General features: G+C 69.3%; 51 protein-coding genes and 1 riboswitch (2 of these 52 only partly in view). Of the genes, 29 read left to right on the forward strand and 22 right to left on the reverse strand.

Annotated elements, in window-relative coordinates; genetic code table 11:
• Positions 1 to 74: the beginning of a sigma-70 family RNA polymerase sigma factor gene (locus ACWF9G_RS01285; RefSeq protein ID WP_379303546.1), read on the reverse strand. It extends 544 nt beyond the left edge of the window; only the first 74 of its 618 coding nucleotides appear in the window; the start codon lies at positions 72 to 74; the stop codon falls past the left edge of the window.
• Positions 75 to 199: 125 nt separating this feature from the next.
• Positions 200 to 493, reverse strand: coding sequence for a WhiB family transcriptional regulator (locus tag ACWF9G_RS01290; protein WP_022567299.1), 294 nt, complete (start codon positions 491 to 493; stop codon positions 200 to 202).
• A gap of 624 nt (positions 494 to 1,117) precedes the next feature.
• Here ACWF9G_RS01290 and ACWF9G_RS01295 point away from each other — a divergent pair.
• The 3 genes from ACWF9G_RS01295 to ACWF9G_RS01305 all read left to right on the forward strand — a co-directional run bounded on the left by ACWF9G_RS01295 (position 1,118) and on the right by ACWF9G_RS01305 (position 3,780).
• A complete protein-coding gene (locus ACWF9G_RS01295; protein WP_452512775.1) occupies positions 1,118 to 1,951 on the forward strand; it encodes a hypothetical protein in 834 nt (277 codons plus the stop codon).
• A gap of 157 nt (positions 1,952 to 2,108) precedes the next feature.
• Positions 2,109 to 2,687 carry a sigma-70 family RNA polymerase sigma factor gene (locus ACWF9G_RS01300; RefSeq protein WP_110037079.1) on the forward strand — a complete coding sequence of 193 codons (579 nt, stop codon included), beginning with the start codon at positions 2,109 to 2,111 and terminating at the stop codon, positions 2,685 to 2,687.
• Positions 2,680 to 3,780 (forward strand): anti-sigma-D factor RsdA, encoded by a 1,101-nt coding sequence (locus tag ACWF9G_RS01305; RefSeq protein ID WP_452512777.1) that lies wholly within the window; start codon positions 2,680 to 2,682, stop codon positions 3,778 to 3,780. Before ACWF9G_RS01300 ends, ACWF9G_RS01305 begins: the two co-directional genes overlap by 8 nt.
• A gap of 126 nt (positions 3,781 to 3,906) precedes the next feature.
• On the opposite strand, the gene ACWF9G_RS01310 is transcribed toward ACWF9G_RS01305, so the two are convergent.
• Positions 3,907 to 4,320 carry a DUF5319 domain-containing protein gene (locus tag ACWF9G_RS01310; protein WP_022567296.1) on the reverse strand — a complete coding sequence of 138 codons (414 nt, stop codon included), beginning with the start codon at positions 4,318 to 4,320 and terminating at the stop codon, positions 3,907 to 3,909.
• Between the two features lie 217 nt (positions 4,321 to 4,537).
• Between ACWF9G_RS01310 and guaB the strand changes: the two genes are divergently transcribed.
• Together guaB and ACWF9G_RS01320 are read left to right on the forward strand one after the other, a co-directional pair.
• Positions 4,538 to 6,082, forward strand: a complete 1,545-nt coding sequence (guaB, locus tag ACWF9G_RS01315) for an IMP dehydrogenase (protein WP_452512779.1) — start codon at positions 4,538 to 4,540, stop codon at positions 6,080 to 6,082.
• 112 nt (positions 6,083 to 6,194) lie between these two features.
• A complete protein-coding gene (locus tag ACWF9G_RS01320) occupies positions 6,195 to 7,349 on the forward strand; it encodes a GuaB3 family IMP dehydrogenase-related protein (protein WP_379303538.1) in 1,155 nt (384 codons plus the stop codon).
• Here the strand turns inward: ACWF9G_RS01320 and ACWF9G_RS01325 are convergent.
• The gene (locus ACWF9G_RS01325; RefSeq protein WP_379303536.1) at positions 7,346 to 8,146 is read right to left on the reverse strand and encodes an alpha/beta fold hydrolase; all 801 of its coding nucleotides are present in this window, start codon (positions 8,144 to 8,146) and stop codon (positions 7,346 to 7,348) included. The genes ACWF9G_RS01320 and ACWF9G_RS01325 overlap by 4 nt on opposite strands.
• A 110-nt stretch (positions 8,147 to 8,256) precedes the next feature.
• Between ACWF9G_RS01325 and guaA the strand changes: the two genes are divergently transcribed.
• A complete protein-coding gene (gene guaA, locus ACWF9G_RS01330) occupies positions 8,257 to 9,831 on the forward strand; it encodes a glutamine-hydrolyzing GMP synthase (RefSeq protein ID WP_379303534.1) in 1,575 nt (524 codons plus the stop codon).
• A 300-nt stretch (positions 9,832 to 10,131) separates the two neighbouring features.
• Here the strand turns inward: guaA and ACWF9G_RS01335 are convergent, their stop codons facing one another.
• The 4 genes from ACWF9G_RS01335 to ACWF9G_RS01350 all read right to left on the reverse strand — a co-directional run bounded on the left by ACWF9G_RS01335 (position 10,132) and on the right by ACWF9G_RS01350 (position 16,750).
• Positions 10,132 to 10,344, reverse strand: coding sequence for a hypothetical protein (locus ACWF9G_RS01335; protein WP_379303532.1), 213 nt, complete (start codon positions 10,342 to 10,344; stop codon positions 10,132 to 10,134).
• Positions 10,337 to 12,115 (reverse strand): PspC domain-containing protein, encoded by a 1,779-nt coding sequence (locus ACWF9G_RS01340; RefSeq protein ID WP_452512782.1) that lies wholly within the window; start codon positions 12,113 to 12,115, stop codon positions 10,337 to 10,339. Before ACWF9G_RS01340 ends, ACWF9G_RS01335 begins: the two co-directional genes overlap by 8 nt.
• A 72-nt stretch (positions 12,116 to 12,187) precedes the next feature.
• Complete coding sequence (locus ACWF9G_RS01345; RefSeq protein ID WP_452512784.1) at positions 12,188 to 16,036, reverse strand: nSTAND1 domain-containing NTPase; 3,849 nt, start codon at positions 16,034 to 16,036, stop codon at positions 12,188 to 12,190.
• Positions 16,037 to 16,120: 84 nt separating this feature from the next.
• Positions 16,121 to 16,750, reverse strand: coding sequence for an MspA family porin (locus ACWF9G_RS01350; RefSeq protein ID WP_452512786.1), 630 nt, complete (start codon positions 16,748 to 16,750; stop codon positions 16,121 to 16,123).
• A gap of 981 nt (positions 16,751 to 17,731) precedes the next feature.
• On the opposite strand from ACWF9G_RS01350, the gene ACWF9G_RS01355 reads away from it, so the two are divergent.
• On the forward strand, positions 17,732 to 19,120 hold the full coding sequence (locus tag ACWF9G_RS01355; RefSeq protein WP_379303645.1) for a PspC domain-containing protein: 1,389 nt from the start codon (positions 17,732 to 17,734) through the stop codon (positions 19,118 to 19,120).
• An 85-nt stretch (positions 19,121 to 19,205) separates the two neighbouring features.
• Complete coding sequence (locus ACWF9G_RS01360; RefSeq protein WP_379303524.1) at positions 19,206 to 19,847, forward strand: response regulator; 642 nt, start codon at positions 19,206 to 19,208, stop codon at positions 19,845 to 19,847.
• Here ACWF9G_RS01360 and ACWF9G_RS01365 read toward each other — a convergent pair whose 3' ends face one another.
• Entirely contained in the window at positions 19,848 to 20,981 is a 1,134-nt protein-coding gene (locus ACWF9G_RS01365; RefSeq protein WP_379303522.1) for a serine/threonine-protein kinase, read from the reverse strand.
• A 211-nt stretch (positions 20,982 to 21,192) separates the two neighbouring features.
• On the opposite strand from ACWF9G_RS01365, the gene ACWF9G_RS01370 reads away from it, so the two are divergent.
• The 4 genes from ACWF9G_RS01370 to ACWF9G_RS01385 all read left to right on the forward strand — a co-directional run bounded on the left by ACWF9G_RS01370 (position 21,193) and on the right by ACWF9G_RS01385 (position 25,774).
• A complete protein-coding gene (locus tag ACWF9G_RS01370) occupies positions 21,193 to 21,942 on the forward strand; it encodes a hypothetical protein (RefSeq protein WP_452512789.1) in 750 nt (249 codons plus the stop codon).
• Between the two features lie 97 nt (positions 21,943 to 22,039).
• Positions 22,040 to 23,611 (forward strand): DNA polymerase Y family protein, encoded by a 1,572-nt coding sequence (locus ACWF9G_RS01375; RefSeq protein ID WP_452512791.1) that lies wholly within the window; start codon positions 22,040 to 22,042, stop codon positions 23,609 to 23,611.
• Between the two features lie 196 nt (positions 23,612 to 23,807).
• Positions 23,808 to 24,767 carry a sucrase ferredoxin gene (locus ACWF9G_RS01380; protein ID WP_452512794.1) on the forward strand — a complete coding sequence of 320 codons (960 nt, stop codon included), beginning with the start codon at positions 23,808 to 23,810 and terminating at the stop codon, positions 24,765 to 24,767.
• 113 nt (positions 24,768 to 24,880) lie between these two features.
• Positions 24,881 to 25,774: a DUF4231 domain-containing protein gene (locus ACWF9G_RS01385; protein WP_452512796.1), complete on the forward strand. Its 894-nt coding sequence runs from the start codon at positions 24,881 to 24,883 to the stop codon at positions 25,772 to 25,774.
• Here ACWF9G_RS01385 and ACWF9G_RS01390 read toward each other — a convergent pair whose 3' ends face one another.
• Entirely contained in the window at positions 25,775 to 26,992 is a 1,218-nt protein-coding gene (locus ACWF9G_RS01390) for a TIR domain-containing protein (RefSeq protein WP_452512798.1), read from the reverse strand. It abuts the gene before it with no gap.
• 122 nt (positions 26,993 to 27,114) lie between these two features.
• Positions 27,115 to 28,086 carry an SDR family NAD(P)-dependent oxidoreductase gene (locus ACWF9G_RS01395; protein ID WP_452512800.1) on the reverse strand — a complete coding sequence of 324 codons (972 nt, stop codon included), beginning with the start codon at positions 28,084 to 28,086 and terminating at the stop codon, positions 27,115 to 27,117.
• 131 nt (positions 28,087 to 28,217) lie between these two features.
• On the opposite strand from ACWF9G_RS01395, the gene ACWF9G_RS01400 reads away from it, so the two are divergent.
• From ACWF9G_RS01400 to ACWF9G_RS01430, 7 genes are all read left to right on the forward strand, one after another.
• Positions 28,218 to 28,673 carry a hypothetical protein gene (locus ACWF9G_RS01400; RefSeq protein ID WP_379038665.1) on the forward strand — a complete coding sequence of 152 codons (456 nt, stop codon included), beginning with the start codon at positions 28,218 to 28,220 and terminating at the stop codon, positions 28,671 to 28,673.
• Positions 28,674 to 28,739: 66 nt separating this feature from the next.
• The gene (locus ACWF9G_RS01405; protein ID WP_452512802.1) at positions 28,740 to 32,195 is read left to right on the forward strand and encodes an error-prone DNA polymerase; all 3,456 of its coding nucleotides are present in this window, start codon (positions 28,740 to 28,742) and stop codon (positions 32,193 to 32,195) included.
• A 79-nt stretch (positions 32,196 to 32,274) separates the two neighbouring features.
• Positions 32,275 to 33,276, forward strand: a complete 1,002-nt coding sequence (locus ACWF9G_RS01410; RefSeq protein ID WP_452512804.1) for a M48 family metalloprotease — start codon at positions 32,275 to 32,277, stop codon at positions 33,274 to 33,276.
• A gap of 39 nt (positions 33,277 to 33,315) precedes the next feature.
• Complete coding sequence (locus ACWF9G_RS01415) at positions 33,316 to 33,558, forward strand: ribbon-helix-helix protein, CopG family (protein ID WP_452512806.1); 243 nt, start codon at positions 33,316 to 33,318, stop codon at positions 33,556 to 33,558.
• On the forward strand, positions 33,555 to 33,989 hold the full coding sequence (locus ACWF9G_RS01420) for a type II toxin-antitoxin system VapC family toxin (protein WP_379303502.1): 435 nt from the start codon (positions 33,555 to 33,557) through the stop codon (positions 33,987 to 33,989). The genes ACWF9G_RS01415 and ACWF9G_RS01420 overlap by 4 nt, the downstream gene beginning before the upstream one ends.
• Positions 33,990 to 34,031: 42 nt before the next feature.
• On the forward strand, positions 34,032 to 35,012 hold the full coding sequence (locus ACWF9G_RS01425; protein ID WP_452512808.1) for a DUF4349 domain-containing protein: 981 nt from the start codon (positions 34,032 to 34,034) through the stop codon (positions 35,010 to 35,012).
• Positions 34,972 to 35,199: a DUF167 domain-containing protein gene (locus ACWF9G_RS01430; protein ID WP_452512810.1), complete on the forward strand. Its 228-nt coding sequence runs from the start codon at positions 34,972 to 34,974 to the stop codon at positions 35,197 to 35,199. The genes ACWF9G_RS01425 and ACWF9G_RS01430 overlap by 41 nt, the downstream gene beginning before the upstream one ends.
• A 10-nt stretch (positions 35,200 to 35,209) precedes the next feature.
• Here the strand turns inward: ACWF9G_RS01430 and ACWF9G_RS01435 are convergent, their stop codons facing one another.
• From ACWF9G_RS01435 to ACWF9G_RS01445, 3 genes are read right to left on the reverse strand one after another with little or no spacing between them, the layout of a single operon-like run.
• Positions 35,210 to 35,617 carry a type II toxin-antitoxin system VapC family toxin gene (locus tag ACWF9G_RS01435; RefSeq protein ID WP_452512812.1) on the reverse strand — a complete coding sequence of 136 codons (408 nt, stop codon included), beginning with the start codon at positions 35,615 to 35,617 and terminating at the stop codon, positions 35,210 to 35,212.
• The gene (locus ACWF9G_RS01440) at positions 35,607 to 35,846 is read right to left on the reverse strand and encodes a FitA-like ribbon-helix-helix domain-containing protein (protein ID WP_189030755.1); all 240 of its coding nucleotides are present in this window, start codon (positions 35,844 to 35,846) and stop codon (positions 35,607 to 35,609) included. Before ACWF9G_RS01440 ends, ACWF9G_RS01435 begins: the two co-directional genes overlap by 11 nt.
• Before the next feature lie 33 nt (positions 35,847 to 35,879).
• Positions 35,880 to 36,344: a tRNA (cytidine(34)-2'-O)-methyltransferase gene (locus ACWF9G_RS01445; protein ID WP_452512814.1), complete on the reverse strand. Its 465-nt coding sequence runs from the start codon at positions 36,342 to 36,344 to the stop codon at positions 35,880 to 35,882.
• A 99-nt stretch (positions 36,345 to 36,443) separates the two neighbouring features.
• Here ACWF9G_RS01445 and ACWF9G_RS01450 point away from each other — a divergent pair, with 99 nt between their 5' ends.
• Positions 36,444 to 36,770: a DUF3017 domain-containing protein gene (locus ACWF9G_RS01450; protein WP_379303492.1), complete on the forward strand. Its 327-nt coding sequence runs from the start codon at positions 36,444 to 36,446 to the stop codon at positions 36,768 to 36,770.
• Here the strand turns inward: ACWF9G_RS01450 and ACWF9G_RS01455 are convergent.
• On the reverse strand, positions 36,763 to 37,410 hold the full coding sequence (locus tag ACWF9G_RS01455; protein WP_452512816.1) for a nitroreductase family protein: 648 nt from the start codon (positions 37,408 to 37,410) through the stop codon (positions 36,763 to 36,765). The two genes, ACWF9G_RS01450 and ACWF9G_RS01455, sit on opposite strands and share 8 nt — an antisense overlap.
• 69 nt (positions 37,411 to 37,479) lie before the next feature.
• Between ACWF9G_RS01455 and ACWF9G_RS01460 the strand changes: the two genes are divergently transcribed.
• Positions 37,480 to 37,854, forward strand: coding sequence for a winged helix-turn-helix transcriptional regulator (locus ACWF9G_RS01460; RefSeq protein ID WP_452512818.1), 375 nt, complete (start codon positions 37,480 to 37,482; stop codon positions 37,852 to 37,854).
• Positions 37,855 to 37,902: 48 nt separating this feature from the next.
• Here the strand turns inward: ACWF9G_RS01460 and ACWF9G_RS01465 are convergent, their stop codons facing one another.
• A complete protein-coding gene (locus ACWF9G_RS01465; protein WP_452512820.1) occupies positions 37,903 to 38,862 on the reverse strand; it encodes an oxygenase MpaB family protein in 960 nt (319 codons plus the stop codon).
• 152 nt (positions 38,863 to 39,014) lie between these two features.
• Between ACWF9G_RS01465 and ACWF9G_RS01470 the strand changes: the two genes are divergently transcribed.
• Positions 39,015 to 39,659: a TetR/AcrR family transcriptional regulator gene (locus ACWF9G_RS01470; RefSeq protein WP_452512822.1), complete on the forward strand. Its 645-nt coding sequence runs from the start codon at positions 39,015 to 39,017 to the stop codon at positions 39,657 to 39,659.
• 1 nt (position 39,660) lies between these two features.
• Here ACWF9G_RS01470 and metX read toward each other — a convergent pair whose 3' ends face one another.
• The 3 genes from metX to ACWF9G_RS01485 all read right to left on the reverse strand — a co-directional run bounded on the left by metX (position 39,661) and on the right by ACWF9G_RS01485 (position 43,117).
• Positions 39,661 to 40,809 (reverse strand): homoserine O-acetyltransferase MetX, encoded by a 1,149-nt coding sequence (gene metX / locus ACWF9G_RS01475; protein WP_452512824.1) that lies wholly within the window; start codon positions 40,807 to 40,809, stop codon positions 39,661 to 39,663.
• The gene (locus tag ACWF9G_RS01480) at positions 40,806 to 42,122 is read right to left on the reverse strand and encodes a bifunctional o-acetylhomoserine/o-acetylserine sulfhydrylase (RefSeq protein WP_452512826.1); all 1,317 of its coding nucleotides are present in this window, start codon (positions 42,120 to 42,122) and stop codon (positions 40,806 to 40,808) included. Before ACWF9G_RS01480 ends, metX begins: the two co-directional genes overlap by 4 nt.
• An 80-nt stretch (positions 42,123 to 42,202) precedes the next feature.
• A riboswitch (SAM riboswitch) is annotated at positions 42,203 to 42,313 on the reverse strand.
• A 63-nt stretch (positions 42,314 to 42,376) separates the two neighbouring features.
• Positions 42,377 to 43,117 carry a TetR family transcriptional regulator gene (locus ACWF9G_RS01485; protein WP_452512828.1) on the reverse strand — a complete coding sequence of 247 codons (741 nt, stop codon included), beginning with the start codon at positions 43,115 to 43,117 and terminating at the stop codon, positions 42,377 to 42,379.
• Between the two features lie 133 nt (positions 43,118 to 43,250).
• Here ACWF9G_RS01485 and ACWF9G_RS01490 point away from each other — a divergent pair, with 133 nt between their 5' ends.
• From ACWF9G_RS01490 to ACWF9G_RS01500, 3 genes are all read left to right on the forward strand, one after another.
• Complete coding sequence (locus tag ACWF9G_RS01490) at positions 43,251 to 44,744, forward strand: MFS transporter (RefSeq protein ID WP_452512830.1); 1,494 nt, start codon at positions 43,251 to 43,253, stop codon at positions 44,742 to 44,744.
• 150 nt (positions 44,745 to 44,894) lie between these two features.
• The gene (locus tag ACWF9G_RS01495; protein WP_452512832.1) at positions 44,895 to 45,581 is read left to right on the forward strand and encodes a hypothetical protein; all 687 of its coding nucleotides are present in this window, start codon (positions 44,895 to 44,897) and stop codon (positions 45,579 to 45,581) included.
• 36 nt (positions 45,582 to 45,617) lie between these two features.
• On the forward strand, positions 45,618 to 49,796 hold the full coding sequence (locus tag ACWF9G_RS01500; protein ID WP_452512834.1) for a BTAD domain-containing putative transcriptional regulator: 4,179 nt from the start codon (positions 45,618 to 45,620) through the stop codon (positions 49,794 to 49,796).
• A 145-nt stretch (positions 49,797 to 49,941) separates the two neighbouring features.
• Here the strand turns inward: ACWF9G_RS01500 and ACWF9G_RS01505 are convergent, their stop codons facing one another.
• Positions 49,942 to 50,589, reverse strand: coding sequence for a hemerythrin domain-containing protein (locus ACWF9G_RS01505; RefSeq protein WP_452512836.1), 648 nt, complete (start codon positions 50,587 to 50,589; stop codon positions 49,942 to 49,944).
• 244 nt (positions 50,590 to 50,833) lie between these two features.
• Between ACWF9G_RS01505 and ACWF9G_RS01510 the strand changes: the two genes are divergently transcribed.
• Positions 50,834 to 52,051 (forward strand): NADP-dependent isocitrate dehydrogenase, encoded by a 1,218-nt coding sequence (locus ACWF9G_RS01510; RefSeq protein WP_379303469.1) that lies wholly within the window; start codon positions 50,834 to 50,836, stop codon positions 52,049 to 52,051.
• A 226-nt stretch (positions 52,052 to 52,277) separates the two neighbouring features.
• Positions 52,278 to 53,429, forward strand: a complete 1,152-nt coding sequence (locus ACWF9G_RS01515; protein WP_452512937.1) for an MFS transporter — start codon at positions 52,278 to 52,280, stop codon at positions 53,427 to 53,429.
• 90 nt (positions 53,430 to 53,519) lie between these two features.
• On the opposite strand, the gene ACWF9G_RS01520 is transcribed toward ACWF9G_RS01515, so the two are convergent.
• Positions 53,520 to 54,050: an ester cyclase gene (locus tag ACWF9G_RS01520; protein WP_452512838.1), complete on the reverse strand. Its 531-nt coding sequence runs from the start codon at positions 54,048 to 54,050 to the stop codon at positions 53,520 to 53,522.
• A 716-nt stretch (positions 54,051 to 54,766) separates the two neighbouring features.
• Here ACWF9G_RS01520 and ACWF9G_RS01525 point away from each other — a divergent pair.
• Both ACWF9G_RS01525 and ACWF9G_RS01530 read left to right on the forward strand, forming a co-directional pair.
• On the forward strand, positions 54,767 to 55,690 hold the full coding sequence (locus ACWF9G_RS01525; RefSeq protein ID WP_452512840.1) for a hypothetical protein: 924 nt from the start codon (positions 54,767 to 54,769) through the stop codon (positions 55,688 to 55,690).
• A gap of 152 nt (positions 55,691 to 55,842) precedes the next feature.
• Positions 55,843 to 56,424 carry a TetR/AcrR family transcriptional regulator gene (locus ACWF9G_RS01530; protein WP_452512842.1) on the forward strand — a complete coding sequence of 194 codons (582 nt, stop codon included), beginning with the start codon at positions 55,843 to 55,845 and terminating at the stop codon, positions 56,422 to 56,424.
• Positions 56,425 to 56,476: 52 nt separating this feature from the next.
• On the opposite strand, the gene glpK is transcribed toward ACWF9G_RS01530, so the two are convergent.
• On the reverse strand, positions 56,477 to 56,736 hold the 3' end of the coding sequence (gene glpK / locus ACWF9G_RS01535) for a glycerol kinase GlpK (protein ID WP_452512844.1). Its footprint extends 1,243 nt past the window's final position; 260 of the gene's 1,503 nt are visible here — the last part of the coding sequence; its start codon lies beyond the right edge, outside the window — the gene reads right to left on this strand; the stop codon is at positions 56,477 to 56,479.

The following is a 56,736-nucleotide window of genomic DNA, read 5'->3' on the forward strand; positions in this document are numbered from 1 at the left end:
TCGGCCGCGCGTGCGGTAACTGCAGAATCCACGCTCGGTGGGAAGGCTTCGCTTCGGAACCCATTCTGTGTCATCGGTCACGAATCTAGCCCGCGGCTATGACCTCCCTTCGCCCGGGGGTGCTTTGATCGCGTGCCAGCTATTTGCTAGAGATTCGGCACGCCACGCCGGGCGGATGGGGTCGGATTTGCCGAGGTGCCTAGACGGCCATGCGGCGCCGGTTGCGGCGCGCGTGCATCTCGCGTTCGGTCTCCGACATTCCGCCCCAAATGCCATAGGGCTCACTGACCTTGAGCGCGTGGGTGCGGCACTGCATCAGCACCGGGCAGGCCCGGCAGATCTCCTTGGCGCGCATCTCGCGCGCGGTGCGGGCGCGGCCGCGCTCGCCGTCCGGATGGAAGAAGACGGCGGAGTCCTGTCCGCGGCACGAGCCACGCATCTGCCAATCCCAGACGTCGGCGTTCGGACCGGGGAGGTGGGTGGGCATGGGCATGGTGAACTCCTTGTGGTGCGAGCTCGTCAGCGTTGTCGAGCGAAGTTGGTGCGGCAGGTCTTCGCGCCACCTCCGGAGAGGTGGCCGGCTCGACGGTGCCTGACGGTGCCGTTGGATGGTCGCTGCAATTTCGCGCGGCGCCGACCCCGGCGATGAGCTACGTTAGGTGCAGGCGGGAAATTCCGTCAATAGTTCCGCGCATTGGTTCCGCAAATCTGCAACGCTGAAATTTAACCTGCGCACTGTTTACATTTCACACTCGTTCCGTTCATACTGTTCGGTTGGCTATGGATCGGTCGCCGCGCGGTGTCCACGCCGGTCGGCATTTTCCCAGGTCGCGCCGGTCAGGGGCGGGTTCTGCCAGGTGGCCTCCGCCTCGTCCGGGTGGTACGGATCACAACGACCCTCGTGCGCGGCCTCGGCGGAGATGGCGGAAACAGGGCGCCGAGGTTAATTGCGCGAAACGCATGTGAATTCGAAACATTGCGGTAGAGGCGGCGGCGGGCGGAGATTTACCTGATGGCAACATCGGCCACCGGGGCAAAAGCTGAGTGGTAGCTGTCCGGGCGCGGTTGGGACATATCACGAGAACCGCGGGTGCGCGGTGGCGGCTACAGTCTCGTCGTGCAGAGAACGGCTTCACCCGCGGATATCGGTTCCGAAATACTCGCTTCGACGGCTTTCGGGCCCACTCCCGGACGGGCCGCTGCGGAGTTGCCGGAACCGGCCGACCCCGCGCGACGGTGGTACCGGGCCGTCGCGCTCGGTGGTCAGGGCCGATACGCCGCCGCCCGATCCGACCTGCGGATACTCGCCGGAACCCGGATCGATCCGGCGCTGCGATCCCGCGTCGAAAGCACCCGCGGATCGCTGCTGCGTCAGCTCGGTGGCCACGCCGCCGCCGCGGCATTCGACGGCCGCGCGGCGAACCTCGCGCTCGGCGCCACCGGACCGGATCGCGCCGAGGCACTGGCCGACGCCTTCACCGGCCTGGCCGCCGACGCGCTCGGCACCGGCAGACTCGCCCTGGCTCGCAGACTGCTCGGCCGGGTGGAACCGCTGCTGGCCGAAGCCCCACCCCGCTGCGCGGTGCGGTGGCACTGGGTGCGCGCGGAGACCGCGCTCGCCGGCGGCGAGGCCGCGCCCGCCTTGCGCGACGCCGAGCTCGCGGTCGAGCTCGCCGCCGCGCTGCCGTCGGTGCGGCACCGGGTGAAGTCCGCTCTGCTCGTCGCCGCGGCCACCGCCGCCGCTGGCGAAACGAACCGCTCCGCGGAACTGGCTCGCGCGGTCGATGTGGACTGCCGCGAGCACGCCTTGCTGCCCCTGCGATGGGCGACCGCGATGCTGCGCGCCGGGGTGTGTGAGCAGGCAGAAGCCAGGGCCGCCGCGGACGAAGCCGCAGATCACGCGGCCCGAATCCGCACGTGGGGCGGGGATTTCACGCTGCCTGTTTCGTAACCCGGTTCTGTTGATCTTCCTGAGAGGTCTCATAGAAGGGACCAGGCCCGCTCGCGGGTGATCAACGGGTCGCTATTGTTAGTTCCGTTCCGCCGCTTCGGTGGAAGCTCGGTCACATCAGACCGCGCCACTCGTAACGCCAGGAAAATCTCTGACGATGACGCATATGGGCGAAGAGTTGGACCTCGCCGTCGCTGCGGCTGCGCAGGGCGACAGGACTGCTTTAGCTCAGGTACTGGAACTGATCCGGCCGTTGGTAGTCCGCTACTGCCGAGCTCGGATCGGAGCCGCGGAGCGCGGGCAGCTCTCCGCGGACGACGTTGCGCAAGAGGTCTGTTTGGCTGTGATGACCGCCCTGCCCCGCTATCAGGATCAGGGTCGGCCCTTCATGGCCTTCGTATACGGGATCGCTTCGCACAAGGTCGCCGACGCCCATCGCAATGCCGCCCGTAACAAGGCGGAGGCGATGGCCGAAGTACCAGATGTCATATCCACCGACCAGGGACCGGAGCAGCGAGCTCTCGACTCGGAGACGAGCAGGCAGATGAACACTCTGCTGGCAACGCTCCCCGAGAAACATCGGGAAATCCTGATCCTGCGCTTGGTCATGGGTCTGTCAGCAGAAGAGACCGCAGTCGCCGTGGGCAGCACGGCGGGGGCGATACGGGTGGCCCAGCACAGGGCACTCGCGAAACTGAAGTCACAAGTGGCGAGGGCAGGTGAAATGTATGGCTAGGGATGGCGAGCGCGGTCGAGGCGACCGGAAGGTTTGGCGTGGGTCGCACGACAGCGGTCCCTACGCCGCCGAGGATGCCGGTGATTCCGGTCCGGTCGACATTGCGGCGGTGCGCAGCGACGATGCGCTGATCGACGCGATCGCGAGCGACGGCCCGGTGCGTACCGACAGCCCCGAGGAATTCCAGCTGGCGTCGTTACTCGCGGATTGGCGGGCCGATCTCCTGGCCGAGCCGATGCCCGCGGGCCCTGATCTGGACACCGTGTTCGCGGCGGTCAATCAGGAGATCGGCGCGCGGCAGGTTCGGGTCGGAGCTTCCTCGCGCGGACGTCTACGGCTGGTACGCCCCATTCTCGGAGCGGCTGCGGCACTGGCCGTGGTCTTCGGCGGTATCACGGCGTTCTCCTACAGCGCAGCCCCCGGTGATCCGCTGTGGCGGGTCAAGGAGGTCGTGTTCAGCGAGCAGGCCCAGTCGACCGTCGTTGCACGGGTCGACGATGATCTGGTCGCCGCGCAGAACATGCTCGACGCGGGCAACCCGGAGCAGGCGCGGGTCATGCTGGAACAGGCTTCGGCCACCGCGACCCAGGTCAACGACCAGGGCAAGCGGGAAGATCTGGTCGCCCGCTGGAACCTGCTGCGGGACGAGCTGGCCAAGCGGGCCCCCGAGATCGCCGCGCAGCTGCCGCCGTCGACACCGGCGTCGCCCGGTTCGACCAAGCCGAGTTCACCCTCGCAGGCTCCGGCCACGAGCAATCCGGCCACCACGGCTCCGCTGGCGCCGACCGGTCCCGGTTCGGGTACCACCGAACCGCCGGTGATCCTGCAGTCGCCCGGTCCGGAGACCAAGCCGGTCGTCCCGCCGGAGACCGTCGAGCCGACGGTGCCGCCGGTGACCACCGTGCCGAGCACGCCGCCCCCGGCGACGGTCGAGCCGACAACGCCGCAGACCACCATCGTCGAACAACCGCCGGTCACCGTGCCGACGGTGGTCCCGACATCGCATCAGTCGCAGCCGACGGTTCCGCCGACGCTGCAAACCCCGCCGGCCCTGTCGATCCTGCCCGCACCGCCCGCGGTGCCGTCACTCTGATCGTTCCCAGCCACGACGAAGGCCCCGAACCTGAGGTTCGGGGCCTTCGTCGTTGTGTTCGGAGCCGGGCGCCATCGTCCCCGCGCATGCGTGACCGGTGCGGGGGGAGCGGGCCTGGCGGACAGCTCAGTTGTCGAAGCCGTCGAAGCCGTCGCCGTGGAACGCCTCGTTCATCGATGCGTCCGCGTAGCCGCGGCAGTAGTCCCAGGTGACGTACGCCTCGGGCGTCGGGTCGTAGGCGGGCTCGTGCGGACGGACGGTGCCGTCGACGAGTAGCTGGAGCAGGTTCGCCCGCAGCATGTCCCAGTCGTGGTAGTGATCTTGCCGACAATCCTCGCAGCTGACGACGAGCCCGCGGATGCCGCGATGGGCAAGCAGGGCTTCGTACACCGCGAGGTCGGCGAGATCTTCCTCGACCGCGAGGCGCTCATGAGGATCCAGCGGCTCGCCGGGCTCGATGGCATCGAGCGCGGCAGACGGGTCGGAGGGGTCTCCGGCAAAGGGATCCGGCGGCAGGCCAGGTGGTAGATGGTCACGCACATCCCCACGGTACGCAGTACTTGGTGGTCTGCGCCAGCGATGCACCGGGCAAGTTTGCCGCGGGGCTCACTTCACAGGCGTGTTCGCCCGCCGGATACCATGGAATGCAGGCGTCGGCGAGCTTGTTCTCACCGACCATCAATCTTTTCCGCTCAGCACCGTCGCATCGCAGCTTTCGGCGTACGTTGCTACCGACGACCAGGAGGGGTCGATCCGAATGAGTAATCCCGTGTCGGGCGAACGAATCGCGGTGCGCCCTCCTACGGGTGGCGACGATCCGGCCAAGATCGCCATGCTCGGCCTCACGTTCGACGACGTGCTGTTGCTGCCTGCCGCCTCGGATCTCATCCCCAGTTCCGTCGAGACCTCCAGCAGGCTCACCAGGGAGATCACCCTGCGCACCCCGCTGGTGAGTTCGGCCATGGACACCGTCACCGAGGCGCGCATGGCCATCGCCATGGCGCGAGCGGGCGGCATGGGCGTGCTGCACCGCAACCTGTCGGCCGCCGATCAGGCCGCCCAGGTGGAGACGGTCAAGCGCTCGGAGGCGGGCATGGTGACCGACCCCGTCACCTGTCGTCCCACCGACACCCTCGCCGAGGTCGACGCGATGTGTGCCCGGTTCCGCATCTCGGGCCTGCCCGTGGTGGACGAGACCGGCGCGCTGGTCGGCATCATCACCAACCGTGACATGCGCTTCGAGGTCGATCAGGAGCGCCGCGTCGACGAGGTGATGACCAAGGCGCCGCTGATCACCGCCCAGGAGGGCGTCACCGCCGAGGCCGCGCTGGGTCTGCTGCGCCGCCACAAGATCGAGAAGCTGCCGATCGTCGACGGCAACGGCCGCCTGCGCGGCCTGATCACAGTCAAGGACTTCGTCAAGACCGATCAGTACCCCAACGCCACCAAGGACCGCGACGGCCGCCTGCTGGTCGGCGCCGCGATCGGTGTCGGCCAGGACTCCTGGTCGCGCGCGATGACGCTGGCCGACGCCCAGGTCGACGTGCTGATCGTCGACACCGCGCACGGCCACCAGTCGCAGGTGCTGCAGATGGTCGCCAAGGTCAAGGCCGAGGTGGGCGATCGCATCCAGATCGTCGGCGGCAATGTCGCCACCCGCGCAGGCGCGGCCGCGCTCGTCGAGGCGGGCGTCGACGCTGTCAAGGTGGGTGTCGGTCCCGGCTCCATCTGCACCACCCGCGTGGTCGCCGGTGTCGGCGCGCCGCAGATCACCGCGATCCTCGAGGCGGTCGCCGCGTGCAAGGCCGCCGGCGTGCCGGTGATCGCCGACGGTGGCGTGCAGTACTCCGGTGACGTCGCCAAGGCCATCGCGGCCGGCGCGTCCACCGTGATGCTCGGCTCGCTGCTCGCCGGCACCGCCGAGGCCCCCGGTGACCTGATCCTGGTGAACGGCAAGCAGTTCAAGAGCTACCGCGGCATGGGCTCCCTCGGCGCCATGCAGGGCCGCGGCCAGGCCAAGTCGTACTCCAAGGACCGCTACTTCCAGGACGACGTGCTCGCCGAGGACAAGCTGGTCCCCGAGGGCATCGAGGGCCGGGTCCCGTTCCGCGGCCCGGTCAACCAGGTGATCCACCAGCTCGTCGGCGGCCTGCGCGCGGCCATGGGCTACACCGGTTCGCAGAACATCGAGCACCTGCAGGGCGCTCAGTTCGTGCAGATCACCGCGGCGGGCCTCAAGGAGAGCCACCCGCACGACATCACCATGACCGTCGAGGCCCCGAACTACACCGGGCGCGGCTGAGTACAATAGGTGCGTTTGTGCGCCGGGAGGTACGCTCCCGGCGCACAGCCATGCGGTCGTTCTCCGGCCGCGACAACGCGCGCACACGCGCGCCCGAACACAGGGAGCAACTGTGCGTGACATGGTGGAAATCGGCATGGGCCGCGTCGCCCGTCGCACCTACGAGCTCGACGACGTCGACATCGTCCCCTCGCGGCGGACGCGCTCGTCCAAGCAGGTCTCGCTGGCCTGGCAGCTCGACGCGTACCGCTTCGAGGTCCCGGTACTCTCGCACCCCACCGACGCGCTGGTCTCGCCCGAGTTCGCGATCGAGCTGGGTCGCCTCGGCGGCCTCGGTGTGATCAACGGTGAGGGACTGTGGGCCCGGCACGCCGACGTGCAGGACAAGATCGATCAGCTGATCGATCTCGTCGACAAGGGGGGTTACGAACGCGCGATCTCCCTGCTCCAGGAATTACACGCCGCGCCGATGCAGCCCGACCTGCTCGCGGCCGCTGTCGCGCAGGTGCGCGCGGCCGGCGTGACCACCGCGGTCCGGGTGGGCCCGCAGAACGCCCGCGCCCTCACCCCTGCCCTGGTGCAGGCCGGTGTCGACCTGCTGGTCGTGCAGGGCACCATCATCTCCGCCGAGCATGTCGGCGACGGTGAGCCGCTGAATCTGAAGACCTTCATCGCCGAGCTGGACGTGCCGGTCGTCGCCGGTGGCGTGAGCGATCACCGCACCGCGCTGCACCTGATGCGCACCGGCGCCGCGGGCGTCATCGTCGGCTACGGCTCCTACCCCGGCGCCACCACCACCGGCGAGGTGCTCGGCATCGGCGTCCCGATGGCGACCGCGATCGCCGACGCCGCCGCGGCACGGCGCGACTACCTCGACGAGACCGGCGGCCGCTACGTGCACGTCATCGCCGACGGCGATGTGGCCACCTCCGGCCAGCTGGCCAAGGCCATCGCCTGCGGCGCCGACGCCGTGATGCTCGGCGTGCCGCTGTCGGCGGCGGCCGAGGCGCCCGGCCGCGGCTGGTACTGGCCCTCGGCGACCGCGCACCCCTCGGTGCCGCGTGGTTCGTTCCTGCCGGTCGACGAGTCCTGGCTGGACGGCGCCGACGGCACCGTCACGCGCCCGAGCCTCGAGCGCGTGCTCTACGGCCCCTCCGACGACCCGTTCGGTTCGCTGAACCTGGTCGGCGGCCTGCGCCGCTCGATGGCCAAGGCCGGCTACTCCGACCTCAAGGAATTCCAGAAGGTCGGGCTCAGCGTCCGCTAGCGCACGTGGGTCGGTGAGACCCGGTCCCGCAGGAATCGCGCGATCGCCGTGTTGACCGGTTCCGGGTGGGTCATCGTGACGGCCAGACGGGCGCCATCGATCTCCAGGAATGTGGAGGCGGTGAGCCCGTCGGCCAGCGTGCGGGCGCGATCGCCCGCGATGCCGCTGTGGGTGGCGTGGATGATCAGCGCGGGGCAGGTGATCTCGCGCAGCCGGTCCAGCACCGAGTCGCGGCCGAGCAGGCAGCCGACGGCGGCGTCGAGGCCGTTGTGCGCGTCACCGACCCAGCGCTTGGTCCAGATGCCGCGGTACCAGTCGTCGTCGCCGATCAGCCAGTCGGCCAGGCGGCCCGCTGCTTCTTCCCGCGAGCCCTTGTCGTGCCATTCGTCGAGGAAGCGCTGGGTCGCGGTGGACTGTTCCCTGGTCGGCCCGTGCGCCTCGGTGCTGATGAGGATGAGCGCGGCGACGCGTTCCGGCGCGACCAGCGCGGTCCGCAATGCGGTGAAGCCCCCTTGCGCGGTGCCGCCGACGATGGCGCGTTCGGCGCCGATGTGGTCGAGGACCGTCAGCGCGTCGCGCGCGGCGGTCCAGTAGGTGAAGGGCAGCCGCTGATCCTTGGTGCGGCCGTGCCCGCGCGCGTCCCAGGCCACGATGCGGAATTCAGGAGCGAGAGCGGCCTGCTGGGAGGCGAACATGGTGCGGTCCATGAAGAATTCGTGGGCGAGCAACACCACCGGCCCCGTGCCACCGCTGTCCTCGTAGTAGATGTCGGCATCGATCGCGCGGGCGAATGGCACGTGCACGAGGATAGCCAGGTCGACCGGGTATTGCGCAATGTTCTCCCAACGCGTGGGCACGGACCGATGCCCGTTGCTCGGGCTTCGTACACCGTCACTAAACTGGGGCGGTGGCAGAAACTCAGAGACCGGTCCTCGTCGTCGACTTCGGCGCACAGTACGCCCAGCTGATCGCCCGCCGGGTGCGTGAGGCGCGGGTGTTCTCCGAGGTGATTCCACACACCATGACGGTGGAGGAGATCGCCGACAAGCAGCCCCTGGCGGTGATCCTGTCCGGCGGCCCGTCCAGCGTGTACGCCGAGGGCGCACCGCAGCTCGACGCGCGGCTGTTCGACCTGGACGTGCCGGTGTTCGGTATCTGCTACGGCTTCCAGGCGATGGCGCAGGCGCTCGGCGGCACGGTGTCGCACACCGGCACCCGCGAGTACGGCCGCACCGAGCTCAATATCGACGGCGGTGTGCTGCACGGCGGCCTGCCGACGGTGCAGCCGGTGTGGATGAGCCACGGTGACGCCGTGACCGACGCCCCGGAGGGCTTCGAGGTCACCGGCACCACCGCGGGCGCTCCGGTCGCCGCGTTCGAGGATCGCGCGCGCCGCCTGGCCGGCGTCCAGTACCACCCCGAGGTGCTGCACTCCCCGCACGGCCAGCAGGTGCTGAGCCGCTTCCTGCACGAGCTGGCGGGTATCCCCGCGGCGTGGACCCCGGCCAATATCGCCGACGCGCTGATCGAGGACGTGCGCGCGCAGATCGGTGACGGCCACGCGATCTGCGGCCTGTCCGGTGGCGTCGACTCCGCCGTCGCCGCCGCCCTGGTGCAGCGCGCGATCGGTGACCGGCTCACCTGTGTGTTCGTCGACCACGGTCTGCTGCGGGCCGGCGAGCGCGAGCAGGTGCAGCAGGACTTCGTCGCCGCGACCGGCGCCAAGCTGGTGACCGTCGACGCGGTCGACAAGTTCCTCGGCGAGCTGAAGGGCGTCTCCGACCCGGAGGAGAAGCGCAAGATCATCGGCCGCGAGTTCATCCGCTCGTTCGAGGACGCGGTCGCCGGCATCGTGCTCGAGGAGGGCGCTGCCGCAGGCGCTGCCCCGAAGGTCGAGTTCCTGGTGCAGGGCACCCTGTACCCGGACGTCGTCGAATCCGGCGGCGGCACCGGCACCGCCAACATCAAGAGCCACCACAATGTCGGCGGCCTGCCCGACGACCTCGAGTTCGACCTGGTCGAGCCGCTGCGCCTGCTGTTCAAGGACGAGGTCCGCGCGGTCGGCCGCGAGCTGGGCCTGCCGGAGGAAATCGTTGCCCGCCAGCCCTTCCCCGGCCCCGGCCTGGCCATCCGCATCGTCGGCGAGGTGACCGCCGACCGGCTCGACCTGCTCCGCCAGGCCGACGCCATCGCCCGCGAGGAACTCACCGCCGCAGGCCTGGACAAGCAGATCTGGCAGTGCCCGGTCGTGCTGCTTGCCGATGTGCGCTCGGTCGGCGTGCAGGGCGACGGCCGCACCTACGGTCACCCGATCGTGCTGCGCCCGGTGTCGAGCGAGGACGCGATGACCGCGGACTGGACTCGCCTGCCCTACGACGTGCTCGAACGCATCTCCACCCGGATCACCAACGAGGTGAAGGACGTCAACCGCGTCGTGCTCGATGTGACGAGCAAGCCGCCGGGCACCATCGAATGGGAGTGAGCTGTATATCTGGCGGCTGGCGCCGCGGGTTTTCGGCCTCGTGACCTGACCGCCGAGGGGCGATACCGCGCCTGCGGCGTTACGTCTCGCCCCTCGGCGGCGAGGCGGCCGGAAACGTGGTGGTGGCGATTGGTGGTTTGTGCCGGTACGCCAGCAGGATTCGGCCCAGCGGTAGTCCATTCGAGGGGCGAGTTTCCTGCGTGCGGTCGGTGCGTTCGTCCATTGCCGTTGTCCTCCGACAACAATGGCCCGTCACGGAGACGGGCCATTGTCGTGTCTCGGTTGTCCGGTTGTCTTTCGTCAGTGTCGTTTGCGACGCGGGGAGAAGGTCAGCAGCAGGCCGATGACGATCGCCGTGATCACCACGCCCCAGCCGATCGGCAGGATGCCGCCGCCCTCGGGAGTGGGTGCGCCCAGCAGCGCCCACACGCTCAGGGCGAGCGCGATCAGGCCGGTGCAGAGCAGGGAGAACGCGGGTCGGCGCTGCGTGTCGACGCTGGTCTGATCAGCCACGGGTCACCTCCACATCACCGAGGTGCATCTTGATGTGCAGATCGAGGACCGGTGCGCCGGGGGTGCCCGGCCCGCTCAGTCCTTCCACGCAGGTCGAGTCGGCCACGCGGATGTCACATGTCGTGTTCACTGTCATCCCTTCGGGCAGGTGCACTTTCGCGTCACCGATGTTCACCGCGACCTCCACGCTGCGGGACTCCGTGAGATTCAGGCCACGCAGATCCAGCGTGCCGGAACCGATGTCGAGGGCGTAGCGGGGCTGCAGCTCCGACACCGAGGTCGGCGCCCAGACACGGTCGCCGACGGCGCCGTTGTTCTCGAAGTCGATCGGGCCGATCAGCGAGGCCAGCAGCACGAACCCGGCCAGCGGTGCGGTGAGCACCAGCAGTCCGTAACCGCGCCGCAGGAAGGCGCCCGCGATGAGTCCGAGGCCGACGACCGCCAGGGCGAAGGCCGCGATCCGCGCGGGGGTCATCCATTCCACACCCGAGGCCGCCGCCGCACCCGCCACCGCTGCCGCCAGGATCGCCAGGCCGATGGTGACCGGGGTGAGCCGGGAGCGTGGGCGTTTCGGCAGCGGTGGCGGTACCGCCACGGCGTAGCGCGGCGCCGCCTCGGGGAGTTCCCAGGCCAGTGGTGCGATGCTGAGCGGATCGACGCCGCTGGGCACCTGCGCGCCGGTGCGCGGGAAACCCGGTGTGGGAGAGGGCGGGACGGGGATCTCCTTGCGGAGGACGGCGGTCGTGCCGAGGGCGGGATTCTGGATCGGCTCAGGAGTCACCACCTCGGATGATCCGGCGTCGCGTTTGTCGAGATCGATGGTCATCGTGGGATCGCTCGAATCCACGGGCGCGAGATCGGTCGACGCGGCGCGTAGTGGAGTGGAGTCCGCGTCGGCCGCCGTGGCTGGGGCGGCGGACGCCGAGTCGGTGGAGTCAGCCAGCGTGGCCGAACCTGATTCAGGTGCGACGTCCACCGGTGTGGCCGGGCCTGATTCGGACGCGACGGCCGCCGTGGTGGCGGAAGACGGCTCGGCGGTGCCGGGCTCGTCGGTGGCCGCGGGCGTGACGTCCTTGTGCAGGACGATCGTGTCGGTGGCATCGACGCGCAGTAGCGGTGTGGATTCGGCTGCGTCGGCGCGGGTTTCCTCGCGGGGCAGCACGGTCGTGGCCGGATCGGGGACGTAGGCGTCGGGCAGCTTGGTGTAGGGCGTGTACATCCCGGTCGGCGGCACGTCCGGGATGTACGGGTAGCCGCGGACCGGTACGCCGGTCGGATAGCCGGTGGCGGCCGGATAGCTCCCCGTGCCGAGCGACCCGGCGCGGACGGTGTCGAAACCGGTCGGCAGTTCGGGGTGCCGGATGTAGAGCATCCACCAGCCCGCGAGCATCAGGCCCATACTCACCACGCCCGACCCGCCGAGCCCGAGCCCCATCGGACCCATGGTCGACACCGCGATCGCCAGCGCGACGATCAGCACGATCGTCTTGGTCTGCGAGTGCGTGCCGCGCGCGTGCTCGGTCAGCGCCTCGGCCGCCGACACCTCGTTCCCCGCCGAACTCAGGATCAGCCACGCCAGCAGGTACAGCACGATGCCCGCGCCACCGAAGATGGTCGACACGACGAACGCCACCCGCAGCAGCACCGGATCGACGCCGTACCGCAGCCCGAACCCCGCGGCGACACCGGCGATCGGCCCCTGCCGAGGCAGCCGGACGGGCCGCGTGTGCCACATCTGCTGGATTTGGTCACCGAAGCTCGCTCTGCTCATGCCATCCATGGTGTGCCGGACCAGCCCTTTCGCACATCGGGGTGAACCCTGAGGTTTGCCCGGGTTCCCCGGTCAGGCGCAGGGCGGGCGGTAGGAGACGTTGGGCACCTGGCGTCGCCAGACGGGTTCGGTGAGCGCGTCGTCGGTGGCCGCGCAGATCCGTTCGGCGACCAGTTCGGGGTCCAGATCCCAGACACCGAGCTGGCCGTTGTCGGTGACGATCATGAGCTGTTCGCCGGCGGGATGCAGGACTACGTGGCGGTTGAGCCCGTCGGCAGGACCCAGCGGCCCGGCGCCCTTGCGGGGCGCGCGTGGGTCGTCGAGATACCAGAGCGCGGTTGTTCCGTCGTCGCTCGAGATAGCGAGACTGTGGGAGTCCACCGACGTGGACAGCGCGACGATCGGTGCCATTTCGGTGCGGAGTGTGTCGGCGAGCGGTCCGATCGTCTCGGGGCCTTCGATGTCCCACAGCCGGAGGTTGTCGAATTCCGTCACGATCATGGTCCGATTGTCGGGTAGGAAAAGCGAGGGCTGGAAGATGGCCGAGGCATTGTTGCCGATCTCGCCGATCACACTCGGATTGTCGGGGTCGCTGATGCTCCAGATCTCGCGCATGTACGGCCGCCGGCGGTCGTCCGGATCGAAGGATACGGTCTCCAGCTTGTCGCCGTCGGCGTGGAACCGGCCCAGGAAGACCTCGCCGAACGTCGTGGTGATCGGTGCGCCCAGACGAACCGGCGTTGTCCGGTCGGTGATGTCCCACATCTGGATCGAGGTACCGTCGCCCACCAGCATCCGATTGCCCTCGACTGTCGACGACATAGTGCCGATGGCGGGCCACGGGGGCAGGGGGCGCGGGTTGCCGGGATCGTCGAGGTCGAAGACGAGCCGCTGTGCGCCGTAGCGGTCGTGGATCGACAGCGTGCGTCCGTCGGGACTCAGCGCGGGTTGAGAACGACCGGGCGAACCGGGGATCGTCGCTCGCCGGACCGGGTTGCGGGGTTCGGCGGTGTCCCAGACCGTCACGGCCCCATTGCTGGACAGCACGGCCATCCGGTCGCCTGTTCGGTCGAAAACGGGCAGGTACGAGGAGTGCTGGGCTGTCGCGACCAGCGATCGCGGGATCGACCAGATGCGCAACGTTCCATCGTTGCCAGCTCCGGCCAGTAACGGTCTGTCTGGAAGGAAAATCAGCGATCGCGGCCCGTTCTCGCAGGACGCGACCAAGGATCGCAGGCAGTGGCCCGGGCTCACCGACAGCGCGGGTGCGGCTTGCTCCGGCTGAACACGATCGGTGATGTTCCACAATCTGCCCGCGTCTCCGGCGCTCGTGGCGAGCATGGAGCTGTTCGGGGCGAAGGCGATCGAATGCATAACGCCGTCGTCGACCCGAAACGGGGACCCGTACCTGCGGGGATTGCCAGGATCGGTGACCTGCCAAAGCTCCACTCGGCTCGATAGCGGACCGTCGGTGTCGGGCGATCCGAAGGTGCCGATCGCCAAGAGCGAGCTGTCCGAGCTGAACTCGAAGTCACGGAGATGAGCGGTGCTGGGGATTGTCCCGGCGAGACGTGCGGCTGCCGGGTCGCGGACGTCCCACAGCTGCACGACATCGGGAACCCCCGGGTCGTACGCAGATCGGCTCACTGCGAGCAGGGTGCCGTCGGGACTGAAATCGACGGCGGATGCCACGTGCTCGGATCCGTCGCGGGGCACATCGATGCTCCTCGACCGCACGGGGCCGGACGGGTCGCCGAGAGCCCAGAACGTCACCGACGACGCATCCGATTCGGCGAGCTGGGTCCCGTTCGGACTGACCGCGATCGACTGGCGTCGGCTGGTGGTGAGCGTGTGCAGCAGCCGCGGTGACTCCGGCTGTGCGAAGTCCCAGAACTGAACGCCCGCTGACCCATTGGTGACCGCGTTCGAACCACCGGCGACAAACGCCAAGCTTTCGAGAGGTGCGTCGAAATCGGTCTCGATGCGCACCGGCCGCTGCGGGACGGTGGTGTCCCAGAGCATGACCTTGTTGTCGAGATCGATGGAAACGAGCAGCCCGTCCGACGGTCGGGCGACCAGCGATTCGACGGGTTGCTCATGGGCGGGCACGGTGACCGCGAGCGGCAACTCCTGGGTGTTCAGCAGCTGAGTCCGGGTCGAGAGGTCGGGCCGCATCCGATACGCGGCCAGCGACAACTGCGCCGACAGCGACGGATCGGTGGTTCGGGTCCGTTGCGCCGCGGCGACCAGTTCCGCGTAGTCACGGTCCGCTGTGCGCTGATCGGCCAGCTTGCCGCGGTCCCAGGCGACCACACCGGTGGCCAGCAGCGCGACCACGATGGCGGCGGCGCCTGCCCGCCGGCGTCGTCCCAGCTGGGCCGACCGTCCCGAGGCGTCGAGAAAGGCGCGGGCGCGTGGGCTGGTCGCGGTGCCGCGGGTGTGTTCGCGCGCGCTGTCGAGCCGCGTACCGCGATAGAGCAGCGCGGGATCGCGTGCGGCGGTTTCCCATTCGGTGGCGTCGCTCTCCAGCCGCTGCCGCACCAGGTGTCCGACTCGATCGATCTCGATCCATCCGCGCAGCCGGGGCCAGGCGGTCAGCACGATCTCGTGGGAGAACTGGACCGAGCCCGCGTCGAGCGCGATCAGGCGACTGGCGGCGAGAACTTCCAGCGCCTCCGCCGCGGCGTCGGGATCGCTGCTGCGCGTGAGCAATTCGGTGCGGTCGACGATGCGCCGGGTGTCGCGCGCGTCTTGCCCGACGGTGACCAGCGATCCCAGCATCTCCTGGGCGGTGGCCTGCTGGGCCGGGGAGAGCTCGCTCCAGGCCAGTTCGGCGGTCTCGGCGACCGAGCCCGCCACCCCGCCCGCCTTGCGATAACCGGCGACGGTGAGCTTGCGACCTTCGCGCTGCTGCCAGGTCGCGGCCATCACGTGCGACAGCAACGGCAGCGTGCCGGGATCGTAGGCATCGGCGTCGGTGTGCCCGCCGAGTCCGCGCAGTTCGGTCAGCACCAGTTCTTCCAGGCCCTGTTCGAGGGTGAGTCCGGCGGCCGCCGATGGTCCGGTGATCGCGTGCGACAACTCGTCGGGCGACATCGGGCCGAGCAGATAGTTGTTGTGCCGCAGGCTGTCCCGCAGGACCGGGTGGTGCAGACAGCGTTCGTAGAAGTCGGCGCGTAGTGCCAGGACGACGGTGAGCGGATCGTGCGGGCGGGTGGTCAGGTCGGCGAGCGTGGTGAGGAAGGTCGAGCGTTCGGCCTCGTCGGGGCAGAGGGTGAACAGTTCCTCGAACTGGTCGACGATCAGGACCCGGAGGTCGTCGGTGAGTGCGGCGGCGAGGGCGGTGGTCGGCGTCGCGCCCGGTGTCATGGTGGCGGTGGGCAGGTCGAGGGCCGGGCGCAGGCCCGCGGCCAGCAGCGAGGACTTGCCCGCGCCCGACGCGCCGATCAGCACCACGATGCCGGTGGTGGCGCGGACCAGGTCGACGAATTCGGTGGTGGCCTGTTCCCGGCCGAAGAACAGGGAGCGTTCCTCGGCGCGGAAGGCGCGCAGGCCGGGGTAGGGGCAGGTGTCGCCCTCGCCCGCCGTCGCGGTCCAGGTCACCGATTCCTGCCACAGGCGGCGCCATTCGTGCGGATCGGCGAGTCTGCGGGGGAGTTCACGCTGTGCCTTCGCGGTCAGGTCGATCAGGGTCAGCACCACCGGCAGCAGCGATTCGAAGCGGGCAGGCACATTGCGACCGGCCTTCCAGTCGCTGATGCGCTGGGGTGACGGCGTGCCCGCCTGGGTATTTCGCATGCGCCGCTCGGTAGCCGTGGCGACCCGGCGCAGGGTCGGATTGCCTGCCGCAGCATAGAGTTCGGCGAATCGCTGGGCGAAAATCGCACGCGGCGAGGAGCTTTCCGGCTCGGTGATGGTCAAGGAACCCCCCGTTCGATGAAAACGACCGAGGGGAATGCTATTTGGTCGATCGGGACCCGGCGCGAGGCCGGGTCCCGATCCGCGTCAGAGGAACATGGTGTCCCCGAAGACCGAGTTGGTCGCGCTCACCTCCGGTGTGGTCGCGGTGACGGTCGCCCAGGAGTAGATGTTGAGTGGCCCGCCGCAGTTGCCGACCATCAGATGGAAGTCGCGGTTCACCAGGTAGGTGGTGCCCGAGCTCAGCGGCATGCTCCCGACATCGATCTTCTTGATCTCGCCGGGCGCCAGCGACAGGCTCAGGTCCATCCCCGCCGAGATCGACGGACCGATATCGGCGGACGCATCCGGCCCCGACGAGCCGAACCCGATGGTGGCCCCCGCGCCGACCGAGATCCCGCCGTCCAGCCCGACCGACAGCGTCACATCCACCGCGCAGGCCACGAGATAGCCCGACTCGAGTGTCCCGGTCGCCCCGGCCGGCGCCGTGACGTACGCGGTGTTGTCGAGGAACACCTCGCGGTTGGTCGGCATCGCGTTGAGCGCGGGCACGTGGCGGTAGGACTGATCGGTGTGGCCGAGGGTCAGCTCGAAGCCGGCGGGCCCGTGATAGGTCGTCTCGTGCGGGGCCATCGGTGTCGCCGACGCGACGGGGGTGATCCCGACGGTGGTCAGTGCGACAGCGGTGGCAGCCAGCATGGTGGTGGTGATGTTCACTGTTTCCTCCCCTGAAGTGAGGCCGTGAATTCCGGCTCGACATCAACGTAGGAACTCGCCCTTGGCGCGAGCTGATGATCACCTTGCCGAAGAGCTGACAATCGCAGGTGAGAGTGCTGTGACCGGTTATCCGGTCCGGCGCCGCGGCGCGCCGGTTCGGCCGATCGATGAGGTCGGCGAATGCCCTGGTGGAGCGTGCTTTCCGTCCGGACCGGACACATCACACCCCAGGTCGGCGGCGAATCGTGCACTTCGGGGCCGACATCAGGGACTTTCCTGATGTCGGCACCGGGTCATGCGTGCCAGTATCGAAGGATGGATCCGTCTGTTCCCACCCGCGACCCCGCCCAGGGGCCCGCCACCCCACCGGGGTCCGGCGCCACCGCCGGGAACGCCGCTCCACACCCCCCTGCTCCGACCGCCAAGGACAGTTCCACGCCGGACGGCAACCCTGCACGGCTTGCTGACCAGGCGCCCCTCGGCGATGCCGCCCTGGACCGAAACGCTTGGTCCCATGACGGTGCCCCGACGAACGGCGAAGCCGCGTCGAACAGATATGCCGTGCCGAACGGCAGCGCTACGTCGAGCGGCCTCGGCTCGTCGAACGGGAGCGGTTCGGGGGCCCCACCCAACGGTTATGCCCCGCCTAACGGGGTCGCGACGCCAGACGGTTACGTCGTGCGCAACCAGGGCGTCATGCCCAACCGTCATCTCGCACCGAACGGTGGAAACCGGCCGCTCGGCAATGCCGCGCCGTTCGGCGGTGCGGGTGGGCCCGGCGCCGCGGCGGATCCGCGCGGTGGGCACCGGCCGAGGGGTCCGCAGCGTTTCGTAGCGCGCGCGCTCGGCAATGGCCGTGCGGTCTACGGGACGCCGCCGTATCCTCCGCAGCCTCCGTATCGCGGCGCCCAGGCGTACGGGCCGTATCCGGGTGCCGCTGCGCCGATGGGGTACGGCGTTCCGCGCGGCTACCGGCCCGGGATGTTGCCCGCGCCGGGTCCGGAGCCGGTCGGTGCACCGATGCCGGAGACCCCGCGCCTGGTTCGCCGGACCGGTGGCCGGGTGGTCGGTGGGGTCGCGGGTGGTCTGGCCGATCATCTCGGCGTCGATGTGTTCAAAGTGCGGATGGCGTTCGTGCTGCTGTCCGCGCTGCTAGGCGCTGGTCTGGTGGCCTACGGACTGCTGTGGATCTTCACCCCGGCAGGCAGCGACGCGGCGAAGCCCACCGGCGACGAGCGCAGGCAGGCGATCGGACTGGCCCTGCTCGGCCTCGGTCTGGCGGTAACGGTGTCGTGGCTGTTTCAGGGCACCGCGGCAAGGGTGATCGCCCCGATCGTCGTGATCGCGGTCGGCGCCGCGCTGGTCTGGCGCGAGTACGACGTCGCCGCGCCGGGTCCGCGCGCGCTGTTCGGGCTGCCCGCGCGACCGTCGGTGGTCACCTGGTCGCGGATCGTGGCCGGGGCGACGCTGATCGTGGTCGGCCTCGGCGTGGTCGTGCTGGCCAGGATCGATCTGAGTTCGCTCGGCTCGGCGCTGATCGCGGTCGCGGTCACGCTGATCGGTGCCGGTCTGCTGACGGTGCCGCTGTGGCTGCGCATGGTCCGCGCGCTCAATGCCGAGCGTGGCGCCCGCATCCGCAACGAGGAACGCGAGGAGATCGCCTCGCACCTGCACGATTCGGTGCTGCAGACCCTCGCGCTGATCCAGCGGCAGGCCGAGGACCCGCAGGAGGTGCTGCGCCTGGCCCGCAGCCAGGAACGCGAACTGCGCAAATGGCTGTTCGACGACACCGCCCCCGCCCAGTCCAGCCTGGCCGCGGCTCTGCGCACCATCGCGGGTGAGGTGGAGGACCAGCACGGCGTGAAGGTCACGCCGGTGACGGTCGGCGATGTCGCCATGGATCCCGGCGAGACCGGCGCAGGCCTGCCCAAGGAACACTTCACCGCCCTGCTCGGCGCGAGCAGGGAGGCGCTGGTCAACGCGGCCAAGCACGCAGGCGTCCCCGACATCGACCTGTTCGCCGAGGCCGAGGCGCATCAGGTGAGCATCTTCGTCCGCGACCGCGGCGCCGGTTTCGACGTCTCGAAGGTGGCCGACGACCGTCGCGGACTCGCGAAGTCCATCCGCGCCAGGATCGAACGCCGCGGCGGCACCGCCGAGATCGACTCCACGATCGGCCGCGGCACCGAAGTGCGGATCGTCATGCCGCGCACCGACTCCGGCAGCATCGACGAGGTCACGCCCGCCGAGACCACGCCCGCCGACGGCGCGACCGCCGAGCGCACCGACCCGACCGGCCATGGCGTCGGCGGACCGGACCCGCGGCCCGCCCGTCGAGGAGCGCGCGACAACGAGCCAGGGCAGCGCTGAGCGCGGTGACGACGCGCGAACCCGCGCGAGAACTGTGGTACCGATGAGCGAGTCGATCGCACGGGTGGGATGAGGAGAGCTGTCAGTGAGTGTTCGGGTGTTTCTTGTCGACGATCACGCGGTGTTCCGGTCGGGGGTGCGTGCCGAGCTGAGCCGCGAGACCGACATGGAGGTCGTCGGCGAGGCGGGTGCGGTGGCCGAGGCGATCGCCGGGATCGATGCCGCGCGCCCCGATGTGGTGCTGCTGGATGTGCACATGCCCGACGGCGGCGGTGTCGCGGTGCTGACCGGGATCGCCGAGGGCCCGGTGTGCCTGGCGCTGAGTGTGTCCGATGCCGCCGAGGACGTGATCGCGGTGATCAGGGCGGGCGCGCGCGGGTATGTCACCAAGACCATCTCCGGCGCCGAACTGGCCGACGGCATCCGCCGGGTCGCCGGTGGTGACGCCGTATTCAGCCCTCGCCTGGCCGGTTTCGTCCTCGACTCGTTCACCGGCCGCTCCCCGGTCCCCGAGCCGCCGCTCGACCCCGAACTGGACTCGCTCACCCCGCGCGAACTCGAGGTCCTGCGCCTGCTGGCCCGCGGCTACACCTACCGCGAGATCGCCGAAACCCTGTTCATCTCGGTGAAGACGGTGGAAACCCACGCGTCCAACGTGCTCCGTAAGACCCAGCAGTCGAATCGCAACGCCCTGACCCGCTGGGCGCATCGCCGCCGTATCGAGTGATCACATCACGGCGATGATGAGCGCGATCAGGATGACCAGCCCGATCAGCACACCAGCGCCGATGGCCAGCGGTGCGCCGTTGGGCAGGTTGTCCACGAAGCTGCCGCTGCGCTGTTGCTGCGGCGCGGGCGGGGCGGACAGCGGTGCGCGCTGGGGGCGCGGCAGCGGTGCGGAGTGGGGGCTGCGCAGGCCGCTGGCGGAGTTGCGGGCAGCCCAGGAGGGAATGGTGCCGTCCTCGGTGCGCAGCGGAACACCGAGGATGTAGGCGGCGGTGCCCGGCCCGAAAGCCGCGGTGAGGATCTCGTCGCGGGCCTGGGCCATCGTCGGGCGGCGCTGCGGCGCAGGCTCGAGCATGTGCAGCAGCGGCTGGGTGAGGATGCCGCAGCGGGTCGGCGGAATGATCCGGCCCATCGCGGCCCTGGTGACGACGTCGTTCTCGTCCTCGTCGAAACCGAACGGCGGCTGGCCCTCGAGCGCGGTGTAGAGCGTCGCGCCTAGGGAGAACACGTCGCTGGCCTCGGTCGGCTTGGCGCCGCGGGCCACCTCGGGCGGCAGGTAGGCGGGGGTGCCGGTGATGGTGCCCTCGGGGTCGTCGCCATGGGTGTCACCCGCGCCGCGGGAGATGCCGAAGTCGCTGAGCTTGGCCTTGCCGAGATCGGGACCGCGATCGGCGACGAGGATATTGCCCGGCTTGATGTCGCGGTGCACGATGCCCGCGGCATGCGCGGCGGCGAGCGCGTCGGCCACCTGCGCGCCGATCTGGGCGACCTCGACCGCGGGCAGCGTGTCGACCAGCGCGAGCGCCTTGGCCACGCTGCGCGAGGGTAAGTACTCCATGACGAGCCAGGGTTCGCCCGCCTCGATCACCACGTCGTAGACGGCGATCGCGTGCTCGTGCGACAGCTTGGCCGCCACCCGGCCCTCGTGCACGATGCTGCTGCGGATTCGCTCGGCCTCGGCCTCGCTGAGGCCTGCCGTGGAGAGCACCTGCTTGATCGCGACTTCCCGGTTCAGCAGCCGGTCCGTCGCGAGCCAGACCGCACCCATGCCACCGCCGCCCAATTTCGACTGCAGGCGGTAGCGGCCCGCGACGAGGTAGTCGGGGCCGATATGGGGACGAGCACGTTCGGTCACGGGTGCGAGGGTAGTCGAATATGCCGATGACTGGCCGGTATCACGGCGCGCGGGTATAAGGGGCCCCGCTGTGGACACGGGAAGGGGGTGGGTGTCACCCTGGTCGTCATCGAACGTATATTCGAATACGATCGATAGCTGAAACGGTGCTGCCGTTCCAGCGCTGGGCGGTTCTCCGCTCGCGGGTCCATCGTGGAAGTAGGTGGTGTTGATGGGTTCGGATGCGTTGTCGCCCGAGGTGGCGGCCCGTGAGCGCACGCTCGACGACTTGCGCCGTCGGATGGCGTCGGTGCCGGGACGCGGCGAGTCCGCCACCGGTCACATACCGCATGAGCAGCCACTAAGTCGCGATCTGCTGCCGGTGCCTGGACCGCTGGCCGAACTGCTGCCCGACGGCGGACTGCCCAAAGGCGCCGTGGTCGCCTACTCCGGCGCGCACTCGATGCTCTCGGGTCTGCTCGCCGCGGTGACCGGCGACGGCGGTCACGCCGCGGTGGTCGGCCTGCCCCGGCTTGGTTTGCTGGCCGCCGCCGAGATGGGCGCCCAGCTGTCCCGGCTGGCGGTGATCGCCGACCCAGGCCCCGATCCGGCCGAAGTGGCCGCCGTCCTGCTCGACGGGCTCGACCTGGTGGTCCTCGGCCTCGGCGGCCTCGCCGTCCCGCCCGCCCGCTGCCGGGTCCTCGCCGCCCGCGCCCGCAACCGCGGCGCCACCCTGGTCGTCGCGGGTGGCACCTGGACCAATCCGTCGCTGCGCCTGGACACTCGCGTCACCGGCTACCGCGGACTCGGCGCGGGCCGCGGTCGGCTGCGTTCGGTCTGCCTGGACGTGCGCGTCAGCGCCAAGGCTGGCCCACCCCGACACGGCCGCATCGACCTGTGCGCCCAGGCCGGTCGTACCGAATGGCTTGCGCGCGAAGCGGAGACCCGCGAGGTGGTCGACCTCAGGGAGGCCGTGTCGTGACCGCCCGGCGGTGGCCATCCGGTCAGGCGCCGATCGCCTGCCCGACGCTGCCGCCCACGTCAGTCGATGGTGTTCGAATCCATGCCGGTGGTCGGCGATGACACGCGGAGAGCGTGTCCTGGCGCTGCTGTGCCCCGACTGGCCCGCGGTGGCGGCGGCAGCGGCGGCCGGGGTGCCCGCGGATCGTCCCGTGGCGGTGCTGCACGGAAATCGGGTGGTGTCGTGCTCGGCGATCGCCAGGGCCGAGGGTGTGCGAGAAGGCGTGACCCGCAGGGAAGCGCAATCACGCTGCCCCGAACTGATTGTCGCCCAGCATGATCCGGACCGCGATGCGCGCCTGTTCGAACCGGTCGCCGGTGCGGTCGACGCGACCGTACCCGGTGTCGAAGTACTGCGCCCAGGACTCCTTGTCCTCGGAGCACGCGGTGCCACACGGTTCTTCGGCTCCGAGGAAGCGGCGGCCGTGCGGCTCATCGATGCCGTGGCGGTGGCGGGCGCCGAGGCGCAGATCGGCATCGCCGACGCCATGTCGACCGCGGTGCTCGCTGCCCGCCGCGCCGCGATCGTGCCGGTGGACGAGGGCGCCCGCTACCTGGCGCCGCTGCCGGTGGCCGAGCTGGCCGCCGAACCGGCCCTTGCCCCACCGGAACGCGCCGAGCTGGTCGACCTGTTGCACCGCTTGGGATTACGCCGCGTCGGTGACTTCGCCCGGCTCACCCCCGCCGACGTCGCCTCCCGCTTCGGCGCCGACGCGGTTCTGGCCCATCGCCTCGCCCGGGCACTGCCGGAGCGTCCGCCGTCGGCGCGGCAACCACCGCCGGAACTGAGCGTCGAACTCAACTGCGATCCGCCGATCGATCGCGTCGACGCCGCCGCGTTCGCTGGCCGCACCCTCGCGACCCGGTTGCACACCGCCCTCACCGCCGCCGGTGTCGCCTGTACCCGCCTCGCCGTCACCGCGCGCACGGAGGCGGGGGAGGAGCTCTCCCGCATCTGGCGCTGCGCCCGCCCGCTCACCCCACCCGACACCGCCGACCGCATCCGCTGGCAACTCGACGGTTGGCTCACCCACCGCGACCGGCCGACCGCCCCGATCGTCGTGCTGCGCCTGGAGCCGGTCGAGGTGGTCGCCGCAGGCGCGCTGCAGCTCGGGCTGTGGGGCGGGGAGGGTGAGGAGACCGAACGCGCCCGCCGCGCGCTGGTCCGGGTGCAGGGTCTGCTCGGTGGCGAGGCGGTGCGCGTCGGGGTGCTCAGCGGCGGCCGCGGTCCGGCCGAACGCATCACCATGATCGCCCTCGGCGACGAGCTCACCCCGGCCGCCGACCCGTCCCAGCCCTGGCCGGGCAGGCTCCCCGAACCGGCGCCGACCCTGCTGCTCCTGCACCGCCCCACCGTGCACCTGACCGCCGCCGACGGCACCGCCGTCGAGGTCACCGACCGCGGCCTGTTCACCGCCGACCCGGTCCGCCTGCACTGGGGCCGCAGGCAGTGGGCGCTGCTCGGCTGGGCGGGCCCGTGGCCGGTGGACGAGCGCTGGTGGGCCGCCGCCGAACAGGCGGGTCCCGCGGCCCGTGCCCAGGTCCAGCTCGACGCCGAACCGACCGAGATCAGGGCCGTCCTGCTCGTCTACGACGCCGCTGCCTGGCATGCGGAGGGCGTCTACGAATGAGGCAGGCAGCACGCGCGGTGGCGGGACGAATCCGCGATGTGGGCCGCCGACACTCCGGCAGCGTGCCGGTCTGCCCGCCGAAGCCCCAGCTCACAGCCAGGTCGCAGGGCGCTTCACCACCGAACCCCGCGCCGGTTCTACAGTGAAACGACGCCTGTTCCGGATCGGCCGGACGGATCGACCCGGAGGGAGCGTCATGAACCCGTTCGATGGCATGCTGTGCTCGACTGCCGCGGCCGACCTCCCGCTGCCCGGCACCGCGACCCACGTCACCGGCTGGTTGTGCATCGAGCATCCTGGCGCCTGGGGTCGCGACGTGATCGGCGACGAGGTGCTCGGCCCGGAGATCACCGCCGAACTGGCGGCGCGCACCACGGCGGCCAAGGTCCGCCCGACACTGATCCGCCGCCCCGGCCGCAACGAGTTCAGCGGCACCCGCACCGTCCTGCTGGTCAGCTCGCGTCCCGAGGGCTCCTGGTGCGAGCGCTTCGAGATCACCGACCTGCGCCAGCTCTTCGACATCGACCTGCACCTCGTCGACGGCCCACCACCGGGAATCGGTGTGCGAGTGGACGATCCGCTGGTCTTGGTCTGCGCGCACGGCAAACGCGACCAGTGCTGCGCCCTGCTCGGCCGCCCGATCGCCGCCGCGCTGGCCGCCGCCAACCCCGGCCGCGTCTGGGAGGCCTCGCACACCGGCGGCCACCGCTTCGCCCCCGCCGTGGTCCTGCTCCCGTCCGGCCTCACCTACGGCCGCGTCGACTCCGCCGCCGCCGAGGCCCTGCTCGCCGCCGCCGACACCGACGCCGTCTCGCTGACCGGCCTGCGCGGGCGCAGCTGCTACGACCCGATCGCCCAGCTCGCCGAAGTCGCTGTCCGTGAACAGCTCCCGCCGGTACCCGGCGACGCCCTCACCGTCGTCCCCGAGCCTGTCCCCACCGACGCCCCTGCCCTCGCTGGCGCCGCCATCGTCACCCACCGCGACGGCCGCCGCTGGCGCGTCACCGCCCGCACCGTCGCCGCCGCCCCACGCCAGGCGAGCTGCGGCGCCGCCCCCAAGCCCGCCACCTACCTGGAACCGGCTGCGGTGGAACAACTCCCGGCCCTACCTGCCGACCTGGCCGAACGATCCGGCGGGCTGACGGCGAGGTCGTGAACCCCGGCGACGCCTAGCAGTCCGCGTTGTGGGCGGTGGTCGATCGACAGGTGACTTCCGTGCAGTGGTCACGTGTTGCGGCGCGACCGGCGAATGTGGGGGATGATGGGGTAATGGCAGCTCCTGCAAGGGTTTCCGACTCATCGATGCCGCAGCTCTTCCAGGCATCCGATGCCGCCTCGCGCGAGGGGCAACGTGCCTACGTCGGCGGTGTTCGTCGCCGGCTGCTGTTTCTCGTGGTCGCCGCTGCCGCCGGGATCGTCACGTGGCGGGTGGGCAACGGGCGCCTCGATGTCATGGGGCTGGTCGGGATGCTGGCTTTCGTCGGCGCGATCATCGAGGAGTCCTCGCTGTGGCGGCACCGACCGGACAAGGCGTGGTACGACGGTCGCGCCGTCGCCGAGTCGGCGAAGACGCTGGCCTGGAAGTACGCCGTCGGCGGGCTGCCCTTCCCGATCGCGATGCCGGTCAACGAGGCGACGCTCGGGCTCGTCGAGAAGCTTCGCGGGCTCAGCGGTCAATTCTCCGATCTGGAACTGTCGCCGGTCGCCGCTTCGCAGGTGTCGGCGTGGATGCGGGAGCAGCGCGCGACCTCGCTGGACGACCGCAAGCGAACCTACCTCGAAGCGCGAGTACACGATCAGCAGCAGTGGTACGCGGCTAAATCGCGATACAACAAACGACGGTCGAACCAATGGCGGATGGCGCTGTTCGGCCTGGAATTCACCGGTGCCACAGCGTCCTTGGCCACCGCCGTGGTGCAGAGCAGCCTGATGCTCGGCCCCGCGCTGGCGATGATCGCCGGAGCCGCGGTCGCCTGGACCGAGGCGAAGCAGCACGACTCGCTCGCCCGCGCGTATTCGGCGGCCTGCACCGATCTGTCGAGTGCCGAGACGAAGCTACTCCTCGCGGATTCGGAGGATGCGTGGAGCCGGGAGGTCGACGACGCCGAGGAGGCGATCAGCCGCGAGCACGTGGTCTGGCTCGCGACGCGACACCGGCTGTAGTCAGAGGTCGCTGGAGATCTCGGACGATGTCGCACCGAATATCCGGTTCGAGGATGACGGAGTATCCGTCGAGCGAGCGACAGACAGGGCGACCAGCGTCACCACAACGGCCAGCACGACAGCCGCCGCGACACCGATCCAGGGGTGTTGTTCCACCTCTCTCGGGATCATCTCCCCGGGCGGACGGAGGCCGCCGAATCCACCGATGGGTTTGTATCGTTTGGCCGCGTCCAGCACCCGCGAATCGGTGCCACCGGAGTATCGGTCGGTGGTGAAGGTGATCGATCCACCGTCTTTTCCGCCTGTGTTACGGCTCGCTTCGACCTTCAGATCACAAATGATCAAATGCCCGGACGCAGTGTCCCATCGTGGCCACCTGTCGGCCCGACCGTATTTCTCCTGCAGCCGGTCACCGGCGCGGCGGGCGACGAGGAATACGTTCTTCTTCGTGGAATGCGTGTCGAGTCTGTCGATTTCGCTCCAGGGGAAGCGGTGAATGATGCCGACCCGGCGGATCTCGATGCCGCTGACGTCGATCACCAGCTGGTCGCCTCGGCTGCGAACATAGAAATACCCGGCGATCACCGATCCGCCGAACAGCACGGACAGCAGCTCGCGCAGCTCGCCGTGCACCCGGAACACGAACCAGACGAAGAGCGGAATCACGATGCCGGCGATCATCAGGTTCAGATGCGTACTGGCGTTCTCGCCGGTATCGGGGAAGACGACACCGCTACTGACCTGGCGATCGGGCACCGATTGAGCGATGAGCCCGTCGACGATGCGTACCAGCCGATCCGCGTCGTCGTCGTATACGTCGGATCGTATTCTGGCAGCGTTCTTCTCGAGCAGTTCCCGCATGCTCGGCGGCAGCTCGTTCGCCTGCGGCAGTCTGGCATCGTCCACGAGCAGGGGGAGAACCGTCTTGCCGAGGCGCAGTGCGGTCTCGATCTCCTCCCGCACCGGGTCGTCGGGTGCCTGCAATCGGCTTCTGTTGCGTGGGCTGAGCCACTCCGAGGCGATGACCACGACCACCACCGACGACCCGGCGATGGCCCGGGTGATCGCCTCCCGGAACGGAACACCGCCGTCGATCGAATCCCGGTCGAAGAACGCCAGGTCGTCCGGGAGTTCCTTGCTGAAGGTCGCGCGCAGCCGACTGACGAAGTGCTGCGTATCGTCCCGTCGGTAGCTGATGAAGATTCGATAGCGTTCCATACCCTCGGATACTTTCCAGGCAACCGGATCTCACCCGTGTGGTCGACGATGACGCACGAACGGCTGATGCGATTATTCCTCAGGCGCTACCCCCTGTCAGCCGTACCGTGGGTTCGCTCTGGTCACCAGTGCGTGCCAGGTATCCAGCGGGCGGCGCGGCGGAGGGCGTTGCCGGTGGCTTTGCGGGCGGGCGACTTCGGCTTCGGTTCACGGTGGGGGAGTGGGGGTTTCGCGGGCTCTTCGGCGGGGTCGGCCGATTCGCCTTTGGCCGCGGGGGAGTCCGGGAGTGCGCGGTAGTAGCGGTGCATGAGGCGGGCGTGGAGTTTGGGGGTGAACAAGGCGCCGTATTCGGCGAAGGTGCCGAGGGGGACGTCGATGCGCTTGGGGCGTTCGGTGAGGGCGCGGACGATGGTGGCCGCGGCCCATTCCGGTGACTCGGCGGGGCCCTGGTCGCCGCTGGGAGCGATCATCGGGGTGCGCACCAACGGCATATGGATGGTGGTGAAAGTGACGCCGTCGGCGAGGGTTTCGATGGCGGCTACCTCGGCGAACTTGTCCAGGGCCGCCTTGCTGGCGAGGTAGGCGGAGAAGCGCGGGGTGGCGACCTGGACGCCGGCGCTGGAGATGTTGACGATGTGGCCGAAGCCGCGTTCGCGCATCTGCGGCAGCAGGGCGAGCGTCATCCGCAGCGCACCGAAGTAGTTGACCGCCATGGTGCGTTCGAAGTCGTGGATGCGGTCGGTGGAGCGGTGGATGGCGCGCCGGATGGAGCGGCCCGCGTTGTTCACCAGCATGTCCACGTGACCGTGCTGATCGAGGATCGCCTTGACGGTCGACTCGACGGATTCGGCGTCGGTGACATCGCACTGATAGCCGTAGGCCTGCCCGCCCGCGTCGGTGATCTCGGTGACCACGGCGGCCAGTTCGTCACCGCGGCGGGCGAGGAGGAACAGGACGGCGCCCTTGTCGGCGACCGCCAGCGCGGCGGCGCGCCCGATCCCGGACGACGCGCCCGTGATCACGACATGACTGCCGGTCAGATCGATCCGTCGCCGACCGCGACGACCCTGTGCACCGGGAGAAACCTGTGACATCACTGCTCCTTTGCAGCTCGTTCCCTCGAACTTACTCCAAAGTAAGTTCCGGGACCAGAGCTGGCAAGAAACTCGAAAATATGTTCGAACCCCTCTCGCCAATGTTCGAACGTATGTGCGATACTTTGCCCATGGCGGACGATCGGATGGCGGATATCTATGCCGCGGTGCGGCTCGGCGGTGGCGACCCGGATGCGGCGCGCGCGGCGCTGACCAGGCTCTGGGACGAGGTAGGGGAAGGCGGCGACCCGTTGCATCGCTGCGTGATCGCACATCACCTGGCGGATGTGCAGGAGTTGCCGGAGGGCGCGCTGCTCTGGGATCAGCGGGCGCTCGGCGCGGTGTTCGGGCCCGGCATCCCGCTGGACGAGGGGCTGCGCGGGTTCCTGCCCTCGCTGTATCTGAACCTGGCCGACAGTCACCGCCGGGTCGGTGACTTCGAGATGGCGCGGATGCAGCTGGCCATCGCGCGCGGGCACCTGGACGTGCTCGCCAACGATGCCTACGGCGCGGTGATCCGGTCGGGTCTCGGTCATGTGGAGGCCGCGCTGGAATCGCGGTCGATGGAGCGGTTGCCCGCGAGTTGAGGGGTCGGGCAAACGCGACCGAGCGGGAGGTGGATGTGATGCGGGGGTCGTGAGAGGAGAGGGCGCGTGGGCTGGAGCAACGGTCCGCCGACCTGGTCGGAACTGGAGCGGGTGCTCTCGGGCAAGCCGAGCCGTCGCCCGGCGGCGGACATGCATCCGGGCGACGGCGGCGACAGTCCGGCGTGGTCGCGCAAACGCGGTGCCTACGAAGCGGATTCGATCGCACCGCCCACCACGTCGGCGGTGCCCTACGCCGAGCTGCACGCCCACTCCGCCTACAGCTTCCTCGACGGCGCGAGTCAGCCGGAGGAGCTGGTGGAGGAGGCGGTGCGCCTGGGGTTGTCGGCGCTCGCGCTCACCGACCACAACGGGTTCTACGGGACCGTCCGGTTCGCCGAGGCGGCCAGAGAATGGGGAATGCCAACGGTTTTCGGTGCCGAACTGTCACTGGGAACCGATGCGGAGGCGGCGCCTGGCCGAGGGGATGCGGTCAGGCGCCGTTCTGTTCCTCGCGGCGGCCTGCGTGCCGATATCGCGGGCATCGCGGCGGACAGCGACGCGATCGGCCATGTCGGTGCCCCGGATTCCGTGCCGCGCACCGGTTCTCCCGATCCGCGCGGCCCGCACCTGCTGGTCCTGGCGCGCGGTGAAGAAGGCTATCGACGCCTGTCGAGGGAGATGGCCGCCGCGCACATGGCCGCGGGCGAGAAGGGCGTGCTGCGCTACGACTTCGACACGCTCACCGCGACGGCGGGCGGACACTGGCACATCCTCACCGGCTGCCGGAAGGGCCACCTGCGCAGCGCGCTGGAGCGGGATCTGCGCGAGGGCGCGACAAACCTACCGAAAGCCGAAGCGGCCCTGCGTGATCTGATCGAACGCTTCGGCGACAACCGGGTCGGCGTCGAACTCACCCATCACGGCATCGCCACCGACGACGAACGCAACGCGTCTCTGATCGCACTCGCCGATCGCCTCGGTCTGCCGGTCCTGGCCACCACCGGTGCGCACTTCGCAAGCCCGTCCCAGCGCCGTCGCGCGATGGCGCTGGCCGCGATCCGGTCGAGGAGCAGCCTCGACGAGATGGCGGGCTGGCTCGCGCCGACCGGCGGTGCGCATCTGCGCTCGGGCGCGGAGATGGCGCGGCTGTTCGCCGACCATCCACAGGCGGTGGCCAATGCCGTGACCCTGGCCCGGGAATGCGCGTTCGACCTGCGCCTGATCGCCCCGAAGTTGCCTCCGTTCGACGTGCCGGCCGGGCATGACGAGGACTCGTGGCTGCGCGAGCTGACGCTGCGCGGCGCCGCCGAGCGCTACGGCCCACCGGAGCGGAACCCGCAGGCGTACCGGCAGATCGAGCACGAGCTCGCGGTGATCGAGAAGATGACCTTTCCCGGCTACTTCCTGGTGGTGCACGACATCGTCAGGTTCTGCAAGGACAACGACATCCTGTGCCAGGGCCGGGGCTCGGCGGCCAACTCCGCGGTCTGCTACGCCATCGGCATCACCAATGTGGACCCGGTGGGCAACAAACTGCTGTTCGAACGGTTCCTCTCACCGGAGCGCGACGGGCCGCCCGATATCGACGTCGACATCGAATCGGACCGGCGCGAGGAGGCCATCCAGCACGTCTACGCCAAGTACGGCCGCGACTACGCCGCGCAGGTGGCCAATGTGATCACCTATCGCGGTAAGTCCTCGGTGCGCGATGCCGCACGGGCACTTGGCTTCTCGCCGGGTCAGCAGGACGCGTGGAGCAAGCAGGTGAGCCGCTGGTCCGGGGTCTCGGCGGAGACGGGCACCGATATCCCGGCGCCGGTGCTCGAGCTCGCCGGTGAACTCGACGGCCTGCCACGGCATCTGGGCATCCACTCCGGCGGCATGGTGATCTGCGATCGGCCGATCGCCGACGTGTGCCCGGTGGAGTGGGCGCGGATGGCGGGGCGCAGTGTCCTGCAGTGGGACAAGGACGATTGCGCCGCGGTCGGTTTGGTCAAGTTCGACCTGCTCGGCCTCGGCATGCTCTCGGCGCTGCACTACATGATCGACCTGGTGCGCGAGCACAAAGGCGAGACGGTCGAACTGCACGCGCTCGACCTCGCCGAACCGGGCGTCTACGAGATGTTGCAGCGCGCCGACTCGATCGGGGTGTTCCAGGTGGAGTCGCGCGCGCAGATGGCGACACTGCCGCGTCTGAAGCCGCGCACCTTCTACGACCTGGTGGTCGAGGTGGCGTTGATCCGGCCCGGACCCATCCAGGGCGGCTCTGTGCATCCCTACATCCGCAGACGTAACAGGAAAGAGCCGGTCGTCTACGACCATCCGGCGCTGGAGAATTCGCTCGAACGCACCCTCGGCGTCCCGCTTTTCCAGGAACAGCTGATGCAGATGGCCGTCGACGTCGCCGGGTTCACCCCCGCCGAAGCCGATCAGCTGCGCAGGGCGATGGGCTCCAAGCGCTCGCCGGAGAAGATGGAACGGCTGAAAGGCCGTCTCTACGAAGGCATGCGTGAGCTGCACGGGATCACCGGCGCGGTCGCGGATCGCATCTACGAGAAGCTCTACGCCTTCGCCAATTTCGGCTTCCCGGAAAGCCATTCGCAGAGCTTCGCCTCGATCGTGTTCTACTCGGCCTGGTTCAAGCTGCACCATCCGGCCGCGTTCTGCGCGGGACTGCTGCGCGCCCAGCCGATGGGGTTCTACTCGCCGCAGTCGCTGGTCGCCGACGCCCGCCGCCACGGTGTGCGCGTGCACGGCCCCGACATCAATGCCAGCCGCGCCGAACCCACCCTGGAGAACACGGGCACCGAGATCCGGCTCGGCCTGTCCGGCGTCCGCCACATCGGCACCGATCTCGCCGACCGCATCGTCGCCGAGCGCACCGCAGCGGGCCGGTACTCCTCGATGCTCGACCTGACCGGCCGGGTGGAACTGACCGTCGCGCAGGCGGAATCGCTCGCCACCGCAGGCGCCCTGGACACCCTGGTCGACGACCGCGGTAGCAGCGTGCGCAGGGCCGCACTGTGGGCCGCGGGCGCCGCGGCAGGCGAGCGTCCCACCCTGCTGCCCGGCACCGGTCCGGCGACCGTCGCGCCGTCGCTGCCCGGCATGAGCGCGCTCGAACTCGCCGCCGCCGACGTCTGGGCCAGCGGCATCTCACCCGGCAGCTATCCCACCGAATTCCTGCGCGCGCACCTGAACTCGCTCGGCGTCGTCCCCGCCGCCGACCTGCTGCTCGTCGAAGACGGCACCCGCATCCTGGTCGCGGGCGCCGTCACCCATCGCCAGCGCCCGGCCACCGCGGCGGGCGTCACCTTCCTCAACCTGGAAGACGAGACCGGCATGGTCAATGTCGTCTGTTCGGTCGGCCTCTGGGCCCGCTACCGCCGCCTGGCCCAGAACGCCACCGCCCTGCTGATCCGCGGCCGCGTCCAGAACGCCGAGGGCGCGGCCAGTGTCCTCGCCGACCACCTCGAACACCTCGACCTCACCATCGCCGCCCGCTCCCGCGACTTCCGCTGAACCACTGCCGAATCGATACCGGACATCCGGGAGTCGCTGCGGTATCAAGGGAAGTGGAGCATCGAATCGTGGGGGCCACATGGCGCACTCCGAACTGAACACACTGTCGGTGACCTACCGGCAGGGCTACCACTGGGCCGTGGCGGATCTGCTGGCATCGCTGCCATCGCTCGTGCTGAGCGGTTGGCTGCTGGTGGGAACCGCGGCGCTGCTGGCGAACTGGGCCGCGGTGCTGGTCGCCGTGCTGTGGGCTGCGTCGGGTCCGGTGGTGCTCGGCTGGCAACGGCTCATGCTGGGGGCGATGGCGCTGTCGTCCGAACGGAACCTGCCGGACGAACACGACCGGGTGAATCGCGCGTGGGCGAATGTCACCGATGCCGCCGGTCTGCCCGCCGCCTCGACCACGGTGTGGGTCATGCATTCCGATGCCGTCAACGGAGCCGTCAACGCCAGCGGCTATGTCAGTGTCACCCGGTCCGCCGTCGAGGCGTGCACCGAGCGTCAGCTCGAAGCGCTGATCGCCCACGAGCTCGGACATCGCCTGCAGGACACCGCCACCCGGCGGTCGGTGATCCGGTGGTATCGGTGGCCCTTCGAGTTGCTGGTACGCGCTGTTTTCGCGCCGGCGGACCGGGTGATGGCCCGGTTGCACCCGCGCCTGTTGCGACTCTCGAACCACGTGCTCGCCGCCCTGCGCTACTCCTCTCTCGGCGCGGCCGCCGCGACCACGCTGCTCGTCGCCCCGGCCGTCCTGGCCTACGGCACCGCCGCCTGCCTGCTCTTCGCGGCGCTCGCCCTCCTCCTCGGCCCCTGGGGCTCCGCACTCGCCCTGGCCCTGGCCGCTACCCAGCTGGTGACCCGGCCCCGGCTGTCCCGACGCCTCGAATACCTGGCCGACCGCGTTGTCGTCGACCTCGGCTACCTCGACGACTTCCGCTTCGTCCTGCAACTCGTGTACGACCGTTCGAAGGTCCCCGGCTCCACCGCCAACGCCACCGAGGTCCCCGCCTTGCTCGCCACCCACCCCCACCTCGACGACCGTCTCGCCGAACTCGACCGCTACGCCCACCGAACCCGCTGAGCTGCGGTTTCCTGATTTACGGGTGGTACCATATGTGGCATGATCAAGACGACCGTGTACCTCCCCGAGGAGTTGGAGGTCCGGCTCGATGCCGAAGCTGCCGCGACCGGGGTCAGCAAGGCTGAACTCATTCGACGGGGGATCGCCATGTTGCTCGACACTTCCGAGGTGCCCAAGAACGACGCGCCCTTGCCGGTATTCCGCAGCGGCCGGGCCCGCACCGCCGACGAGATGGATCAGGCGATCTACGACCACATCAAGTCGCGGTCGGCTCGTCGATGATCATCGTCGCCGACACTTCCGCTCTGTTCGCCGCGTTCGATGCCGATCAGCCCGAGCATGAACAGGCGCTCGCGGTCATGGCGTCCGAGACCCTGGTGATCTCACCGCTCGTCTTGACCGAGCTGGACCACCTCGTGCACCGCGATCTCGGTTTCGAGGCGGCGATGCAGGTCACCGAAGCACTGATGGCCCGCATGCTCGACGGGCGCTACCGGCTCGCCGAGCTCAAGCATGTCGATCTAGCTGCGGCCCAGCTCATCCGGGCCAAGTACGAGGGTCTTCGGCTGGACCTCGCCGACTCGGTCGGCGTCGCCCTGGCCGACAAGTACCGGACCAACTGCATCTTCACCCTGGACCAGCGCGACTTCCGCGCGATCGAACCGCTCACACCCGGTGTCGACGCGTTTCGCATTCTCCCCGCCGACCTCTAGCTGCTGGGCCCGCTCGCGGCGTCGGCGCATTACGCTGCGAACATGCGCAAGCTTGCCGTGGTGATGGTCGGGGTGTTCGGGCTGTTGTTCCTGGCCGGGTGTGGGGACGACGCGAGCGAGAGTCAGGCCGATCACGCGTCCTCGCCGAGTGTTTCGGGGCCGGCTGCCGCGGTGGCGCCTGGGTTCCGGGAGGGGGCGCCGTCCAAAGAGGGCCCAGCGCCGTCGGATTCGGCGAATCGGAAAGAGGTGATCACCGGCTCGGTCGACATCATCGCCGACGATCCGATCGGCGCAGCGGCGACCGTCACCGAGCAGGTGCGCGCCATGGACGGCCGGATCGACAGCCGCACCGAACAGCCGGGCACCGACGACCGCACGGCACGCGCGGTGCTCAGTGTGCGGGTGCCCGCCGACAAGACCGATGCCTTCATCACCGGTCTCGGCGGGATCGGCACCGTCACCGAGGTCAGCACCAACCGCGACGACGTCACCATGCAGTGGGAGGACCTCGACGCCCGCATCCGCGCACTACAGGCCTCCGTCGACCGGTTGCGCGCGCTCATCGCAGGCGCGACCAACACCGCCGACCTGATCGCCGCCGAGGAGGCGTTGTCGAGCAGGCAGGGCGAGCTCGACAGCCTCACCGCGCAGAAGCGCTCGCTCGACGACCAGGTCGCGCTGTCCACGCTCACCATCACCCTCACCGCCGACGACAAGAAGGCGCCCGGCGACCCGGACAATTTCTGGGACGGCATCGTCGCGGGCTGGAACTCGCTCGTCGACTGGTTGCGCGACGCGGTCGTCTTCGCGGGCAAGGCGGTCCCGTGGCTGGGCTTCCTCGCCGTGCTCGGCGGCGTGCTCTGGCTGGTGCTGCGGACCGTGCTGCGCCGTCGCCGCCCCACCGCACCCGTGGCACCTGCCGTGATAACTCCTGCGGCCGAGACCACCTCGCCGACCGCGGGACACGAGAAGGAAGCGACCGATGCCGACCGTACGGGCGACGATCAAACCGAACAGCCGTAAAGGCCCGCTGGTCGAAATCGCCGACGACGGCACCCTCACCCTCTACGTCCGCGCCCCCGCCGTCGAGGGCAAAGCCAACAGGGCCGCCATCGAACTCCTCGCCGAGCACTTCGGCGTCGCCAAATCGGCGGTGCGGTTGACCGGCGGCGCCACCTCCCGCTTCAAACGCTTCGCCGTCGACGACTGACGCCGGAAACTCAGTCGATCACTTCGACTCGGCACGGCAGTCCGGGCGCTTTGCTGAGCCGTGCGTCGCTGGTGAGCAGCGGAACATCGAGTCGTGCCGCCAACGCGGCATAGAGGCCGTCGTAGAACGTGATTGTGTGGCGGAGCAGCCATGCCTGCTCGCTGAGCCAACCCTGGTGGGCATAGCGCCGATCGACCATCGTCGCCAACATGCGCAGGCCGATCGTGGCGGTATCAGGGTCGATCAGGCCCTTGCGCTCATGGCGGCGCAACACATTGCCGACTTCCGCATCGATGAGATGTGGCGCGTGGCAGGTGCTGGTCTCGATCAACCGTCCGACGGCGGTCCCGACGGCGTCCTTGCGCAGCAACGCGGTGGAGGCGGCCGAGGCGTCGAGCACGTACTCGTCACTCGCCACGGGCGTCGTCCAATGCGCTCAGGATCGACTCGCGATCGGCTCCCGCGCTCGAATCGCGCTCGAGCGCTTCACGGATTGCCGCCATCGCCTCGGTCTTCGAACGGCGACGTGCGGCGGCGATCAACTCCCGCCGCATGTATGCCTGCAGCGACATACCCTCTGCTTCGGCGCGTCTGCGGAACACCTCGGCGTCCTCGTCGGGGATGTCCCGAACCTGGATGGTAGCCATAGCGCTATTTTAGCGCTGAGATAGCGCTAACGGCTATACCGCGCCGGGGAAGCCCAGCTGGCGCCATGCTTCGTACACCGACACCGCCGCGGCGTTGGACAGGTTCATCGAGCGGCGGCCGGGCAGCATCGGGATGCGGACCTGGTCGGTGATGTGAGGGTCGGCGAGCACCTCGGCCGGTAGCCCGGTGGGTTCGGTGCCGAACAGCAGGGCGTCGCCGTCGCGGTAGGCGACATCGGTGAAGCGGGTGGTGGCCTGGGTGGTGAACGCGAACACCCGCCCAGGCTCGATGGCCGCCCACGCCGTCGCCAGGTCGGGATGCACCGTCACCACCGCGAGGTCGTGATAGTCCAGCCCGGCCCTGCGCAGTTTCGACTCCGAGAGGTCGAAGCCGAGCGGTTCGATCAGATGCAGCGCGCAACCGGTCCCCGCGGCCAGCCGGATCGCGTTGCCGGTGTTGGGTGGGATCACGGGGTTGTGAAAGATCAGGTGCAGCACAGCGCATCACTCTGTCATGCCGGGCTCGCGCACTCGGCTCGCCCCACCGATCGGGCTCGGGGCGCCCGACCGGCGGCCGCGTCTGGAACAATCGGCGCCGTGAACAAGGCGGAGACGACCGGGAAGCATCGGGTCGTGCGGTTGAGCGCGTGGCAGCAGTACCTGCGCAGTCATCTGCCGATGACCGTGGTGAGCGCGCTGATCCTGGTCGCTGTCGTGTTCGTCGCCTGGGATCGGTGGCGGCGCGGCGCGATCATCTTCGGCAGCGCGGCCCTGGTGGCCGCCGCGTTCCGATTGTGCCTGCCGACCGTGCAGGTGGGGCTGCTCGCGGTCCGCAGCAAGCCGTTCGACGTGGCCACCCTCACGGCGCTGGGCAGCGCCATCGTCTTCCTCGCCGCCACCATCAACACCCTCGGCGTCAGCTGAGCGCCGGATAGCGCTCGGCGAACACCGCCCGCTCGCGCGGCCTGCGACCCGGGTGCGGCGGGGTGTCCGCGCCGTAGCCGACGGTGACCATGACCGCGATCGCCAGATCCGCGTCCGCGTCGACGCCGATCGCCTGCTTCACCAGCTCGGCGTCCCACCCGTTCATCGGCGCGGAGGCGAGCCCGAGACCGGTCGCCGCGAGCATCACATAGGTAGCGGCGATCATCGCGTTCTTCACGGCGTTCTCACGCAGCAGCCCGCGCTCGCGCAACGAGTGATATTCGGCGCGCGAATCGAACATCGCCTGAAACCGCTCGTTCCACGCCCCGTTCCGCACGGCTCGCTCGGCGATATCGGTGTTGGCGGATGTCCAGGCCGCCGGGTCGGCGACGAACACCAGCACCGCGGGCGCCTCCAGCGGCTGCGGCTGACCGAAAGCCGCCTCCGACAATGCCTTCCGGCCGTCGTCGCTGGTCACCACGACGATCGAGCGGTCCTGCATGTTCCAGGCGCTCGGGGCTTGCACGGCCAGGTCGAGCAGTTCTTCGAGCAGTTCGGGGGCGATGGGATCGGGCCGGTAGTGGCGGACGGTGCGCCGGGTGCGGATGGCTTCGGTGACTGACAGTGTCTGCGTGATCATGATTCCTACTATCGGAGAGTCACTCTCCTTTGGGAAGTAGGCACCTGAAAGTGCGTTATAATCGGCTGGATGCGCACAGTTCATGAAGCGACCGGCCTGCCCGCCGACGTCTACTCGGCCAAATGTCCGACCCGCGAGGTCCTCGACCACATCGCGGGCAAGTGGACGGTGCTGATCGTGGACGCGCTCGCCGACGGCACCCTGCGCTACACCGACCTGCGCCGCCGGATCGACGGCATCTCCCAGAAGATGCTCACGCAGACCCTGCGTCAGCTCGAGCGCGACGGATTCGTCGCGCGCACGGTGTATCCCACGGTGCCGCCCCGGGTCGAGTACACGCTCACCGATCTCGGTCGCAGCCTGTGCGAACCGATCGCGGCGCTGCGGGAATGGGTCGAGACGAATATCAATCGCATCGAGAAGGCCAGGCGCATGTCGCCCTGACCGGGCCGCGGCCCGGCGTGGCGCGGCGGCGGCCCTGGGCCGACTCGATCAGGCGGATTCGGCGGGCACGCGCTGCTCCCACAGGCTGCGGGTGCCTTGGCTGCCGTAGAGCTCGCGGGCCTGCTGCGGGGTGATCGTCGACAGGGTCCGCGGCGGTGCGGAGTGGGCGTGGGCGGCGAAGATCGCGCCGGTCATCGGGGCGATGAACGGGGCGGCCTTGATCAGGACCCAGTTGTCGCGGCGGGCGGCGGTCCAGGCGATCACCTTCGCGGGGATCCGGACGAGCGGGTCGACGACGCGCGGTACGGCGAAGCGGCCGAGCTTGCGCATCCACATCGGCAGGGTCGGGATGGTGGCCAGCGACAGCAGCCTGCTGCCGATCGCGAAATGCCAGCCCTTGCCCGGCGGTGTCCACAGCAGGTAGTGCATGCCCTCGATCGCCCGCTCGGAGACGCACAGCTGCGGCCGCGCCCGCTCGAAATAGGCGTGCACCTCGTCGCGGGTGCGCGGCACATCGGCGGGTTTGCAGGTCTGCAGCTCGGCGGCGATCGCGCACTCGGCCCAGTACCGCTGCTCTTCCTCGGGGCTCAGCGGTCCCGGCCCGTACATCTCGTAGCACTTGAGCACCGAATGCCAGCCGGTGATGTGGATCCACAGCTGGGATTCCGGGTTGTTGGCGCTGTAGCGCTTGCCGCTGATCGGTTCGATGCCCGTCATCGGCGCGTGCACCTTCATCAGGTGCTCGGCGGCCTGGATGGCGGTGCGGCCGTCGCCGAGCGCGACCAGCACGAAGTAGGCGAGCGTGTGGTCGAGGCGGGTCGCGGGGTTGTCGTAGATGCCCTGTGAATCGGCGACCGCCGCGGTCAGGAACGGGTCGAAGTGCTCGAGGGTGACCGCGCGCTGGAAACCGATCAGCGCGGTCGGCGATGCCCACACCTTCCAGCTGGGGGAGCCTGGCCCGAAGAAGCCGTAGTCGTCGCGGCGCAGGGTGGACGGATCGAAAGCCATTGCACGTGCTCCTTTGCAGTGCCGAGGCGAACCTCGCAGTTGAATACAACGCAACCGTAGCAATGGTGCGAAGCGAATACAACGGTTGCGTAGGATTGAGGCCGAGACTCCACCGCCGGGGTATCGTCCAGGAAACGACAGGAGGTGCGGGCGTGACTTCGACCCAGGAGCAACGGCCGCGGCGCCGCTATGCCCCGCGCCTGCCACCGCACGAGCGGCGCGCCCAGCTCCTCGATGCCGCCTTCGCCGTGCTCGGCCGGATGGAACTGCACGAGCTGAGCATGGAAGCCGTCGCCCAGGAGGCCGGCGTCGGAAAACCGGTGCTGTACACCGTGTTCAAGACCCGCGCCGAGCTCGTCGAGGCCCTGCTGGAACGCGAGCGCGAACGCGGGCTGGATCAGATCGCCGACACCCTGCCGGAGAACCTGCTCGACACCGATCCGGTCGCCGCCGCCTCGGCGACGGTCGAAGCGTTCGTCGGTGTCGCCCTGGCGAATCCGACGCGCTGGCGGCTGATCCTGGCGACCCCGGCCAGCGCTCCCGACGAATACCGTGCCGCCTTGCGTACGGCTCGCGCCGAGATCCTGGCCCGCGCGGAATCCCTTGTCCGCGTGGGTATCGCGATGTCACCGCGTTGGTCGGGGATGGACGCGGGCCTGCTCGCGAACTCGACCCTCACCGTCGCCGAGATGCTCGGCAGGCTGGCGGTCAACGAGCCGCAGGAGTATCCGCGCGAACGGCTCCAGGAATACGTCCGCTCGATCGTCACCCTGCTGACGGGTACGGCGAGAGACTGAGTCAGCGGCTCTCGCGAGCCAGGCGCATCGTCTCGGTGAGCAGCTTCGACACCGCGGCGGCCTCGGTCAGGAAGCCGTCGTGCCCGTCGCGCGAGTGCACGATCTCGAGACCGGCGCAGCCGGGCAGACCCTCGGCCAGCTCGGCCTGGGTGTGCAGGGGGTAGAGTCGATCGGAGTCGACACCGCCCACCACGCACGGGACCGGGGTCGAGGCCAGCGCGGCGGCGATCCCGCCACGGCCGCGACCCACGTCGTGCCGGTTCATGGCCTCGCTGAGCAGTACATAGGTGGCCGGATCGAATCGCTGACAGAGCTTCTCGGCCTGGTGCTCGAGGTAGCTCTGCACCGCGTAGCGGCCGCCCGTCCACGGATCCTCGTCGCCCTGGGGCCGATTGGTGAAGCGGTGGTCGAGCTCGCCGTCGGTGCGGTAGGTCAGGTGCGCGATGCGCCGGGCCAGGCCCATGCCGGTCATCGGGGCGCGGCCGGTGCCGTGATAGTCCCCGCCCTGCCAATCCGGATCGGCGGTGATGACGGCCATCTGGGTGGTCTGGGTGCCGATCTGATCGGCGGTGGCGCGGGCGCCGACGGCCAGCACGAGCGCGGCCGCGACCCGCTCGGGCTGCCCGACGACCCACTCCAGCACTCGCATGCCGCCCATCGACCCGCCGACGACGGCGCCCAGCCGCTCGATCCCGAGCAGCTCGAGCAGCTGCGCCTCCGCGGTCACCTGGTCACGGATGGTCAGATCGGGAAAGCGCGAGCCCCACGGCGTGCCGTCGGGCGCGAGCGAGGACGGGCCGGTGCTGCCTTTGCAGCCGCCGAGCACGTTGGTCGCGATCACACACCATTCGTCGGTGTCGATCGGCGCGCCGGGCCCGACCATGCCCTCCCACCAGCCGGGCTGCGCGTTGTCCGCGCTGGCGATGACATGCGAGTCACCGGTCAGCGCGTGTTCGACGAGCACCACATTGTCGAGCGTGGGCGAGAGCTCGCCCCAGCGTTGCACCGCCAGCCGCACATCGGGGAGCACGGCGCCGTTCTCCAGCGCCACGTCCCCGATGGCGACCACGCCGAGTCGCCCGTCCGGCGGTGGCAGCAGGGCCACACCGGTTGCGGGACGGGCGATCGGCGATTCGGTGCTCACAGTCACGTCGTCGCCGCCGCGAAACCTGCGCGCAGATCGGCCAGGATGTCGTCGATTCCCTCGATGCCGACGGCGAGCCGGACCAGCCCCGGAGTGACGCCGGAGGCCAGTTGCTCTTCGGGCGTCAACTGCGAGTGCGTGGTCGATGCCGGGTGAATCACGAGAGAACGCACATCACCGATGTTAGCGACATGGCTGTGCAGGCTTAACGCGTCCACGAACTTCTTGCCCGCGTCGACACCGCCGCGCAGCTCGAACGCGACGATCGCGCCCGCGCCCTTGGGTGCGAGCTGCTTGGCCCGCGCGTACCAGGGCGAGGTCTCGAGCCCCGCATAGTACACGGCCTCGACGCCCGGCTGCTCGGCGACGAACTTCGCCACGGCCTCGGCGTTGGACACGTGCCGTTCGACCCGCAGGCTCAGCGTTTCGATGCCCTGGGCGATGAGGAACGCGTTGAACGGCGACACCGCGGCACCCAGATCGCGCAGCAGCTGCACGCGGGCCTTCAGCGCGAAGGCGGGCGCGCCAAGGTCGGCGAACACCGCGCCGTGGTAGCTGGGATCGGGCTCGGTGAAACCGGGGAAGCGCGCGTTGCCGTCGGCGTCGCGCACGGTCCAGTCGAAGGTGCCGCCGTCGACGATCGCGCCCGCGACCGCGGCGCCGTGCCCGCCCAGGTACTTCGTGGCCGAGTGCACGACGATGTCGGCGCCGTTGGCCAGCGGCTGGATCAGGTACGGGGTCGCGACGGTGTTGTCGACGATCAGCGGGATACCGGCCTTGTGCGCCACCTCGGCGATGCCGGGGATGTCGAACACCGCGCTGCTCGGGTTGGCGATGGTCTCGCCGTAGAAGGCCTTGGTGTTGGGCCGGATGGCGGCCTGCCACTGCGCCAGGTCGTCGGGATCCTCGACGAAGGAGACCTCGATGCCGAGCTTGGGCAGCGAGTAGTGGAACAGGTTGTACGTGCCGCCGTAGAGGTGCGGGCTCGACACGATGTGGTCACCGGCGCTGGCCAGGTTCAGGATCGCGTAGGTCTCGGCGGCCTGGCCGGAGGCCAGCAGCAGCGCCGCGACGCCACCCTCGAGCGCGGCGATGCGCTGCTCGACCGCGTCCTGGGTGGGGTTCATGATCCGGGTGTAGATGTTGCCCGGTTCGGCGAGACCGAACAGCGCGGCGGCGTGGTCGGTGTCGCGGAAGGTGTAGGAGGTGGTCTGGTAGATCGGCAGTGCCCGCGCGTTGGTGCTCGCGTCGGGGGCCTGGCCCGCGTGGATCTGCTTGGTCTCGAAGGACCAGTTCTCGGGCAGGGCAGAGTCGGTCATGAATTGCTCCAGGATTGTTTGCCGGTGTCTCGCGTCAGCTGGGTCGGATCGACGGACAACAACACATGGGGGCCTCCTGCAATGCGCGCTTGCTCTCGACCTTCGAGAGCCCGGTCATCACCCGGAGCACCCCACCGCAGCTGGAGGGTTGCCGACCAGCGAGCCGGGGCTTGGCGCTGGTACTCATGACCTTGCCGTCATGTTAACCGGCCATCGTGTCAGCGCGGAAACTTCCCCCGGTTTCGTCGCCTGGATCACTCCGCCGACGGTGTGCCGACCTCTGGCGTGTCGCCGTCGGCGTGCGCACCGCAGACGCGGCGAAGCTCGTGGTAGGCGCGCAGGATGGCGGCCTTGGTCACCCCGGCGGCGGCTTCCGGCGTCGAGCCGAGCAGCTCGTCCTCGATGGCGGCGAGCGAGAGGTGGCACAACATCTGCCAGGTGCCGGCCACCACCCGGACCGAGAAGTCGTCCGGCGTGGTCGCCATCCGCTCGGCGAGTTGCGCGCAGACCGAGACGTTCTTCTTCTCCGCGTATTCGAGGGCGCGCGCGTTCACGGCCTGGCTGGTCCGCATGATCCGCTGCATCTGCTGGAACTGGCGCAGGAACCGGATGCCGTCGGCCTCGGCCTCGGTATCGACGACCTGCAGGTAGGCGTCACACAGCGCCTTGAGTTCGTTGCCGGTGCGCGGTTGCCCGGCGAGTGCGACGGCGACGGTGCCGCCGAACTCGTCGATCGGCGCGAGCACGATGTCTTCCTTGAGCGGGAAGTAGCGGTTGACCGTGCGCGGGGAGACATCGGCGCCCGCGGCGATCTGCTCGACCGTCGTCGCGTCGAAGCCCTGTGTTTCACACAGTCGCAGCCCGACCTCGATGATCGCCGCCTTGGTCTGGAGCTTCTTGCGTTCACGCAGGCCCGCAGGCACGCGGTCGGCCGCGGTGGGGCCTGCCGGTTCGGTCGCCCGGTCCGCGCCGATCGGAGTGGTCGAGTCCAGCATCCCTCCAGATTACCGTCCTGCCTGATTTGTCTGTCCCTTCCCGTCAAATGGCGCAGTCAGACATTTTGCTCTTGACGCCAATTGTCTCGTGGTGCCAGGATTAGGCCAGCCTTCGAGTGACTAGGAGTCCGTGGTGACCGGCATCGAGATAGACGCGAAACCAACTGATACACAACAGAATTCGACGCGATGGTGGGCGCTGGCTGTCCTCGCCTCCGCACAGTTGATGGTGATCCTCGACGCCACCGTCGTCACGATCGCGCTCCCGTTCGCCCAGAAAGACCTCGGCATCAGCGAGGGCGACAAACAGTGGGCGCTCACCGCCTACACCCTGATCTTCGGCGGCCTGCTGTTGCTGGGCGGGCGGATGGCCGACTACCTCGGCCGCAGGCGCATCTTCCTGATCGGCCTGGTCGGGTTCGCCGCCGCGTCGGCGCTGGCCGGGCTCGCCCAGGACGGGTTGCAGCTGTTCCTCGGGCGCGGCTTGCAGGGCGCGTTCGCGGCGTTGCTCGCGCCATCGGCACTGTCGCTGTTGTCGGTGACGTTCACCGACGTCAAGGAGCGGGCGCGCGCGTTCGCGGTGTTCGCCGGTATCTCGGCGGGCGGTGTCGCGTTCGGGTTGATCGTCGGTGGCGCGCTCACCGAGTACGTGTCGTGGCGCTGGACCCTGCTGATGAACACGCCGGTCGCGATCGTCGCGCTGCTCGGCGCGCTGGCGGTCATCGTGCGCGATGTGCCGGTGCCGCGGGTCGGCGGTTACGACCTGCCCGGCGCCGTCACCGTGACGCTCGGGCTGGTGTCGATCGTCTACGGATTCAGCCGCGCCGCCGAACACGGCTGGCTGGCCGCGAGCACCCTCGTCCTGCTCGGGGCGGGCGCCGCGCTGCTGATCGCCTTCGTCGTCATCGAGGCGCGCTCGGCGAATCCGCTGCTGCCGCTGCGCATTCCGGGGGAGGTCAACCGGGGTGGCGCGCTGCTGGCCGCGCTGTTCATCCCGATCGCCATGTTCGCGATGTTCCTGTTCCTGAGCTTCTACTACCAGAACACCCTCGGCTACTCGCCGTTGAAAGCGGGCGTCGCGTTCCTGCCGTTCCCGGTCGGCATCGCGATCTCGGCGGGTGTCACCAGCGCGCTGATGCCCAAGCTCGGCCCGCGCCCGCTGATGGTGGTCGGCGCGCTGCTCGGCACCGTGGGTCTGCTGTGGCTGGCCCAGCTCGGCTACGGCGACGGGTACGCGCTGAGCGTGCTGCCCGCCCAGCTGCTGATCGCGCTCGGTATGGGGCCGTTGTTCGTCGGCATGCAGGCCGTCGCGCTGCATCAGGTCGACGCCGACGACTCCGGCGTGGCCAGTGCTCTGCTCAATGCCGCCCAGCAGGTCGGCGGCGCGGTCGGCACCGCATTGCTCACCACGATCTCGGTGCAGGCGGCGAAGAACTACGCGACCGACAATCCGACCGTCGACCACCTCGTCGAGCGGGCCTCGATCCACAGCTACGACGTGGCGTTCTATGTCGGCGCCGGCTTCTTCCTCGTCGCCGCGGTGGTGATCGCGGTGATGATCAGGGACAAGCCGGAGAACCTGATCGAAGGCGACGAGCACGCCGCCCGGGTGCCGATCGCGGTCTGAGTACCGGATCGCCGAGCCCCGCATGCCTTTCCGGCGTGCGGGGCTCGCCTGTTGTCGCGCCACCGCCGGTCGTTCGACGTGCCGACGGTTTCGAGGCAACCGCAATTCGTTCGCAAGTGGCAGCCAATCGCCGGCGGTCACGCTCGGCTCATGACTATCGAGATTGCCGATGAGCACAACAACACCACCTCGGCGCCGCACCCCGCCGACCGTGCGTCCAGCCCCGCCCCGGCGGGAAGTCGTGAGCGGGTGCGGGCCGGAGTCCTGGCCGTCGGCGCGGCGCTGTGGGCAGCGGGCAACCTCATGCACCCGCTCGAGCACTCCGAATCCGCCGAGCACGCGGCGACCTGGGAAGCCGCGCATCTCACCTTCGCCGTCGGCGCGGTGCTGATGGCGGTCGGCCTACCCGCGCTGGTCCGTGCCATCCGCCGACCGGGCGCGGACTGGGCGGGCAAGATGCTCACCTTCGCGCACGGGTTGTTGTTCGCCGGGCTGGCGGTGGTCATCCCGATCGGCGCCTACCACGAGGTCTACGTCACCGGCCTGCTCGATCATCACGCCGCGACCGAGATCGCCGACGCCTCGGCCCCGGTGCTCGCGCCCTTGTCGCTGGCGCTGCTGCTCGGATTCGTCCTGCTCGCGGTGTACGCGCTGATCCGGCCCGCCGCGGTGTTCGGCCGGTGGTCGGGCGTGCTGATCATCGCGGGCACCCTGGCGATGACGGTGTCGGCGATGCTGCCCGGGGTGCTGCCGGGCGCCGAGGGCTGGTGGATCATCCCCGGCACGGTCGCCCAAGGTGTGGCGATCGGCGTCGCGGGGGTGCGTATCGCCAGGTAAATTGACCGTATCGAAGACGAAGGACCGTACGGCGGCATGCCCGCCGTACGCATCGAAGTACTCGGCCCGCTGCGGGTCGAGGTGGGGGAGCGGCCCGCCGATCTGGGTGGACCGCGTCAGCGCGCGCTCCTGGCCCGCCTGGTCCTCGCGGGCGGCGACGTGGTGTCGACCGACCGGCTGATCGACGACCTGTGGGCAGGCGATCCGCCACCCAAAGCCCTCGGCGCCCTCCAGGCCCACATCTCCTACCTGCGCCGCGCGATCGAACCCGGCCGCCCGCCCCGCGCACCCGCCACCGTCCTGATCTCCGAGGCCCCCGGCTACGCCCTGCGCCTCGACCGATCCGCGGTCGACGCCTGGCAGTTCGAGCGCCTGCTCGCCGACGGCGACCCCGACCCCGCCCAGCGCTATCGCGTCCTCGGCGACGCACTCGCGTGCTGGCACGGCGAGCCGTACGCCCCCTTCGCGACGACCCACTGGGTCATCCCGGAAGCCGCCCGCCTCCACGAACTCCGCCGCCTCGCCGTCGAACGCCGCGCCGAAGCGGCCCTGGCCCTCGGCCACCCCGACGAGGCCTTCGCCCTCCTCCACTCGCACGTCGCCGACCACCCCGACCGCGAAAACGCCGCCCGCCTCCTGGCCCTCACCCAATATCGCCTCGGCCGCCAACTCGACGCCCTCGCCACCTTGCGCCGAGTCCGCACCTACCTGGACACCGAATTCGGTGTCCTCCCCGGGCCTGCCCTCGGCGCCTTGGAAACCGCGATCCTCACCCACGCACCGGAATTGGATCAGCCCCCGGTACCAGCCGACCCGCCCCGATCGCCCGATTCGACGCGGCCAGAGGCACCGACACCATCGATCGCCGGCCGACCGAAGTCCGATCCGCCGTTCCCCAACCAGCACCCTGCCGATGTCGCTGACCGGATTGCGGTGGGTCGACTCATCGGCGATGGTGCGACCTCCGCACGGGTTGCCGATGGCGGTGCCACCCAGGCCGCCGATCGTGCTGCGGGTGCCCCTCGCCCCGCGCACGTTCCCCCGCCGGTAGACGGTGCGGCTGACTCTGATCGGCTCACCGCTGACCCTGCGCGGGCTGCTGACGGAGGGGAACCGGCCAGGTCGGCGAGTGGTCGGGTGGTAGCTGCTCGGTCTACAGGTCCGGTCGGCGATGGGGCTCCGGTTGTCGGCGTGGGTGTGGCGGCGGATCGGCCCGGGGACGGCGGTCGCGCGGATCTGGCCGGTACGCGATCGCGGTTCATCGGCGCGGCGGTCGGGTATGACGCCGAACGGGCGGCGCTGCTCGCCGAGGCGGGCGAGGTGGGGGCGCACGGGCGGGCCAGGGTGGTGTGGCTGGAAGGTGAAGCGGGTGCGGGCAAGACCACCCAGGCCGAATCGCTGGCCTGCGCACTCGCTGCCGACGGGTGGACCGTCGTGAGCGCGGCGTGCCCCGAAGTCGACGGCGCGCCCGCCGCGTGGGCTTGGATACATCTGCTCGACGGACTCGGCGTGCAGACGGTGGCAGGCGCTGTGTCACCGCGAGGTGAGCGCGCTCAGCAGCCGACGGCCCCGGGGTCTCCGCGAGTCCTTGGCGCGCAGATTGCGGCGGCCCCGGTATCAGGTCACGGTGAAACCGCCCGGACATCGGCAGGTCCGGCATCGGAGTCGTTCGGTGCGCGGGTTTCGGCGGATCCGGGACCGGACGGGTTCGGTGCGCAGGCGGGACCGTTCGCTATCGCGCAGGCGGTGACTCGGGCGTGTGGGCAGCGACTGGCCGACGGGCCGGTGCTGGTGGTTCTCGAAGATGTCCATCGTGCCGACAGCGCTACCTTGCAGATCCTGCGGCAGGTGGTGGCCTGGCTGGCACAGCGGCCGGTGCTGGTCCTGGTCACCGCTCGGGGGTCCGAGGCCGACGCGGGGGTGCGGGCTACGGCTGCGGCGCTGGCGGCGACGACCGGTCGACGGCTGGAGCTGGGTGGTCTCGATACCGCGGCGGTGCGCGCGGTCGCGGCAGGTGCGGGGCTGGGGTCCATCGATGACGACACCGCCGAGCGCTTGCGCGAGCGAACCGGCGGTAACCCGCTTTTCGTCCGCGAGGTCGCCAAACTCGCTGCGGCGGTGGGCGATCTGCACGCCGTACCGGATGGTGTGCGCGATGTGCTGAGCCGCCGGATCGCCCGGCTGCCCGCGGGCGCGGCCAGGGCCTTGCGCCTGGCCGCGGTGTGGGGCGACGACATCGACTTCGACACCCTGCTCGAGCTGACCGCCGAGCCGGAGGAGACGCTGATCGACCTGGTCGACACCGTCACGGTCGCCGGCCTCGTCCGGATCACGGGCACCGATCGAATCACCTTCGCCCACGCGCTGATTCGCGATGCCGTCTACGGCGACATACCCGCCTTGCGTCGGGCCCGCCTGCACTGGTCGGCTCTGGAACTGCTCGAACGCCGCACCGGCACGACCATCGCAAGCGTTCACCGGCCTGCCGATCACCGCATCGCAGGCCTCGAATCAGCCACCGGCGCAGTCGACCTCGACGCCATGGCGCACCACGCCATCGCCGGTGCGGGCACCGCGAACGCAGGCCGGGCCCTGCGCTACGTCCTCGCCGCTGCCCGCAGACGCACCGCCCGCCGCGCCCACCAGGACGCTGAGCCCCTCTGGCGCTCCGCACTCGAATTACACACGCGCGCAGGACATGGCAGCGCCACCGCCCCCCGCGACGACCGCCTCGCCGCACTGTCGACCCGCTGCGCCCTGATCAACGCCCTCGCCTACGGCGGCAACGACGAACAAGCCCGCATCCTGCGCGTCGAAGCCCTGGAAACGGCCCGCGCCTTGATGCCGACATCCAATCGCCACGCCGTCCTCGACATAGCGACTGGCCCCGCAACAGAGCCCGGCCGCGGTGCTGCGATCGGCCCCACGGCAGCGACCGGCCACCGTGCTGCGACCGGTAGTGGTGCCGCGGCTGGTGGTGGTGTGGTGACCGGCGGCGGTGTCGCGCCGGACGGTGCCACGCACGACGGCTCCGCCACGACCCCCGTCACCGACCCCCCGACCATCACCACCGACCCCATCGTCGCCGTCCTCACCTGCTGGCGCGCCCCCACGATCTGGACCAGCCGGGAACGCGGTGCTCCCGACCGTGGCATGCGGGCCGATCTGGCCGCCGCGTTGACCCGCACGACAGCGCCGGACCTGCGGATCCGGCTGCTCGTCACCGCCGCCTTCGAAGTCGTCGGCTTCGACAACCCGCACGCCTTCGCCTGCTCCGCCGAGGCCTTGCGCGCGGCGCGCGAGCTCGGTGATCCCGAATTGTTGTGCGCCGCACTCAATGCCAGGGCTTTCGTTGCTCTCGGTCCCGATCTGTGGCCGGAGCGCGGCGACCTGGCCGACGAACTGCTGCGCGTGTCGACCGAGGCGGGTCTGCCGGAGTACCAGGCGGTCGCGCATTTTCTGCGCTTCCTCGTCGCCTCGGGCGCGGGCAGGCTGGTCGCCGCGCGGGCCGAGATCGCCAAGGCACTCGACTGCGCCGAGGGCGGCCAGCTCGGCCCGCTGCTGGTCGTCTCCACCGCGCATCTGGCTGTGCTCGCCGCACTGCGCGGCGACTTCGCGACCGCCAAGGCCGTCGATGCCGACCTCAGCGCGAAGATGATCGCGGCAGGTCACGCCAACGGTGCCGAACTGACCCTGCTGGCCGAGATGATGACCGGCTGGGCGCTCGGCGACCTCGCTCCCGGCCTCGACGGATACGCCGCGCTGAACGCGGCCGCACCGCACGCGCTCCGGTCCGCGTACATGCTGGCCCTGCTCGACGCGGGACACACCGAGCAAGCGGCCGCGCTGCTCGGCGCGGGCACCCCGGTCCTGCGTGACTACTACTGGTGCGCGATGTCGGTGTTCGAGGCCAGGGTGGTCGCCCGGATCGGCACGGTCGAGGCGGCCCGGCGGCTCTATCAGGACCTGCTGCCCAGAGCGGGCACCATCGCGGGTATGGACTCCGGGTCGGTCGCCTTCGGCCCGGTCGACACCGTCCTCGCCGAACTGGCCGACCGGCTGGGTGAGCACGCGGCCGCCACCGAGCACCGCGCCGCGGCCGAGGACGTACTCGCCGCCATCACGACCGAACTGGCCGCCCTCGACGACATCGACATCGCGACGACGACTACCAGTCGGCCCGCATCTGCCGCCGGGCCTTCGGCGACCGCATAGCCGCATACGCCTGCCGCCTAGTCGACTGGTTCCAGCCGCCTACGTCGTCGGCTTGCGCCGGTGCCGGATCCTTGCTCGCCTGGCGGCATCTGTCTTATCGGCTCCAGCGTGGGCTGCTACTCACCAACCCAGCGACCACCGACCCTCACACACCGGCCAGCACCCGCTCCCGCCTGCGGTACCCGATGCCGAACACAGCCAGCATGACCTTCACCGGCAGTCCACCATCGGCGGTCACCTCGGCGAGCTCCGCCTGCGTGCAGACCGCGGCCATGCGTGGCAACTCGAAACTCATCACCGCGCCGGAACGCGCCGCCGCCTCGACCTTGGTCCACTGCGCCGCACTCACGTACGCGGTGACGATCGGGAACACGGTCCGCTCCTCGTCGGCGATGTGCTCGTCGAGCACGGTGTGCAGCCTGGTCAGCCGCTCGGCCAGGACAGCGGCCGCGCCGGGCCGCCGGGCGACCAGGTCGGCGCAGGCCGCCCTGATCTCGGCGAGCATCGGGTCGAGCTGGGCGTGGTCGTCGGTCAGCTCCCTGAGGTCGACCGCGTCGCCCGCCGCGGCGGTGAGCGCAGGCCAGAGAACCTCGTCCTCGATGCGATGGTGATGGTGGATGGAGTCACACAGCAGACCCAGATACTCGGCGATCGCGCGGGCCCGCCGCGGCGCACACGGCGTCCCCGCGGCGAGCTCCCCGGCCAGGACGGCGAAACGAGCGGTATCGGCGAGCATCGCGCGGTGGGCCAGCCGGATGCCGAGTAGGTTGGGAGTCGAGCGTATGTCGGTCATGACCCGACAGTGCCCGCGGTCACTTGTGACCTGTTTGCCGTCCGCTGCGGGGCGGAGTCCCGCACAGCGGGCCCTCCCATCGCGGTGAGGTAGGGGGCAGCAGTACGCTCGTCTTGTTTGCACCACACGTCCCGCAGACAACGCGGGGCATATACGTTGTCTGTTGGAACAGCTGGGGTCCGCTCACAAGCGTGTTCGCCTGGCCGTGCAATGAGGGCACCATCCTAGGAGGACACGAAGATCCATGTCCAAGATCAAGGTTGAAGGTACCGTCGTAGAACTCGACGGCGACGAGATGACCCGGATCATCTGGCAGTTCATCAAGGACAAGCTGATCCACCCGTATCTCGACGTGAACCTCGAGTACTACGACCTCGGCATCGAGTACCGCGACAAGACAGACGACCAGGTCACCGTCGACGCGGCGAATGCCATCAAGCAGCACGGCGTCGGCGTGAAGTGCGCCACCATCACCCCCGACGAAGCGCGGGTGAAGGAGTTCGGCCTCAAGAAGATGTGGCGCTCGCCCAACGGCACCATCCGTAACATTCTGGGTGGCACCATCTTCCGCGCGCCGATCATCATCTCCAACGTGCCCCGCCTGGTGCCCGGCTGGACCAAGCCGATCATCATCGGCCGCCACGCCTTCGGCGACCAGTACCGCGCCACCGACTTCAAGGTCTACGAGGCGGGCACCGTCACGCTGACCTTCACCCCGGAGGACGGCAGCGAGCCGATCGTGCACGAGGTCGTGAAGATGCCCGAGGACGGCGGCGTCGTCATGGGTATGTACAACTTCAAGAAGTCGATCGAAGACTTCGCGCGCGCCTCGCTCAACTACGGGCTGCAGCAGAACTACCCGGTCTACATGTCGACGAAGAACACCATCCTGAAGGCCTACGACGGCATGTTCAAGGACACCTTCCAGGAGATCTTCGACACCGAGTTCAAGAGCCTGTTCGACGCGGCGGGCCTGACCTACGAGCACCGCCTGATCGACGACATGGTCGCCTCCTCCATGAAGTGGGAGGGCGGCTACGTCTGGGCCTGCAAGAACTACGACGGCGACGTGCAGTCCGACACCGTGGCGCAGGGCTTCGGCTCGCTGGGCCTGATGACCTCGGTGCTGCTCACCCCGGACGGCAAGACCTGTGAGGCCGAGGCCGCGCACGGCACCGTCACCCGGCACTACCGCCAGCACCAGCAGGGCAAGCCGACCTCGACCAACCCGATCGCGTCGATCTTCGCCTGGACCCGTGGACTGGAGCACCGGGGCAAGCTGGACAACACCCCCGAGGTGATCGGCTTCGCGCAGGCGCTCGAGGACGTCGTCATCAAGACCGTCGAGGGCGGCCAGATGACCAAGGACCTGGCGCTGCTCGTCGGTGGCGATCAGGGCTACCTGAGCACCGAGGAATTCCTGGGTGCGCTGGACGTGAACCTGGCTCGCGCACTGAAGTGAAATAGCTGGAGTTCCGCGTCGAACCGCGGATCCGCACGGCTGGGAAAGGCGCTCGCATCGAACCCGATGCGGGCGCTTTTTCGTTGCCGGATCCCGGGGGTGGGGCAACTCACCCCCGCCTCGGGTAGCGATTGGGTACCCGGGCCCGTTGCATGGAGGCGTGACTTCTTCCCTCTCCGCCGCCGACCGCGTCGAGGCGCCACGCACCAGCTGGCATGTCCCCGCGATGCTCGCGTTGGCGCTGGGTGGGTTTGGCATCGGCACCACCGAGTTCGTGACCATGGGCCTGCTGCCCGATATCGCGAGAGCCTTCGACATCTCCGAGCCGACGGCCGGGCACGCGGTGTCGGCGTACGCGCTCGGCGTTGTCGTCGGTGCGCCGCTGATCGCCGCGCTGTGTGCCAGGGTGCCGCGCAAGAAGCTGCTCGTCGCGTTGATGGCCGCGTTCACCGTCGGCAATGCCGCGACTGTGCTTGCTCCCACCTTCGGCACCCTCGTGCTCGCCCGGTTCGTCTCCGGGCTGCCGCACGGTGCCTACTTCGGTGTCGCCTCGCTGGCGGCGGCCACGCTCGCCCCGGTCGGGCAGCGGGCGAAGGCGGTGGCCGCGGTGATGCTCGGGCTGAGCGTGGCGAACGTGATCGGTGTGCCCGGCGCGACCTGGCTCGGTCAGCATCTGGGCTGGCGGGACGCCTATGTCGTCGTCGCCGTGATCGGCGTGGCGACGATGGCCGCGCTGTGGCGATATGTGCCCTCGCTGAGCGGTATGAAGGTCACCAACCCGATGACCGAACTCGGCGCGCTACGCCGCCCGCAGGTGCTGCTCACCCTGGCCGTCGGCGCGATCGGATTCGGCGGCATGTTCGCCGTCTACACCTACATCGCCACCACCATGACCGATGTCGCCGGCATGCCGATCGGCGCGGTGCCCATCGTGCTCGCCCTGTTCGGCCTCGGCATGATCGCGGGCAATATCCTCGGCGGCGTCATGGCCGACCGCGGTGTCGACCGCTCGATCCTCTTCGCCATGATCGCGATGGTGGTCATCCTGGCCTGCTTCGTCCTGGCCGCCCACAACCCCGTCACCGCCGCCATCGGCGCCTTCCTGGTCGGCGCATCCGGCGCGGCCCTGGCCCCCGGCCTGCAAACCCGCCTGATGGACGTCGCCGCCGACGCCCAAACCCTGGCCGCCGCCCTCAACCACGCCGCCCTCAACATCGCCAACGCGGCGGGCGCCTGGCTCGGCGGCCTCGTCATCGCGGCAGGTCTCGGCTACACCGCCCCCGCCGCGGTCGGCGCCCTACTGGCAGTCCTGGGCGTCCTGCTCTTCACCGTCACCGTGTGGGCCGCCCGCCGCAGCCCGACAGGCACACCGAGCTGACGTCCGCACACTCGGCGACCGCGCGGCTGGTCTTCGCGTGGGCCTGATGATCGTGAAAGCTGCCACCCGCGTGGGGGAGCGGAGGTCTGGCTAGCGACGGCGAGTGAGGCCTATTACGCGCGTTTTGGCGTTGAAGGCGGCCTTCAACGCCTGATCCGCCAGCGATCCGTCCGGGGGGAGCAGCTTGATCTGGCGCGCGAACTCCATCTGGTCGTAGCGCACCGTATTGGTGGCGACCTTCCGGTCCGCGAGCACGAAGTGATCCATGCCCTCGAAGTCGATGCGCGTACCGGTGCCGTCGATTCCGAAGTACGTGCCGACGTGCCGACCGGTCAGATGCCAGTGCACGAAGACATCCGCATCCGACTCGGCGATCGCCACGATCGCGAGATCGAGGTCGGCCACAGCGGCGAAGGTCTGCTCGAAGTAGGCGGCGATCTCGTCGGTGCCACGACATGTCCCGGTCGGCAGGTACACGACGGTATCGGCCGTCCACCAGGACCCACGCAGGCTGTCGACATCCTTGGCGTTGAGCCGCCCGAACGCCCATCGGACGAGTTCCGCGTAGGTGCCGTCCCTCGGCGGAGCAATAGCGGTCAGGGTGTGACTGGTATCGGTCATCTCAAACTCCCATGCACGTAGTGCGCGGCAAATTCACCGGCGCGTCTCGGAAGCGTCCTTTGTCCATAGTGATCCCCTACACCGCCGAACGCACTAGTAGTCGACGGCCGGCTATCGAGTAGTCGGGTACGCGTGCGACGTGTGCCGCAGCGGAGAACACTTTCACCTATCCGGTTCGGCCCACCGGTGTCGTCCCGGAAGCTCCGCCGAAGATCGTCAGCGGGAGGACCGATGCGATCGACAAAACACGGCCGCGCCGAGGTCTCGCCGGGTGCGTATCTTCTCATGGGTGTGCTGTCACTGGCTCTGGTGCTGACAACAGCACTTGCTTCTGGGTGTGATCGATCGCCAGGAACATCGCCATCGTCCACTACGACGAAGCCCGCACCGGTGTCATCCGTCGGAGGTGGGGCCACGACATCGGAGCCTGCGACGTGGTCCGTACCGGCAACGACTGAGGATGCGGCCACACCCTCCGAGGAAACGACCTGGTCGGCGCCCCCAACCTATCGCGGTCGGACGCGGTCTCCAGGGCCCCAGCCCACTTCGGACGACTCACTACCCAGTGGTCCTACGCCCCCGCCTTACCCGACGATTCTCCCAACCGAACCGACTCCACCGGCGACGGCTCCGCTACTGGAAGCCCCGGACCCCGATCCCGAAACGACGGGCTCTGCACAATGAGCACACCGCCTTCGCCGACACCGACTATCGCCGTGGACAAGTGGATTGGTGTGGTCGCAGGCGTCGTCGCACCCACGACCGTGATCACCGGATTGTGCTACTACTTCGGTTTCGTCTCCGCCCGCGCATACTTCGGCTACTTCGGTGTCGACACCGAGTCCTTCCAGTTCTCGACAGCGGACTATGTGCTGCGCAGCGTGGCCGTGCTGTACCCGGCCCTGGTGATTGCGCTGGTGGTGGCCTGTTCCCTGTTTGCGATCCACGTGTACGGGAGGCGAGCCCTTCGAAAGGCCGGGGGATCTCGTCTTGCGTATCGCGGCGGCTGGTCGGGAATTGTGGCGGGGGCGATTCTGACCGCACTGGCGATATTGGGTGTCGTTGTGCCCCGATTTTCGGTCCTGTGGTCCACGGTGCTGGTCCCGGTAGCGCTGGCAGCGGGGGCCCTGTTGATCGTGGCGGGATCCGAAGCTTTGGCGGCGCTCCGGTCGGGAGATACACCGCGTTCCGCCACCCCCGCACAGCGTTCAGTCTGGATGTTCGCCGGCGCGGCGATGGTGCTGGCCGCTTTCTGGATGACGAACATCTTCGCCAACTGGTATGGAGGACTGCAGGCGCAGAAAACTGTGGATGAACTCTGGGAACGGGAAACTGTCGTGACACTCGATACGACCGAGCCCCTGTTCGCGCCAGAGAACCTGGTGCTGGAAACGCCGCTCGGTACGCAACCAGGTCAGCGTTTCACTCACCGCTACGAGTGTCTTCGAACCCTCGTGGTCCGTCCCGACCGATGGGTGCTCGTCCCCGCCCGGTGGACGGTGGAGAACGGCTATTCATTGGTCATCCCGATCGATGACTCCTCCCGGATCAGTCTGACCAAGCTGGATCGGCTCTCCGAGAACAAGGCAGCCACGGACTGGAAAGCGCCATGGCAATGTCCCGAGATCGCTCCCCTCTGAAAGATGCCGGTGGTGGCGGAATCGAGATATCCCCCGTCCGGGCAACGCGATTCCGCCACCGACCAGTTGTTCAGTTCTGTGGTGATGGATGTCGGATCGCAGTGTTACATAGTTGACCGATCGATCAAAATAGACTTGGGTATGCTCGGAAAGTGGCGCGTACCAAAGAATTCGACCCCGATGTCGCGCTGGACCGTGCGCTGGATCTGTTCTGGCAGCGCGGCTACGAGACGACATCGATAGCGGATCTGATCGAGCATCTCGGTATCGCCAGGGGCTGTATCTACGCGACTTTCGGCAGCAAACACGAGCTCTTCATGAAGGCGCTGCAACGCCACCTGGAGATCGTCGACGCGCGGGTCACCGCGGAATTGGCCCGTCCCGGCCCGGCGCTGCCCGCGATCAGAGGGCTGATCGACCAGTTCGTGAACGAGTCCTGTGCGGAGAACCGGTTCCTGGGTTGCCTGGTCACGACCGCCGCGGTCGAGCTCGCCGCCCGCGACGCCGATGTCGCCCGGCTGGTCGAATCCAGCTGGGCGCGCACGGAGACGGCCCTGTTCTCCGCACTGTCGCGCGCCCGAGCGCAGGACGAACTGCCGTCCGACGCGGATACGCGCGCGATGGCCCGCTTCCTGCTCGTCTTCTTCCAGGGCGTCTGGGTGCTCGAACGCGCACCCAATTCCGCCACCCGCCTGCGGGACGCGGGCCGGGTCGCCGCCTCGATTCTGGGCTGAGCGCCGGCGCGCGGCGCACCCTCATTCGTGAACAACCGGTCTAGTTTGCGGGCTAGGCCGACCCACCGCCCGCGGGCCGCGCCCAGCCGACGCTGAGCTGCACCGCCCGCTGCCACCGTTCGTACTCCTCGTCGCGGACGGACCGATCGGCCTGCGGCACCCACTGCGCCGCCACCCGCCAATTACGCCGCAGCCCTTGCAGATCCGGCCAGTACCCCACGGCCAGCCCGGCCGCGTAGGCCGCGCCGAGCGAGACCGTCTCGGTCACCAGCGGACGCATCACCGGAACGCCGAGCACATCGGCGATGATCT

The sequence above is a fragment of the Nocardia sp. NPDC055029 genome, assembly GCF_053608525.1.

What these genes read in the sequence shown, in the direction of transcription:
- ACWF9G_RS01290 (WP_022567299.1), bottom strand. Translation starts at nt 493, where the DNA reads ATGCCCATGCCCACCCACCTCCCCGGTCCGAACGCCGACGTCTGGGAT.
- ACWF9G_RS01300 (WP_110037079.1), top strand. Translation starts at nt 2,109, where the DNA reads ATGACGCATATGGGCGAAGAGTTGGACCTCGCCGTCGCTGCGGCTGCG.
- ACWF9G_RS01305 (WP_452512777.1), top strand. Translation starts at nt 2,680, where the DNA reads ATGGCTAGGGATGGCGAGCGCGGTCGAGGCGACCGGAAGGTTTGGCGT.
- guaB (WP_452512779.1), top strand. Translation starts at nt 4,538, where the DNA reads ATGAGTAATCCCGTGTCGGGCGAACGAATCGCGGTGCGCCCTCCTACG.
- ACWF9G_RS01340 (WP_452512782.1), bottom strand. Translation starts at nt 12,115, where the DNA reads ATGAGCAGAGCGAGCTTCGGTGACCAAATCCAGCAGATGTGGCACACG.
- ACWF9G_RS01355 (WP_379303645.1), top strand. Translation starts at nt 17,732, where the DNA reads ATGTTGCCCGCGCCGGGTCCGGAGCCGGTCGGTGCACCGATGCCGGAG.
- ACWF9G_RS01370 (WP_452512789.1), top strand. Translation starts at nt 21,193, where the DNA reads ATGGGTTCGGATGCGTTGTCGCCCGAGGTGGCGGCCCGTGAGCGCACG.
- ACWF9G_RS01375 (WP_452512791.1), top strand. Translation starts at nt 22,040, where the DNA reads ATGACACGCGGAGAGCGTGTCCTGGCGCTGCTGTGCCCCGACTGGCCC.
- ACWF9G_RS01380 (WP_452512794.1), top strand. Translation starts at nt 23,808, where the DNA reads ATGAACCCGTTCGATGGCATGCTGTGCTCGACTGCCGCGGCCGACCTC.
- ACWF9G_RS01385 (WP_452512796.1), top strand. Translation starts at nt 24,881, where the DNA reads ATGGCAGCTCCTGCAAGGGTTTCCGACTCATCGATGCCGCAGCTCTTC.
- ACWF9G_RS01390 (WP_452512798.1), bottom strand. Translation starts at nt 26,992, where the DNA reads ATGGAACGCTATCGAATCTTCATCAGCTACCGACGGGACGATACGCAG.
- ACWF9G_RS01395 (WP_452512800.1), bottom strand. Translation starts at nt 28,086, where the DNA reads ATGTCACAGGTTTCTCCCGGTGCACAGGGTCGTCGCGGTCGGCGACGG.
- ACWF9G_RS01400 (WP_379038665.1), top strand. Translation starts at nt 28,218, where the DNA reads ATGGCGGACGATCGGATGGCGGATATCTATGCCGCGGTGCGGCTCGGC.
- ACWF9G_RS01410 (WP_452512804.1), top strand. Translation starts at nt 32,275, where the DNA reads ATGGCGCACTCCGAACTGAACACACTGTCGGTGACCTACCGGCAGGGC.
- ACWF9G_RS01415 (WP_452512806.1), top strand. Translation starts at nt 33,316, where the DNA reads ATGATCAAGACGACCGTGTACCTCCCCGAGGAGTTGGAGGTCCGGCTC.
- ACWF9G_RS01420 (WP_379303502.1), top strand. Translation starts at nt 33,555, where the DNA reads ATGATCATCGTCGCCGACACTTCCGCTCTGTTCGCCGCGTTCGATGCC.
- ACWF9G_RS01425 (WP_452512808.1), top strand. Translation starts at nt 34,032, where the DNA reads ATGCGCAAGCTTGCCGTGGTGATGGTCGGGGTGTTCGGGCTGTTGTTC.
- ACWF9G_RS01430 (WP_452512810.1), top strand. Translation starts at nt 34,972, where the DNA reads ATGCCGACCGTACGGGCGACGATCAAACCGAACAGCCGTAAAGGCCCG.
- ACWF9G_RS01440 (WP_189030755.1), bottom strand. Translation starts at nt 35,846, where the DNA reads ATGGCTACCATCCAGGTTCGGGACATCCCCGACGAGGACGCCGAGGTG.
- ACWF9G_RS01455 (WP_452512816.1), bottom strand. Translation starts at nt 37,410, where the DNA reads ATGATCACGCAGACACTGTCAGTCACCGAAGCCATCCGCACCCGGCGC.
- ACWF9G_RS01460 (WP_452512818.1), top strand. Translation starts at nt 37,480, where the DNA reads ATGCGCACAGTTCATGAAGCGACCGGCCTGCCCGCCGACGTCTACTCG.
- ACWF9G_RS01465 (WP_452512820.1), bottom strand. Translation starts at nt 38,862, where the DNA reads ATGGCTTTCGATCCGTCCACCCTGCGCCGCGACGACTACGGCTTCTTC.
- ACWF9G_RS01480 (WP_452512826.1), bottom strand. Translation starts at nt 42,122, where the DNA reads ATGACCGACTCTGCCCTGCCCGAGAACTGGTCCTTCGAGACCAAGCAG.
- ACWF9G_RS01485 (WP_452512828.1), bottom strand. Translation starts at nt 43,117, where the DNA reads ATGCTGGACTCGACCACTCCGATCGGCGCGGACCGGGCGACCGAACCG.
- ACWF9G_RS01495 (WP_452512832.1), top strand. Translation starts at nt 44,895, where the DNA reads ATGACTATCGAGATTGCCGATGAGCACAACAACACCACCTCGGCGCCG.
- ACWF9G_RS01500 (WP_452512834.1), top strand. Translation starts at nt 45,618, where the DNA reads ATGCCCGCCGTACGCATCGAAGTACTCGGCCCGCTGCGGGTCGAGGTG.
- ACWF9G_RS01505 (WP_452512836.1), bottom strand. Translation starts at nt 50,589, where the DNA reads ATGACCGACATACGCTCGACTCCCAACCTACTCGGCATCCGGCTGGCC.
- ACWF9G_RS01510 (WP_379303469.1), top strand. Translation starts at nt 50,834, where the DNA reads ATGTCCAAGATCAAGGTTGAAGGTACCGTCGTAGAACTCGACGGCGAC.
- ACWF9G_RS01515 (WP_452512937.1), top strand. Translation starts at nt 52,278, where the DNA reads ATGCTCGCGTTGGCGCTGGGTGGGTTTGGCATCGGCACCACCGAGTTC.
- ACWF9G_RS01520 (WP_452512838.1), bottom strand. Translation starts at nt 54,050, where the DNA reads ATGACCGATACCAGTCACACCCTGACCGCTATTGCTCCGCCGAGGGAC.